At 64.0% G+C, this 56666-nt stretch carries 51 protein-coding genes and 1 tRNA gene (1 of these 52 running past the window's edge); 24 read left to right on the plus strand and 28 right to left on the minus strand.

Going from position 1 to position 56666, the window contains the following annotated elements; translation table 11 throughout:
• Window positions 1-428 precede the first annotated feature (428 nt).
• Window positions 429-1202 carry a ferredoxin--NADP reductase gene (locus UP10_RS12255; RefSeq protein WP_044587602.1) on the minus strand — a complete coding sequence of 258 codons (774 nt, stop codon included), beginning with the start codon at window positions 1200-1202 and terminating at the stop codon, window positions 429-431.
• A 297-nt stretch (window positions 1203-1499) separates the two neighbouring features.
• On the opposite strand from UP10_RS12255, the gene UP10_RS12260 reads away from it, so the two are divergent.
• A complete protein-coding gene (locus tag UP10_RS12260) occupies window positions 1500-2435 on the plus strand; it encodes an ATP-grasp domain-containing protein (protein ID WP_044587603.1) in 936 nt (311 codons plus the stop codon).
• A gap of 94 nt (window positions 2436-2529) precedes the next feature.
• Here UP10_RS12260 and UP10_RS12265 read toward each other — a convergent pair whose 3' ends face one another.
• Both UP10_RS12265 and UP10_RS12270 read right to left on the minus strand, forming a co-directional pair.
• Window positions 2530-3474, minus strand: a complete 945-nt coding sequence (locus UP10_RS12265; protein ID WP_044587604.1) for an amino acid ABC transporter substrate-binding protein — start codon at window positions 3472-3474, stop codon at window positions 2530-2532.
• Window positions 3475-3486: 12 nt separating this feature from the next.
• Entirely contained in the window at window positions 3487-4776 is a 1290-nt protein-coding gene (locus UP10_RS12270) for a dicarboxylate/amino acid:cation symporter (RefSeq protein ID WP_044587605.1), read from the minus strand.
• A gap of 220 nt (window positions 4777-4996) precedes the next feature.
• Here UP10_RS12270 and UP10_RS12275 point away from each other — a divergent pair, with 220 nt between their 5' ends.
• Window positions 4997-5998 (plus strand): NADP-dependent oxidoreductase, encoded by a 1002-nt coding sequence (locus tag UP10_RS12275; protein WP_044587606.1) that lies wholly within the window; start codon window positions 4997-4999, stop codon window positions 5996-5998.
• 293 nt (window positions 5999-6291) lie between these two features.
• Here UP10_RS12275 and UP10_RS12280 read toward each other — a convergent pair whose 3' ends face one another.
• From UP10_RS12280 to UP10_RS45760, 3 genes are read right to left on the minus strand one after another with little or no spacing between them, the layout of a single operon-like run.
• Window positions 6292-9462, minus strand: coding sequence for an efflux RND transporter permease subunit (locus UP10_RS12280; RefSeq protein ID WP_044587607.1), 3171 nt, complete (start codon window positions 9460-9462; stop codon window positions 6292-6294).
• A gap of 9 nt (window positions 9463-9471) precedes the next feature.
• A complete protein-coding gene (locus tag UP10_RS12285; RefSeq protein WP_044587707.1) occupies window positions 9472-10629 on the minus strand; it encodes an efflux RND transporter periplasmic adaptor subunit in 1158 nt (385 codons plus the stop codon).
• Window positions 10547-10888, minus strand: a complete 342-nt coding sequence (locus UP10_RS45760) for a hypothetical protein (RefSeq protein ID WP_245321723.1) — start codon at window positions 10886-10888, stop codon at window positions 10547-10549. Before UP10_RS45760 ends, UP10_RS12285 begins: the two co-directional genes overlap by 83 nt.
• Here UP10_RS45760 and UP10_RS12290 point away from each other — a divergent pair.
• The 4 genes from UP10_RS12290 (at window position 10878) to UP10_RS12305 (ending at window position 14771) form a co-directional block, all read left to right on the plus strand.
• Window positions 10878-11693, plus strand: coding sequence for a hypothetical protein (locus tag UP10_RS12290; protein WP_044587608.1), 816 nt, complete (start codon window positions 10878-10880; stop codon window positions 11691-11693). The two genes, UP10_RS45760 and UP10_RS12290, sit on opposite strands and share 11 nt — an antisense overlap.
• Window positions 11694-11723: 30 nt before the next feature.
• Complete coding sequence (locus UP10_RS12295; RefSeq protein WP_044587609.1) at window positions 11724-11945, plus strand: cysteine rich repeat-containing protein; 222 nt, start codon at window positions 11724-11726, stop codon at window positions 11943-11945.
• A gap of 88 nt (window positions 11946-12033) precedes the next feature.
• Entirely contained in the window at window positions 12034-13164 is a 1131-nt protein-coding gene (locus tag UP10_RS12300; RefSeq protein WP_044587610.1) for an FAD-dependent monooxygenase, read from the plus strand.
• Complete coding sequence (locus UP10_RS12305; RefSeq protein ID WP_044587611.1) at window positions 13161-14771, plus strand: benzoate-CoA ligase family protein; 1611 nt, start codon at window positions 13161-13163, stop codon at window positions 14769-14771. Before UP10_RS12300 ends, UP10_RS12305 begins: the two co-directional genes overlap by 4 nt.
• A gap of 152 nt (window positions 14772-14923) precedes the next feature.
• Here the strand turns inward: UP10_RS12305 and UP10_RS12310 are convergent, their stop codons facing one another.
• From UP10_RS12310 to maiA, 3 genes are read right to left on the minus strand one after another with little or no spacing between them, the layout of a single operon-like run.
• Window positions 14924-16108 carry a 3-hydroxybenzoate 6-monooxygenase gene (locus UP10_RS12310; RefSeq protein ID WP_044587612.1) on the minus strand — a complete coding sequence of 395 codons (1185 nt, stop codon included), beginning with the start codon at window positions 16106-16108 and terminating at the stop codon, window positions 14924-14926.
• A complete protein-coding gene (locus UP10_RS12315) occupies window positions 16108-16620 on the minus strand; it encodes a MarR family winged helix-turn-helix transcriptional regulator (protein WP_044587613.1) in 513 nt (170 codons plus the stop codon). Before UP10_RS12315 ends, UP10_RS12310 begins: the two co-directional genes overlap by 1 nt.
• Complete coding sequence (gene maiA / locus UP10_RS12320) at window positions 16610-17242, minus strand: maleylacetoacetate isomerase (protein WP_044587614.1); 633 nt, start codon at window positions 17240-17242, stop codon at window positions 16610-16612. Before maiA ends, UP10_RS12315 begins: the two co-directional genes overlap by 11 nt.
• Window positions 17243-17346: 104 nt before the next feature.
• On the opposite strand from maiA, the gene gtdA reads away from it, so the two are divergent.
• Window positions 17347-18387: a gentisate 1,2-dioxygenase gene (gtdA, locus tag UP10_RS12325; protein WP_044587615.1), complete on the plus strand. Its 1041-nt coding sequence runs from the start codon at window positions 17347-17349 to the stop codon at window positions 18385-18387.
• A 161-nt stretch (window positions 18388-18548) separates the two neighbouring features.
• Here gtdA and UP10_RS12330 read toward each other — a convergent pair whose 3' ends face one another.
• The 4 genes from UP10_RS12330 to UP10_RS12350 all read right to left on the minus strand — a co-directional run bounded on the left by UP10_RS12330 (window position 18549) and on the right by UP10_RS12350 (window position 22819).
• Window positions 18549-19373 (minus strand): ABC transporter permease, encoded by an 825-nt coding sequence (locus tag UP10_RS12330; protein ID WP_044587616.1) that lies wholly within the window; start codon window positions 19371-19373, stop codon window positions 18549-18551.
• Window positions 19366-20139, minus strand: coding sequence for an ABC transporter ATP-binding protein (locus UP10_RS12335; protein WP_044587617.1), 774 nt, complete (start codon window positions 20137-20139; stop codon window positions 19366-19368). Before UP10_RS12335 ends, UP10_RS12330 begins: the two co-directional genes overlap by 8 nt.
• A gap of 265 nt (window positions 20140-20404) precedes the next feature.
• Entirely contained in the window at window positions 20405-21409 is a 1005-nt protein-coding gene (locus tag UP10_RS12345) for an ABC transporter substrate-binding protein (RefSeq protein ID WP_044587619.1), read from the minus strand.
• Between the two features lie 48 nt (window positions 21410-21457).
• Window positions 21458-22819, minus strand: a complete 1362-nt coding sequence (locus UP10_RS12350) for an FAD-dependent oxidoreductase (protein ID WP_044587620.1) — start codon at window positions 22817-22819, stop codon at window positions 21458-21460.
• A 107-nt stretch (window positions 22820-22926) separates the two neighbouring features.
• On the opposite strand from UP10_RS12350, the gene UP10_RS12355 reads away from it, so the two are divergent.
• The gene (locus UP10_RS12355) at window positions 22927-23811 is read left to right on the plus strand and encodes a LysR family transcriptional regulator (protein ID WP_044587621.1); all 885 of its coding nucleotides are present in this window, start codon (window positions 22927-22929) and stop codon (window positions 23809-23811) included.
• 27 nt (window positions 23812-23838) lie between these two features.
• Here UP10_RS12355 and UP10_RS12360 read toward each other — a convergent pair whose 3' ends face one another.
• Both UP10_RS12360 and UP10_RS12365 read right to left on the minus strand, forming a co-directional pair.
• Window positions 23839-25875 (minus strand): methyl-accepting chemotaxis protein, encoded by a 2037-nt coding sequence (locus UP10_RS12360; RefSeq protein WP_044587622.1) that lies wholly within the window; start codon window positions 25873-25875, stop codon window positions 23839-23841.
• 17 nt (window positions 25876-25892) lie between these two features.
• On the minus strand, window positions 25893-26894 hold the full coding sequence (locus UP10_RS12365; RefSeq protein ID WP_044587623.1) for a TRAP transporter substrate-binding protein: 1002 nt from the start codon (window positions 26892-26894) through the stop codon (window positions 25893-25895).
• Between the two features lie 241 nt (window positions 26895-27135).
• Between UP10_RS12365 and UP10_RS12370 the strand changes: the two genes are divergently transcribed.
• Window positions 27136-27390: a hypothetical protein gene (locus UP10_RS12370; RefSeq protein ID WP_044587624.1), complete on the plus strand. Its 255-nt coding sequence runs from the start codon at window positions 27136-27138 to the stop codon at window positions 27388-27390.
• A gap of 16 nt (window positions 27391-27406) precedes the next feature.
• On the opposite strand, the gene UP10_RS12375 is transcribed toward UP10_RS12370, so the two are convergent.
• A complete protein-coding gene (locus UP10_RS12375; RefSeq protein WP_044587625.1) occupies window positions 27407-28204 on the minus strand; it encodes an enoyl-CoA hydratase-related protein in 798 nt (265 codons plus the stop codon).
• Between the two features lie 171 nt (window positions 28205-28375).
• On the opposite strand from UP10_RS12375, the gene UP10_RS12380 reads away from it, so the two are divergent.
• Both UP10_RS12380 and UP10_RS12385 read left to right on the plus strand, forming a co-directional pair.
• Window positions 28376-29350, plus strand: coding sequence for a ketopantoate reductase family protein (locus tag UP10_RS12380; RefSeq protein ID WP_044587626.1), 975 nt, complete (start codon window positions 28376-28378; stop codon window positions 29348-29350).
• A gap of 39 nt (window positions 29351-29389) precedes the next feature.
• A complete protein-coding gene (locus tag UP10_RS12385) occupies window positions 29390-30172 on the plus strand; it encodes an SDR family oxidoreductase (RefSeq protein ID WP_044587627.1) in 783 nt (260 codons plus the stop codon).
• Here UP10_RS12385 and UP10_RS12390 read toward each other — a convergent pair.
• Window positions 30164-30841: an alpha/beta hydrolase family protein gene (locus UP10_RS12390; protein ID WP_082077071.1), complete on the minus strand. Its 678-nt coding sequence runs from the start codon at window positions 30839-30841 to the stop codon at window positions 30164-30166. The two genes, UP10_RS12385 and UP10_RS12390, sit on opposite strands and share 9 nt — an antisense overlap.
• 244 nt (window positions 30842-31085) lie before the next feature.
• On the opposite strand from UP10_RS12390, the gene UP10_RS12395 reads away from it, so the two are divergent.
• Complete coding sequence (locus UP10_RS12395; protein ID WP_044587628.1) at window positions 31086-32924, plus strand: di-heme-cytochrome C peroxidase; 1839 nt, start codon at window positions 31086-31088, stop codon at window positions 32922-32924.
• 3 nt (window positions 32925-32927) lie between these two features.
• Here UP10_RS12395 and UP10_RS12400 read toward each other — a convergent pair whose 3' ends face one another.
• The 3 genes from UP10_RS12400 to UP10_RS12410 form a co-directional block, all read right to left on the minus strand.
• Window positions 32928-34403: an FAD-binding oxidoreductase gene (locus UP10_RS12400; RefSeq protein ID WP_082077072.1), complete on the minus strand. Its 1476-nt coding sequence runs from the start codon at window positions 34401-34403 to the stop codon at window positions 32928-32930.
• A gap of 51 nt (window positions 34404-34454) precedes the next feature.
• Window positions 34455-35543: an FAD-dependent oxidoreductase gene (locus UP10_RS12405; RefSeq protein ID WP_044587630.1), complete on the minus strand. Its 1089-nt coding sequence runs from the start codon at window positions 35541-35543 to the stop codon at window positions 34455-34457.
• A gap of 181 nt (window positions 35544-35724) precedes the next feature.
• The gene (locus tag UP10_RS12410) at window positions 35725-37257 is read right to left on the minus strand and encodes an aspartate ammonia-lyase (RefSeq protein WP_082077076.1); all 1533 of its coding nucleotides are present in this window, start codon (window positions 37255-37257) and stop codon (window positions 35725-35727) included.
• A gap of 624 nt (window positions 37258-37881) precedes the next feature.
• On the opposite strand from UP10_RS12410, the gene UP10_RS12415 reads away from it, so the two are divergent.
• The 3 genes from UP10_RS12415 (at window position 37882) to UP10_RS12425 (ending at window position 42087) form a co-directional block, all read left to right on the plus strand.
• Window positions 37882-39501, plus strand: coding sequence for an alpha/beta fold hydrolase (locus UP10_RS12415; RefSeq protein WP_044587631.1), 1620 nt, complete (start codon window positions 37882-37884; stop codon window positions 39499-39501).
• 260 nt (window positions 39502-39761) lie between these two features.
• Window positions 39762-40424, plus strand: a complete 663-nt coding sequence (locus tag UP10_RS44105; RefSeq protein WP_156179810.1) for a hypothetical protein — start codon at window positions 39762-39764, stop codon at window positions 40422-40424.
• A gap of 523 nt (window positions 40425-40947) precedes the next feature.
• Complete coding sequence (locus UP10_RS12425) at window positions 40948-42087, plus strand: FAD-dependent oxidoreductase (RefSeq protein WP_050043639.1); 1140 nt, start codon at window positions 40948-40950, stop codon at window positions 42085-42087.
• Window positions 42088-42192: 105 nt separating this feature from the next.
• Here UP10_RS12425 and UP10_RS12430 read toward each other — a convergent pair.
• The 3 genes from UP10_RS12430 to UP10_RS12440 all read right to left on the minus strand — a co-directional run bounded on the left by UP10_RS12430 (window position 42193) and on the right by UP10_RS12440 (window position 44259).
• A tRNA-Arg gene (locus tag UP10_RS12430) sits at window positions 42193-42269 on the minus strand.
• Between the two features lie 108 nt (window positions 42270-42377).
• A complete protein-coding gene (locus UP10_RS12435) occupies window positions 42378-43358 on the minus strand; it encodes an alpha/beta hydrolase (protein ID WP_044587633.1) in 981 nt (326 codons plus the stop codon).
• A 31-nt stretch (window positions 43359-43389) separates the two neighbouring features.
• Window positions 43390-44259, minus strand: a complete 870-nt coding sequence (locus tag UP10_RS12440; protein WP_044587711.1) for an MBL fold metallo-hydrolase — start codon at window positions 44257-44259, stop codon at window positions 43390-43392.
• Window positions 44260-44350: 91 nt separating this feature from the next.
• Here UP10_RS12440 and UP10_RS12445 point away from each other — a divergent pair, with 91 nt between their 5' ends.
• Entirely contained in the window at window positions 44351-45259 is a 909-nt protein-coding gene (locus tag UP10_RS12445; RefSeq protein WP_044587634.1) for a LysR family transcriptional regulator, read from the plus strand.
• Here UP10_RS12445 and UP10_RS12450 read toward each other — a convergent pair.
• Window positions 45256-46773: a flavin-containing monooxygenase gene (locus tag UP10_RS12450; RefSeq protein ID WP_050043640.1), complete on the minus strand. Its 1518-nt coding sequence runs from the start codon at window positions 46771-46773 to the stop codon at window positions 45256-45258. The genes UP10_RS12445 and UP10_RS12450 overlap by 4 nt on opposite strands.
• Before the next feature lie 55 nt (window positions 46774-46828).
• Here UP10_RS12450 and UP10_RS12455 point away from each other — a divergent pair, with 55 nt between their 5' ends.
• The 4 genes from UP10_RS12455 (at window position 46829) to UP10_RS12470 (ending at window position 50740) form a co-directional block, all read left to right on the plus strand.
• Window positions 46829-47491, plus strand: a complete 663-nt coding sequence (locus UP10_RS12455) for a TetR/AcrR family transcriptional regulator (RefSeq protein ID WP_044587636.1) — start codon at window positions 46829-46831, stop codon at window positions 47489-47491.
• A 10-nt stretch (window positions 47492-47501) separates the two neighbouring features.
• Window positions 47502-48584, plus strand: coding sequence for a zinc-binding dehydrogenase (locus UP10_RS12460; RefSeq protein ID WP_044587637.1), 1083 nt, complete (start codon window positions 47502-47504; stop codon window positions 48582-48584).
• A 216-nt stretch (window positions 48585-48800) separates the two neighbouring features.
• Window positions 48801-49898: a helix-turn-helix transcriptional regulator gene (locus UP10_RS12465; RefSeq protein WP_044587638.1), complete on the plus strand. Its 1098-nt coding sequence runs from the start codon at window positions 48801-48803 to the stop codon at window positions 49896-49898.
• A gap of 209 nt (window positions 49899-50107) precedes the next feature.
• On the plus strand, window positions 50108-50740 hold the full coding sequence (locus UP10_RS12470) for a hypothetical protein (RefSeq protein ID WP_044587639.1): 633 nt from the start codon (window positions 50108-50110) through the stop codon (window positions 50738-50740).
• A gap of 10 nt (window positions 50741-50750) precedes the next feature.
• Here UP10_RS12470 and UP10_RS12475 read toward each other — a convergent pair whose 3' ends face one another.
• The 3 genes from UP10_RS12475 to UP10_RS12485 form a co-directional block, all read right to left on the minus strand.
• Window positions 50751-51173, minus strand: coding sequence for a CAP domain-containing protein (locus tag UP10_RS12475; protein ID WP_044587640.1), 423 nt, complete (start codon window positions 51171-51173; stop codon window positions 50751-50753).
• A gap of 23 nt (window positions 51174-51196) precedes the next feature.
• Window positions 51197-51400 (minus strand): hypothetical protein, encoded by a 204-nt coding sequence (locus tag UP10_RS12480; protein ID WP_044587641.1) that lies wholly within the window; start codon window positions 51398-51400, stop codon window positions 51197-51199.
• Window positions 51401-51462: 62 nt separating this feature from the next.
• The gene (locus UP10_RS12485; RefSeq protein ID WP_044587712.1) at window positions 51463-52467 is read right to left on the minus strand and encodes a 2-dehydropantoate 2-reductase; all 1005 of its coding nucleotides are present in this window, start codon (window positions 52465-52467) and stop codon (window positions 51463-51465) included.
• Between the two features lie 163 nt (window positions 52468-52630).
• Between UP10_RS12485 and UP10_RS12490 the strand changes: the two genes are divergently transcribed.
• The gene (locus UP10_RS12490; RefSeq protein ID WP_044587713.1) at window positions 52631-53221 is read left to right on the plus strand and encodes a YidB family protein; all 591 of its coding nucleotides are present in this window, start codon (window positions 52631-52633) and stop codon (window positions 53219-53221) included.
• A 33-nt stretch (window positions 53222-53254) separates the two neighbouring features.
• Window positions 53255-53521: a GlsB/YeaQ/YmgE family stress response membrane protein gene (locus UP10_RS12495; protein WP_044538070.1), complete on the plus strand. Its 267-nt coding sequence runs from the start codon at window positions 53255-53257 to the stop codon at window positions 53519-53521.
• A 139-nt stretch (window positions 53522-53660) separates the two neighbouring features.
• Here UP10_RS12495 and UP10_RS12500 read toward each other — a convergent pair whose 3' ends face one another.
• The gene (locus UP10_RS12500; RefSeq protein WP_044587714.1) at window positions 53661-54443 is read right to left on the minus strand and encodes an SDR family NAD(P)-dependent oxidoreductase; all 783 of its coding nucleotides are present in this window, start codon (window positions 54441-54443) and stop codon (window positions 53661-53663) included.
• 276 nt (window positions 54444-54719) lie between these two features.
• Between UP10_RS12500 and UP10_RS12505 the strand changes: the two genes are divergently transcribed.
• Window positions 54720-55784, plus strand: a complete 1065-nt coding sequence (locus UP10_RS12505) for an acyl-CoA dehydrogenase family protein (RefSeq protein WP_044587715.1) — start codon at window positions 54720-54722, stop codon at window positions 55782-55784.
• Between the two features lie 18 nt (window positions 55785-55802).
• Window positions 55803-56666: the 5' portion of an acyl-CoA dehydrogenase family protein gene (locus UP10_RS12510; protein ID WP_044587642.1), read on the plus strand. The gene runs 297 nt beyond the window's last position; only the first 864 of its 1161 coding nucleotides appear in the window; its start codon is at window positions 55803-55805; the stop codon falls past the right edge of the window.

Consider the following 56666-nt stretch of genomic DNA (forward strand, 5'->3'; position numbering starts at 1 on the left):
GGATGGACGCCAAGCGATGCACCGGCGGGCGGTCGCCGACCCGATCTGGATGAGGCGACGGCGGGAGACGACAGAGCACCCGTTTGGAACCATGAAGTGGCTGATGGCTGGTCCCCCGCTTCCTGGTGAAGGGGCTGAAAAAGGCGAAGACCGAACTCGCCTTGGGCGTCCTCTGCTACAACCTCAAGCGAGTGACCAACATCCTTGGAGTGCCCGCCCTACTGGAAGCGCTGGCACTCACGCCCGCCTGACTGAGCATTTTTGCTGGCCGATGCAGCCATCCCGTCGCAAGCAGCGCGACTTCTCGCACAGCCTGGTAGGCCGGGACCCATAACCACAAATGCAAAAGGCTGGAGCCTGATGGGCCCCAGCCTTCGCAAAACAGAGAGCGGTGGTAATGGGTCCTGGCTTTCGCTAGGACGACAATCTCAGCGCTCGACGAACGCCTTTTCGATCACGAAATGGCCGGGCGTGTTGCCGCTGCCTTCCTTGAAGTCGCGGCTCTCGAACAGCTGCTTCAGCTCCTCCAGCATGCCCGGGCTGCCGCACATCATGATGCGGTCGGTCTCGATGTCGAGCGGGCCCTGATGCAGGTCGGCGAAGAGTTGGTTGGAGGAGATCAGGTCGGTGATGCGGCCACGGTTGCGGAACGGCTCGCGCGTCACGGTCGGATAGTACGAGAGCTTCTCGGAGAGCAACGGCCCGAACAATTCGTCGTCGCGCAGCTTTGCGACCAGCTCCTCGCCATAGGCGAGCTCGGAGACCTGTCGGCAGCCATGAACCAGCACGATCGAGTCGTATTGATCATAGACCTCGGGGTCCTTGATCAGGCTCGCGAACGGCGCCAGGCCGGTGCCGGTCGACAGCAGCATCAGTCGCTTGCCGGGAATCAGATTGTCGGTGATCAGCGTGCCGGTGGCCTTGCGGCCGACCAGGATGGTGTCACCCTCCTTGATCTTCTGCAGCTTGGAGGTGAGTGGGCCGTCCTGCACCTTGATCGAGAAGAACTCGAGCTCTTCCTCATGATTGGCGCTCGCCATCGAATAGGCGCGCAGCAGCGGCCGTCCCTCGACCTCGAGGCCGATCATGGCAAACTGGCCATTCTGGAAGCGGAAACCGGAATCGCGGGTGGCTCGGAAGCTGAAAAGCGTATCGGTCCAGTGTTGAACGGAAAGAACCTTCTCTCGATAGAACGCGCTCATGTGTTTTCGTTTTCTCGATTGACCAGATTTGGAATGATTTGATTTCTAGTTGGCTCGCGACCGCGCTGATGTGACCGAAATCATTGACGATCTCGCGTGTTCCTTGCGCCGATGCATGAGATAGTCAAGATCATCTGGCGTGCAATTGCGATCTTGGAATGGCAGTCGATTAATTGCGCAAAAAGGTTCGACCACGGCATCGTTAACGGGCCGGAAAGGGCGCAATTTACTTGCTGAGATCGCCGCCGATCTGGCAATTAATTGCTACGAAAACCGCTGCGAAGGGAAAATCATTCAGTGGTCCTGATCAGCCAGCGAATCTTCCTGGAAACCATCAAAAAATATTGTCTCGCGCACGAAATCGCGATCGGGGTGCGGTCGGGCGGCTGGCTGGTCATCATGCAGCGGGACGGCCAGCGGCGGCTCGCGATCGGCTACGATATCGGGCTGAACAGCGCGGTCGCGCATCAGGCCGCCAACGACAAGGCGGCCTGCGCCGAGGTGCTGGCATTGGCGGGAATCCCCGTCATCCCGCACACGCTGTTTCTTGGCGCGAAGCTCAGCGCGCATATTCCGGGATCGGATTCGTTCGACGCGATGCTTCGGCTTCTCGATGCGCATCCGCGCGGCCTGGTCGTCAAGCCGAACGAGGGCACCTCGGGTGAGTTTGTCGTCCGCGTGACGACGAGGGCGCAACTTGAGACGGCCGTCGCGCGCATCCTTGGCGCCTATCCCAGTCTCGCGATCTCGCCCTATGTCGCTGTTGACGACGAGGTCCGCGTCGTGCTGCTCGATAACCGCGCGCTGATCGTCTATAGCAAGACGCGCCCGTTCGTGACGGGCGACGGCACGCATTCGCTGTGCGAGCTGGCGCAGCGCACTGTGCCTGCAGAACAGCTCAAGATCATCACTGAGGATTTCTCCGCCGCCGAACTCGACGCCATTCTGCCGGTCGGCGAGCGACGCATCCTGAACTGGCGGCACAATCTCGATTCCGGTGCGGCGCCGGTACTGCTACCCGACGACACCGATCGCGACGCCTGCGTCGCCCTCGCGATCGAGGCCGCACAGGCGCTTCGCATCCGCTTCGCCTCGATCGATATGGTGCGCGCCGATGGAAGCTGGCAAATCCTCGAGGTGAATTCCGGGGTGAAGATGGAAGCGCTGAGTAGGCTGCATCCGGAGCTGGTCGAAGCGGCGTACTACGCGGCGCTGGATGCGGTGTTCGCGTAGGGTGGGCAAAGCGAAAGCGTGCCCACCATTCCTTGCGTTGCTCGTGAGGGTGGGCACGCTTCGCTTTGCCCACCCTACATGATGACGTCTACGCTTATTGGTTCTCGTCGAGCACCTTGAAGGCTTCTTCCAGTTGCGGCGAGATCGCAACGTTGAGTTTCTCGCCGGTCGGCAGCCGGGAGACGAACCATTTGTTGTAGAGCGGGACGATGTCGCGGTTGGAGGCGAGCTTGCGGAAGGCGCGCTCCACCACATCCTTCATCTGCGGTTCGCCCTTGCGGTACATGATGCCGTAGGGATCGTACGACAGATAATCGCCGGTGACGCGGAACTTGTCCTGCGACTTGTGCCGCGCGATCAGGCCGTAGAGGAGGATGTCGTCGGTCGCAAACGCATCCGCCTTGCCGTCCACCAGCATCTGGTAGGATTGCTCGTGGTCGCCGGCGACGACGATGTTGAGGCCGAGCGACTGCTTGGCGTCGACATTGTGCATCGCCTGCTCGTTGGTGGTGCCCTTGGTCACCACCACCGTCTTGCCCTTGAGATCTCCGACCTGGGTCACGCTAGATGCCTTCGGCACCATCAGCTTGGTGCCGGCCACGAACATCAGCGGCGAGAACGCCACCTGCTTGCCGCGCTCGGCATTCGCCGTGGTCGATCCGCATTCGAGATCGATCTTCTTGTCCACGACCGCCGGAATACGGTCGTCGGAGGTGACCTTGACGTAATCGATCTTCAGGCCGGTGTCGTCGACCTCGGCCCCGATCTCGTCGACGATTGCGTCGCACAGTTCGAGGCTGTAGCCGATCGGCCGGTTGGAATGGTCGAGGAACGAGAACGGGGGCGAGCTCTCGCGATAGCCGACCCGCACGCTGTGGGTGGCCTTGATATTGGCGAGCGTGGGGCTGAGCCCCTCGCCCGCCGGCTGCGCGACAGCGGGTGCCGCGAGCAGACAGGCTGACAGCAGACATGCTGCCAGCAAGCATGCCGGCAGCGTCTGGGCTTCAGCCCGTAGCGGCCTCGATCGGGCGCGATGCATGCATCCCTCCCGTCAATGTGCCGGCACGGCGTCACCGGCAACGGCGTCGGAAGGCACGGTGTCATCGGGTCCGAGCTCGTGCTCGGCCTTCAGTTCGCCCTCCCACTTCGCGACCACCGACGTCGCCAGCGAGTTGCCGATCACGTTGGTGGCGCTGCGGCCCATGTCGAGGAAGGTGTCGATGCCCATGATCATCAACAGGCCGGCCTCGGGGATACCGAACTGGCCGAGCGTCGAGGCGATCACGACGAGGGAGGCGCGCGGCACGCCGGCGACGCCCTTCGAGGTGATCATCAGCGTCGCCAGCATCGCGAACTGCGTGCCGAGCGACATCTCGATGTGGTAGGTCTGCGCGATGAAGATGCTCGCGAAGGTGCAGTACATCATCGTGCCGTCGAGGTTGAACGAGTAGCCGAGCGGCAGCACGAAGGCCGAGATCCGCGACGAGGCGCCGAACTTGTTCAGCCCCTCCAGCGTCTTCGGATAGGCCGCCTCCGACGAGGCGGTTGAGAACGCGATCATCAGCGGCTCGCGGATCAGGCGCAGCAAGTGACTGTACCGTGGCCCGATGACGATGAAGCCGACGACGACCAGGATGCCCCACAGGATCATCAGCGAGAGATAGAAGCCGCCCATGAAGACGATCAGCTTCCAGAGCACGCCGAGGCCGTTCTTGGCGACGGTGGCCGTGATCGCGGCCCACACCGCGACCGGCGCGAACAGCATCACATAGCTGGTGACCTTGAGCATGATGTGCGCGAGATCATCGATCAGCGCCATCAGCGGCTTGGCACGCTCCGGCAAGGCGCCGAGCGCCACCGCGAAGAACACCGCGAACACCACGATCTGCAGGATCTCATTCTGCGCCATCGCATCCGCGATCGAGGTCGGGATCAGGTGGGTCAGGAATTTCTCGATCGAGAACGCCGACACTGGCAGGCCGGTCGACTGCGCCTTGTCGGGCAGCGTGCCGGGAAAGTTGGCGCCCGGCTGCAGCAGATTGACCATGACGAGGCCGAGCAGCAGCGAGACGAATGACGCGGAGACGAACCAGCCCATGGTCTTGGCGAAGATGCGCCCGAGCTTGGCACCCGAGCCCATATGGGCGATGCCACCGACGAGGGTTGCGAACACCAGCGGCGCGATGATCATCTTGATCAGGCGCAAGAACAGCATCGCGATCAGGTTGACGTCGGTTGCGATCTCGGCGCGGCTGTCAGGAAGATAATTGAAGATAATCGTCCCCATTGCGATGCCAAGGACCATCGCAATCAAGATGTACTGCGTAAACCTGTTCGACATTCTTACCCCCGTAAGTTCCAGCTAGGGCAAGTGTGGCAGATTTACGCACCTATGCAACACGCATCGCGTCCGTCGACCTTTGCGGGACTTGGCCGAAACGTTCCCGTTGTGGAATACCAGCACGCGGACTAGCCTTCATGCAGCGCACAATCTGTGCAAACACCGCCTGCGACGCAGTCAAACTGCATCCAGAGAGATCAATCAGAGGGGAGACATCGCCATGAACGACACCGTCAATCGCCAGATCCTGCTTGTTGAGAAGCCGACCGGCAAACTGGGCCCCGAGCACTTTCGTCTGACCAAGGGCGCGATCCCCGAACCGAAGGACGGCGAGGCGCTGGTGCGGACGCGCTACATTTCGCTTGACGCCGCCAACCGCGCCTGGATGCACGGCGCCACCTACCGCGCCGCGGTCGAGGCCAACACTGTGATGGCCGGCGGTGGCATCGCCGAAGTGGTGTCGTCGAAGGACCCCGGCCTGAAGGCCGGCGACATCGTGTTCGGCGACACCGGCTGGCAGGACTATGCCGCAGTGCCGGCAAAGCACCTCGCGAAGATGCCGAAGCTGGAGCCAATGACGCATCTGCTCAGCGTCTACGGCATCGCCGGGCTGACCGCCTATTTCGGCCTGCTCCATGTCGGCAAGCCGAGGCAGGGCGAGACCGTGGTGGTGTCGGCGGCAGCCGGCTCGGTCGGCTCGATCGTCGGCCAGATCGCCAAGATCAAAGGCTGCCACGTCGTCGGCATTGCCGGCGGCAAGGACAAGTGCCATTGGCTGACCTCAGAACTCGGCTTCGATGCCGCGGTCGACTACAAGGATGGCGCGACCTACAAAGCGCTGCGCGCCGCGGCGCCCAGGGGCATCGACGTCTATTTCGACAATGTTGGCGGCGACATCCTGGAAGCCTGCCTCGCGCAGATGAACAACCGCGGCCGGATCTCCTGCTGCGGCGCGATCTCGCAATATGACGGCGCCCCCTCCGCGCACGGCCCGCGCGGCGTGCCCGGCCTGATCGTGGTGAAGCGGCTGATCATGCAAGGCTTCATCGTGATGGACTACATGGACCAGCGTGATGCGGCGCTGGCCGAGCTACAGTCCTGGGTCGCCTCGGGCAAGCTGAAGGTGCAGGAGGACGTGATCAACGGCATCGAGAACACACCGAGCGCGCTGATCGGACTGCTGGCCGGCGAGAACCGCGGCAAGCGGATGGTGAAGGTGTAGCGGCAATCGCGGTGCCGTAGGGTGGGCGAAGGCGCGCAAGCGCCGTGCCCACCATCACCAACCGCGCAAAGAATGGTGGGCACGCGGAGCCTGTCATCGGGCGCGCATTCGCGCGACCCGTTGGCTTTGCCCACCCTGCGCACCTACGCACCTGCCAAAATATCGAAAACAACCCCATGCAAAGTAGCCGCCGGTTGCCGGCATCCGACATAGCGACTTGACACGTCGGGCAACTCAACGTTATTCTTCCAATATTCAGAAATCGTGCAAGTGCAGAACGAGCAAAGGGAGCTTCAGCGCACCGTGCCTGACGGCTGCGGCGTCACTTGCGGTCCGGCCGCCTTGCCCTTCCTCGCCTTGCGCCAGTTCTCGAAATTCTGCACCACGACGAAGAACGCCGGCACGAACAGCACGGCGAGGCAGGTCGAGGCGATCATGCCTGAAAACACCGTGATGCCGATCGACTTGCGGGCATTGGCACCGGCGCCGGTCGCGATCACCAGCGGCAGCACGCCGAGGATAAAGGCAAAGGACGTCATCAGGATCGGCCGGAACCTGGCGCGGGCGGCGTCGATGGCCGATTCCAGCACCGGCTTGCCGTCGCGCACATGATGCTCGAGTGCGACCTCGACGATCAGGATCGCGTTTTTCGCGGACAGCGCGATCAACAGGATGATGCCGATCTGGGTGTAGAGGTTGTTGTCGATCCGCAACGATGTCAGCACCAGCGTCGGGCCGAGCAGTGAAAGCGGCACCGCCAGGATCACCGAGATCGGCGCATACCAGCTCTCATATTGCCCGGCGAGCACGAGATAGACCAGCAGCAGCGCCAGGGCGAACGTGTAGTAGATTTGGCCGCCGACCGCCTTCTCCTGGTATGACATCGCCGTCCACTCAAAGCCGGAGCCGGGCGGCAAGGTTTTTGCGGCGATCTCCTCCATCAGCGCCATCGACTGGCCAGATGCGTAGCCCTGCGCGGGCAGGCCGATGACGGTTGCCGACGGATAGAGATTATAGAGGCTGATCAGCGACGGGCCGACCGACGGCGTGATTGTCGCGACCGTGCCGAGCGGGATCATGTCGCCCTGGCTGTTGCGCACCATCAGGTTCTCGATATCGCGCAGCGTCAGGCGGAACTGGGCGTCGGCCTGGGTGTAGACTTGGAAGGTGCGGCCGAACTTGGTGAACTGGTTGACGTAGCTCGCGCCGAGATAGGACGACAATGTCGAGAATATCTGGTCGGTGGTGACGTGCAGGGTCTGGGTCTTGATACGGTCGACCTCGACGTCGAATTGCGGCACCATCGAGCGGAACGACGATTGCACGCGCTGCAACGCGCTTTGGGTCTGCGCATTGCGGACGATGGCGCCGGTCACCGCCTGCAGCTTGCCGTAATCGGCATTGCCGTCGCGCAGTTCGACCTGCATGGCAAAGCCCGCAGCATTGCCGATGCCCTGGATCGGCGGCGGCGGGATCACCAGGATGCGCGCCTCCGGGATCACCGCGAGCTTGTCGTTGAGACCATAGACCAGCGAGCGTAGGTCCTCGCCCTTCGCGCGCGCGCCCCAGTCCTTCAGGATGAGATAGGCGACGCCGGCATTGGCGAGGCTCGACGAGTTGTCGAGCGCGGAGATGCCGGCAATGCTGACCACCTGCTGCACACCCGGCGTCTCGCCGGCGATCTCGGTGACCCGGTCGAGCACGTGCTGGGTGCGATCGAGCGCCGCGCCGTCGGGCAATTGCACGGCCGCCAGCAGATAGCCCTGGTCCTCGATCGGGATGAAGCCGGTCGGCACCCGCGACAGGCCGTAGCCGGCGAGCCCGATCAGGATCAGCGCAATTGCGACCGATGCCTTGGCGTGCGCGGCCATGCGGCCGACCAGCTTTGCATAGCCACGCTCCAGCCGGTCATAGACCGCGTTGAAGCCGCGGTAGAAGAAATTGCGCTTTTCGGGCGGCACCGGCGGACGCAGCCACAGCGCGCATTGCGTCGGCTTCAGGGTCGCGGCATTGACCGCGCTGAGCAGCGCAGTCGCGGCGATCACCAGCGCGAATTGCGCGTACATCCGCCCGGTCAGGCCGGGTAAGAAGGCCGCCGGCAGGAACACCGAGATCAGCACCAGCGTGATGCCGACGATCGGTGCGAACAACTCGTCCATCGCCTTGATCGCGGCGTCGTGGCCGTTCATGCCGCGCTCGATGTTGTGCGCCGCGCCCTCGACCACGACGATGGCGTCGTCGACCACGATGCCGATTGCGAGCACGATCGCAAACAGCGTCGACAAATTGATGGTGAAGCCGAGCGCGGCCATCGCGGCGAAGGCGCCGATGATGGTAACCGGCACGGTGGTCGCCGGCACCAGCATCGCGCGCCAGTCCTGCAGGAACACCAGAATCACGACCAGCACCAGCAGGCCGGCCTCGAGCAGCGTCTTGTAGACCTCTTCGATCGAGGCATTGACGAATTTGGTGGTGTCGAACGGCGTGTCGTATTTGATGTCCTGTGGGAACTGCTTAGCCAGCTCGGCCATCTTACTCTGAATGGCCTTTTCGACCTGCAGCGCATTGGCGCCCGGCGACTGGAACACGCCGATGCCGGTGGCCGGCTTTTGGTTCAGCGAGAAGATCTGGCTGTAGGTCTGCGCGCCGAGTTCGACCCAGCCGACGTCGCGGACGCGGGTGACGTCGCCGACGCTGCCTGTCTTGACGATGATGTCCTCGAACTGGGCCTTGTCGTCGAGCCGGCCGTTGACGTTCAGCGTATACTGGAACGCCTGCCCTGCTGGCGTCGGTGGCGCGCCGACCTGGCCCGCGGTGACCTGCTGGCTCTGCTGCTGGATCGCCTGGATGACGTCCTGGGGCATCAGCCCGCGCACCTGCAGCTTGTTCGGATCGAGCCAGACCCGCATCGAATATTGTCCGGCGCCGAACACCGTGACGTTGCCGACGCCGGATAGCCGCGACAGCTCATCACGGATGTTGATGGTGGCGTAATTCGACAGGAACAGGCTGTCATAGGTCTCGTTCGGCGAGGTCAGCGTCACGAACAGCAGGATCGAGGTCGACTTCTTCTGGACCGTGACGCCCTGGTTCTGCACCGCCTGCGGCAGCTGCGACAGCGCGCTGGAGACGCGGTTCTGCACCAGCACCTGCGCGAAGTTGAGGTCGGTGCCGATCTTGAAGGTCACCGTCAGCGAATAGGTGCCGTCGGCGCCGCTGTAGGACTGCATGTACAGCATGTCCTCGACGCCGTTGACCTGCTGCTCGATCGGCAGCGCCACGGTGTCGACGACGGTTTTCGCCGATGCGCCGGGATAACGCGTCGTCACCTGGACGGTCGGCGGCACCACGTCGGGATATTGCGCCACCGCGAGATTATACAGCGCCACGCCGCCAAGCAGCACCATCAGGATCGCGATAACGTTGGAAAGAACCGGGCGCTCGATGAAGAATTTCGAAATCATGGCGCGCCCCTATTTGGCCGGTGCCGGCGCTGTGTCGCCCTTTTGCGCCTGCGGATCGACCTTTTGTCCGGGGATCGCGCGCAGCAGCCCGGCGGTCACAATCCGATCGTCCGGCTTCAGCCCGCTCTCGATGACGCGCAAGCCGTCATCGAGCGGCCCGGTCTGCACCTTGCGCTGCTCGACCACATTGTCGGCGTTGACGACCAGCACGTAACGGCCGGCCTGGTCGCTGCCGATCGAGGTGTCGGGCACCAGCAGCGCATTCTCCTGCTTGTCGAAGGGCACGCGAACACGGACGTAGAACCCCGGCAGCAGCACGCGATCCGGATTGGGCACCAGGCCGCGCACCGGAAGCGTGCCGGTCGACTGATTGACCGTCGGCGAGATGTAGTCGAGCTTGCCCTTGTGCGGATAGCCGGTCTCGGTCTGCAGGCCGACCTCGATCGGCAATTGCCTGATCTCGTTCGTCGTCATGCCGCGCTTGCGCGCTTCGTCGCGCACGCGCTGCACATCCTGTTCGCTGACGTTGAAATTCACATAGATCGGGTCGAGCTGGACGATCGTGGCAAGCTGGGTGGGCGATGCGGCACCGACCAGCTCGCCGACCGAGATCAGGTGGTTGCTGACGATGCCGTCGAATGGCGCGGCCACATTGGTGTAGCCGTAATTGACCGCGGCGATCTTTGTGTTGACCTGGGCTTGCTGCAGGCTGGCCTGCGCGTTGTCACGTACCGAGGTGGAGCTATCGAGTGTCGCCTGCGACACCGCCTGCCGCTGCACCAGATCCGATTGTCGCTTGAAGTCGGCCTCGGCCTGCCTCACCGTCGCCTGCGCGCCGACTTCGGCGGCTTGCGCCTGCTCGAGCTTCAGCTTGTAGGTCTCCGGCTCGATCGTGAACAGGGTGGTCCCCTCCTTCACGAAGGTCCCGTCCTGATAATTGATCGCTTGCAAGAAGCCCTGCACGCGCGCGACCAGATCGACGCTCTTAATCGGCGCTGTGTTGCCCGTGGCGTCGAGATAGCGCGTGATGGCGCGCTGCACAGGCAGTGCAACCTCGACCTTCGGGGGCGGCGGCGGAACAAAACTATTTTGTTCGCAGGCACTTAAACTGACGAAGGCAAATGTGACGATAGCAATGTGCGCCAGCGGCGGCGTTCGCAGTCGCACAAAATTGCTCAGCGTGGAATGTGCCGGTATGCGCGCATGCCTCATGTCCAAGCCTCGATTCAGAATGCTTATCGAAGACGTCGTGTCGGGCGAAGGCCAGCTTGATGTAGTCCATAGCAACAATCTGCTTGCCGTGGAACTCGAAACCGAAAATGATGTCGCCCGCTGAGGTTGTTACAGCAAGACTTTTCATAAATTGACTTTGGTTGAAGCGGCGGCTTCCGGCGACAACAAAGGGATTGAGTGAAATGACCATCACGTTGAGACGTGCGGCAACGCTTTCGGCTTTGTTCGCACTGGCCGCATTCGTAAGCGCCGCTCCGGCCCTGGCGCAGGCGCCCACCCAGGCCCAGCGCGACGCCATCAAGTCGCAATGCCGCAACGACTACATCGCGCATTGCTCCAGCATCCCGCCGGGCGGCGCCGCGTCGCTGCAATGCCTGCAGAAGAACATGGCGAGCCTCGCTCCGGGCTGCGCCGGTGCAGTGCGTGCGGTTGAAGCGCCGGCCGCCGAGTCCGCGCCGAAGGCCGACTCCGCTCCCGCGAAGACGGAGGCGGCTCCCGCCGCACCGGCCGCCAAGCCCGCCGCAGAGGCCGCACCGCCGAAGGCGACGGCCAGGAAGCCGAGCAGCGCGCAGATATCCGCGATCCGCAGCGCCTGCCGGTCCGATTATCCCAGCGTTTGTGCTGGTGTGCCGACCGGCGGCGCGCCGGCGCTGCAGTGCCTGGAGAAGAACAAGGCAAGGCTCTCGCCGGCCTGCGAGCGGGCGGTTGCCGCGGCGAGCGGTGGAGGCTCCGCTCCTGCCGCCGGCACTGCGCCCGCCGCGACCGAGACGGCCACTCCTGCCGCGGCGCCCCCTGCCGCGCCGACCGTGATCATGCTGCGGCCGATGCGGCCGCGCGAAGAGCTGTTCGTGCTGCGCTCGGCCTGCGGCGCCGACGTCCGCTCGATCTGCGGCGGCGTTCAACCCGGCGGTGGCCGGATCATGCAGTGTTTGGCGACCAATGCGGGTTCGCTCTCGCCGGAGTGTCGCGACGTGCTGGCGTCGTTCGCGGCGCAATAGATTCAATTGCTCCGGAGAAGGAAGCAACCGATGCTGCGTATCATGCTGACTGCCGCGCTGCTCAGCGCATCAAATGCCGCGTTCGCCCAGCAATTGACGGCCGCGCAGCGTGATGCCTGCATGGGCGACTACCGGAAATATTGCAAGGACGTGACGCCCGGCGGCGGACGCATCATCGCCTGCCTCGCCAAGGAGAGCGACAAGCTGACCCCGGCCTGCAAGAAGGTGCTGGGCGAAGCGGAGAAGAAGTAACCGCGCGCATTTTCCCTCTGGCGTTCCCGCCGGAGCCAGATTAGTGTAACCGAAATTGTAAGTACACTGTCAATCTGGGAGGCAGACGTTGCGGATCGCCGTGATCGGCGGAGGGCCCGGCGGGCTCTATTTCGCCTATCTCTGGAAGAAGCGTCATCCGGACGCCGAGATCGACCTGTTCGAACAAAACGCCGCCGGCGCCACCTGGGGCTTTGGCGTCGTGTTCTCCGAGCAGGCGCTGGACTTCCTGCGCGCCGACGACCCCGACACGGTCGACGCCATCGCGCCGCAGATGGAGAGCTGGAAAAACATCACGCTCAATTTACGCAGCGAAAGCGTCGAGATCGACGGCGTCGGCTTTGCCTCGATCGGCCGGCTGGCGTTGCTGACGCTCCTGCAACAGCGCGTTCGCAGCGTCGGCGTCACGCCGCGCTTTGAAACAGCGGTGCAATCGGTCGACCAGCTCCGCGATTACGATTTGATCGTCGCCGCCGACGGGCTGAACTCGATGGTTCGCCGCGATTTCGAGACCGCGTTCGGCGCCTCGGTGTCGCATTCGAGCAACAAGTTCGCCTGGTACGGCACCACCAAGACCTTCGCGACACTGTCGCAGACCTTCGTCGCGACCGAGCTCGGCAGCTTCAACGCCCATCATTACCGCTATGCCAGGGACATGAGCACCTTCCTGGTCGAGTGCGACGCGGCGACCTGGGCGGCTTACGGCTTCGCCGACAAGAGCATCGCGGAGTCGCAGGCGATTTGCGAGACGGTCTTCGCAGCAACGCTCGATGGCCACAGGCTGATCTCGAACAAATCGGTGTGGCGCAATTTCCCGTGGATCTGGAACGAGCGCTGGTCGCACGGCAACATGGTGCTGATCGGCGACGCGTTACATTCGGCGCATTTCTCGATCGGCTCGGGCACGCGGCTTGCGATCGAGGATGCGATCGCGCTGACCAAGGCGCTGGAAGCGGAGCCAGGCATTCCGGCGGCGCTGCTCCGCTATGAGAGCGCGCGCAAGCCGATCGTCAAGAAGCTCGTCACCGCGGCGCGCACCAGCGCCGACTGGTACGAGCATTTCCCCGCGCACATGAAGCTCGATCTGATGGATTTCGCCTACAGCTACATCACCCGATCCGGCCGGATCGACAATGCGCGGCTGCGCGCGATGTCGCCGGCCTTCATGGCCCGCTATGAAGCCGCGAAGGGCAAGTCATGACCGAGATCATCGACCAGGTCCCACCGGAAAATCCCGGCTCGCACGAAATCGGCTTCGCGATTCCCGAACGCTACAATGCGAGCCGGATCCTGTTCGACAATCTCGGCAACGGAAACGCCGAGCGCACGGCGCTGATCGGCCCGGCCGGCAGGCGCAGCTATCGCGAACTCTGCGCCGAGGCCGCGCGCTGGGGACACGGCTTCCAATCGCTGGGGCTGAAGCGCGGCGACCGCATCCTGCTGTTTCTCGACGACACCCCGGCCTATCCGGCGGCTTTCTTCGGCGCGGTGCGCGCGGGCTTCGTGCCGCTCTTGATCAACACGCTGACCGCGCCGGACCTGCTGCAATTCTATCTGTCGGATGCGAGCGCGCAGGTCGCCGTCGCCGACGCCGAATTTTGTTCGCGCTTCAACACTGAAGCGTGCAAGGACACGCCGCTGCGCACGCTGGTCGTCGTCAACGGCTTAGTCGGCGATCATGCCGTGGCCGATGCGCGCGTTGCCGACGAATGGCTGCGAGGATTTGGCAGCGAGCTCGACGAGGCCGACACCCATCGCAACGAAATGGCGTTCTGGATGTATTCGTCGGGATCGACCGGCCGCCCCAAGGGCATCGTGCATCTGCAGCACGATATGGCTTATAGCGAGCGGGCGTTCGCCCGCAGCGTTCTGACACTGACGCCCGATGACATCTGCTTCTCGGTCCCAAAGATCTTCTTCGCCTATGGCTTCGGCAATTCGATCACCTTCCCGTTCTCGGTCGGCGCCGCCACGCTGCTGCTGCCGGGCCAGCCGAAGCCGGCATCGATCTTCGCGGCGATCGAGCAATATCGCCCGACCGTGTTCTTCGGTCTGCCGACGCTCTACATCTCGCTGACCAAGGCCGAGGGTGCAGATGCCACCGACTTCTCCTCGCTGCGAATGGCGGTCTCCGCCGCCGAGGTTCTGTCGGCGGAAGTCTTCAATGGCTGGAAGCAGCTCGCCGGGATCGAGATCATCGAAGGCCTCGGCTCGACCGAGGTGCTGCACATCTATCTCTGCAACCGCGCGGACAACAAGAAGCTCGGCGCCGCCGGCCTGCGCGTCCCCGGCTACGAGATCATGCTGCGCGACAGTGACGGCCGCGAGGTCGCCGACGACGAGGAAGGCATCTTGTGGGTGCGCGGCGATTCCGCGACGCCGCTGTACTGGAACCGGCCGGACAGGACCGCCGAGACCGTGCGCGAACAGGGGTGGATCTACACCGGCGACCGCTTCGTGCGCGACAGCGACGGCTTCCACTTCTTCCGCGGCCGCGCCGACGATCTGATCAAGATTTCTGGCCAGTGGGTCTATCCGCTCGAGGTCGAGCTCTGCCTTGCCGACCATCCCGATGTCCGCGAATGCGCCGTCTACGCCGCCGAGCTGCCGGATCGGCGCATGACGCTGAAGGCGGTGGTGGTGATGAACCGCAGCGGTTTCGACAGCGGCGAAGCGACGCGGCGGCTGCAGGATTACGTCAAGGCGAAGCTGTTGCCGTATAAGTACCCGCGCGAGGTAAAATTCATCGACGAACTGCCGAAGACCGGAACGGGCAAGATCGACCGGCAGGCGGTGATGCGGATGTAGTTGCCACATACTCGGTGTCGTCCCGGCGAAAGCCGGGACCCATAACCACAAATGCTTGTTGTTGTAGCGCGCTGTGGCCCCAACGTCCCGCCACATAGATATTCGTGGTTATGGGTCCCGGGTCGCGCTTCGCTTGCCCGGGACGACAGTGGTTATGCCTGCAGCCCCGTCCCGCCATACAGCCACGCGATATCGTCGCACCACTCAGCCTGCGACTTCGCGCTCATCACCGCGTTGCGGATGCGGGCGTGCGCGCCGGCGGGATGATAGACGTGCTCGCCGATCGCGCGCGACATCAGTTGCACGCGCGCGGTACGCGAGAAGCGCCTGATACGGTACGCTTCGAGTGCCGCCGCCGGGTCGTCGTGATGGGCCAGCATGTGCGACAGGCACACCGCGTCCTCCATCGCCTGGCAAGCACCTTGTGCGAAATATTGCAGCATCGGATGCGCGGCGTCGCCGAGCAGCACCACGCGGCCATCGATCCAGCGCTCGGTGGGATCGCGGTCGCACAGCACCCAGAGCTTCCAGTTGGTGCCGTGGCGGATGATGCTTTGGGCCCGCTCGTGGACGTGGCGAAACCCCTTCATCACCTCCTCTTCCGACACCGACTTGCCGGCAACCGGCTCCGGCGCGTCGTTGTGATAGGTGACGACGAGGTTGAACACCTTCCAGCCCGACAGCGGATAATGCACGATGTGGCATTTCGGGCCGGCCCACAGCGTTGCTGCGTTCCAGCGCAGATCCTCCGGCATCTGCTCGGTCGGGATCACCGAGCGATAGGTGGTGTGGCCGGAGACGCGCGGCGGGCCATCTGCCGTGACCTGCTTGCGGATGTTCGACCAGAGGCCGTCAGCGCCGATCAGCAGCCGCCCGGTGATCCGCTCGCCGTCGCCTAGCTTTGCGGTCACGGATGAACCATCCTGCTCGTAGCCGACCACTTCGCTAGAGACGCGCAGCTCGACCAGCTCGTGGTTCTGGCAGGCGCGCAGGAACACGCCATGCAGGTCGCCGCGGTGAACCACCGCATAGGGGTTGCCGAAGCGCGCGCGGAAGGTGTCGCCGAGGTCGATATGGGTGATCTCGTCGGCGGTCAGCGCATCCATCAGCCGGAGCTGATCGATATAGACGGCCATGTTGCGCGCGGCTTCACCGACGCCGAGATAGTCGAAGGCGTGGAATGCATTCGGCCCGAGCTGGATACCGGCACCGATCTCGCCGAGCGTGGACGCCTTCTCCAGCAGGATCGAGCGGATGCCCTTTTGCGCGAGCCCCAGCGCCACGGCGAGCCCGCCGATGCCGCCGCCCGCGATCAGGACCGGTCTGACATCAGCCATCAGCCCGACTTCCCGAGATGTTCGAGCGCGTCCTCGGCGCGCAGTGGAACGCGCGAGGCCTCGTTGTTGAGATCGACCAGCTGGGTCAGCAGCGCCAGCAGCGTCTTGCGGTCGGCCGACTTCAGCGGCTGCAGCATCCGCGCCTGCGCCTTGTCGACCGAGGGCATGATGCTCTCAAGCGCGGCGGCGCCGGCCTTGGTGAGGTAGAGCAGCTTGACGCGCCGGTCCTCGAGCGTCGGCTTGCGTGTGATGAACTCCTTGGCTTCCAGCCGTTCGATCACGTTGCCGAGCGTCGAACGATCGAACGCGATCACCGCCGACAGCCGCGTCGCGTCGATGCCGGGATGGGTCGAGATCGCGACCAGCGCGGCATATTGAACCGGCGTCAAATCGAACGCCTTGCACTCCTCGACAAACAGCGCGACCGCGATCTGCTGCATCCGCCGGAACAGATAGCCGGGCGCGGCATAGACCGCGTCCATCGTCACTGATGATGGCTTGCTACTCGGCATCGGGTTGCTTGTCCGGAGCGGCGTCGGCGAAGGCCTTCACCTGCTTCGCAGCGGCTTCGGCCTTGAGCAGGCGCGGATAGGCCGCGAGATCGACGCCAAAGCGCCGTGCATTGGCGAGCTGCGGGACGAGACAAAGATCGGCGAGTGTCGGCACTTCGCCGAAGCAGAACGGCCCGGCCTCCCCGGCGATCAGGGTCTCGCACGCCGATAATCCCTCGCGGTTGGCCCAGGCCGCCCATTCCGTCACCTTCTCTTCGGGCAAACCGAGCTGACGCAGCCGCGCCAGCACTTTCAAATTCTGCACCGGATGGGTGTCGCAGGCGATCGCCTGCGCGAACGCGCGCACCTTGGCACGGCGCAGCGGGTCCCTCGGCAGCAGCGGCGGAGTGGGGTTGATCTCGTCGAGCCACTCGATGATCGCGAGCGACTGGGTAAGGATCGCGCCCGCGTCGTTCTCCAGCGTCGGCACCAGCCCCTGCGGATTGATCGCGAGGTAGGCGGGCGCGCATTGCTCGCCCTTGCGAAGGTGATGCGGCAGATGCTCTGGCATCAGGCCCTTCAGGTTGAGCGCGATCCGGACCCGGTAGGACGCGCTGCTGCGGAAGTAGCCATGCAGCTTCATCGGAACCTCCCTGCAATTTTCTCGTTTGGCTTGTTGCGTGACGTTGACGCTATCCATATTGTCAGTATGCTGTCAATCTCAACGATAATAACGGGAGGCCCACCATGGAAGCCGTGCAGAAGACCCCGGAGCGCGAGGCGTTCTACCAGAAGATCGATGGCGAAAACCTCTCGGCGCTGTGGAACGTGATGAACGACCTGATCACGCCGGAGCCGCGCAGCGCCTGCCGCCCGCATCTGTGGAAGTTCGACCAGATCCGCGACTACATGAACGAGGCCGGCCGATTGATCACGGCCAAGGAAGCCGAGCGCCGCGTGCTGGTGCTGGAGAATCCTGGCCTGCGCGGCCAGTCGAAAATCACGACCTCGCTGTTCGCTGGCGTGCAGATGGTGATTCCGGGTGACGTCGCGCCTGCCCATCGCCACGCCCAATCGGCGCTGCGCTTCGTGCTCGAGGGCAAGGGCGCGTTTACCGCTGTTGATGGCGAGCGCACGGCGATGTCGCCGGGCGATTTCGTCATCACGCCGTCGATGACCTGGCACGACCATTCCAACGAAACCAACGAGCCGATGTTCTGGCTCGACGGGCTCGACATCCCGATGGTGCAGTTCTTCGATTGCTCGTTTGCCGAAGGCTCCAAGGAGGACCAACAGCAAATCTCCAGGCCCGCAGGCGACAGCTTTGCGCGCTACGGCCACAACCTGCTGCCCGTGGACCAGAAGCGGACCTCAAAAACCTCGCCGATCTTCAACTACCCTTACGAGTACACCCGCGAGGCGCTGGAGCAGGCCAAGGCGAGCGACGAATGGGATGCCTGCCACGGCCTGAAGCTGAAATTCTCCAATCCCGAGACCGGCGATTTCGCGATGCCGACCATCGGCACCTTCATCCAGCTGCTGCCGAAGGGCTTCAAGACCGCGCGTTATCGGTCCACCGATGCCACCGTGTTCGCGGCAATCGAAGGCAAAGGTCGCACCCGCGTCGGCGACGAGACCTTCGAGTGGGGCCCGCGCGACCTGTTCGTGGTGCCGAGCTGGCGCTGGGTCACCCATGAGGCCGACGCCGATTCCGTGCTGTTCTCGTTCTCCGACCGCCCGGTGCAGCAGAAGCTCGATTTGTTCCGCGAGGATCGGGGCAACGCGTGACGCTCGTCGTCCCGGGCAAGCGAAGCGCGACCCGGGACCCAACCACAGGGCGCGGTTGTTAGAGACGCTGTGGCCCCAGCCCTTCCCAACAACCACTCCCTGTGGTTATGGGTCCCGGCTTTCGCCGGGACGACGCTGTGTGTGTGGCCGACACCGCACTCTCACCGCCAGTGCAGCAGCCTCACCTCAAGCAAATTGATCAGCCTCCCCACCGCGAGCCCGAACAGCGACAGGATCACGACGCCGGCGAGCAGCTGATCGGTTTGCATGAGGTTGCCCGCCTGCAGCACGAAGGCGCCGATGCCGTATTGGGCGCCGATCATCTCGGCGCTCACCACCAGCAGCAGCGCGACCGATGCGGTGATGCGGAAACCGGACAGAATCGAGGGCAGCGCGCCCGGCCAGATCACGCGGCGGACGATAGCGTGGAACGGCACGTTGAAGCTTTGCGCCATCCGAATGAGATTGCGCGGCACCGCATCGACGCCGCTATAGACCGAGATCGCGGTCGAGAAGAACACGCCGAGTGCAATGGTCGCGATCTTCGGCTCCTCGCCGATTCCGAGCCACAAAATCAACAGCGGCAGCAGCGCGATCTTCGGGATCGGGAACAGCGCCGAGATGAAGGTGATTCCGACGCCGCGCGCCAGGGTCGATAGTCCGATCGAAAACCCCACGATGATGCCGGCGGCGGTGCCGATGATCCAGCCCGTGCCGATCCGCATGATCGACCACGAGAGGTGCTGCCACAGCGCGCCCGACATCGCGAGCCTGTAGATCGCGACCGCGATCGCCGACGGCGCGGGCAGGAACAGCGGGTTGACCAATCCGGTACTGCCGGCGAGCTGCCAGACCGCGATGACCAGCGCGAGCGCGATCCAGCCGGCATAGCGGCTGCCCCCCGGGATAAAACCGCCGCCGCGAAACGCGACCGGCCGCGGCTCCGTGGATTGCTGTTTCGCCTCAGGCGCCGCGCGGTCAAGCATGCTGGACCTCGCGCTCGGCATCGATCGCCTCTTTCCGGATCAGCGACCACAGATCGCCCTGGAACGCGGCGAGCTTGCCGCGCGCGTCCGCCGCGCCGCGCTCGGCGCGCGTCATCGTGACAGTCACGATCTCCTGGATGCGGCCGGGACGGCGCGACAGCACGACGATGCGGTCGGCAAGCCGCACCGCTTCCTCGAGATTATGCGTGACATAGACCGCGCCCATCGCGCCATCGGCGAGCAGGCGAACAAAATCCTCCATCAGCAGCTCGCGGGTTTGCGAATCCAGCGCCGACAGCGGCTCGTCCATCAAGAGGATTGCGGGCCGCACCGCGAGCGCGCGCGCGATGCCAACGCGCTGACGCATGCCGCCGGAGAGCTGCTTCGGATAAGTGGCACGGAAATCCGTCAGCCCGGTGCGGCGCAGCGCGTCGTCGATCACGGCACGGCGCTCGCCGGCACTCAAACCCGTATGCAGCAGCGGAAACGCGACGTTCTCCGCCACCGTATTCCACGGCAGCAGCGCAAAATCCTGAAACACGAAGGTCAGCGGATTGAGGCTGCCGGCCGGCGGCGCACCGCGCAATTCAGCCGCGCCCTTCGTCGGCCGCAGCAGCCCGCCGAGGATCGACAGCAGCGTGCTCTTGCCGCAGCCGGACGGACCGACGATCGCGACCACCTCGCCGGCGGCGACCTGGAACGAGACGTCGTCGAGCACGTCGAGCGTGCCGAAGCGATGGCTGATATGGTCGGCGATCAGGTCCATGCGGCTATGATCTCACTGCCAGACCCGTCATCCTGAGGAGCGCGTAGCGCGTCTCGAAGGATGTCGGAATTGGTTTGCTCACCTTGTTCGGTGTCGTCACCCGCGCAGGCGGGTGATCCAGTATTCCAGAGACACCAGTGATAGAACCGGGGGTCCGCGGCGTACTGGGTCGCCCGGTCAAGCCGGGCGATGACAGTGACGGATGAGGGCAAAGCTTCACAACCTCTCAGGATGACGGGTAGAGTGTAGCGCACGCGGCTCAACATCAATCCGCCTTCACATAATCCCTGGCGATGATCGCATTGGCATCAAAACCCTTGTCGACAAAACCCTCCTCCTGCAGCCATTTGATCTGGTTGTCGACGTTCTTGACGTCGAGCTTCCCGTCGGGATCGACATAGGCGCAGTTGCCGACCACCTGCTCGACCGGCAGGTTGGTGTATTTGGCGATGATCTCGAGCAGCGGTTTTGTGGTCTCGTCGATCGGCGCCTTGCCGTCCTTGACCGCGGCGAGGATGACGTCGTGATATTCGCGGTCGGCGCGAACCAGTGCTGCGAGCAACTTGGTCACCAGCGGCGCATTGGTCAGCGTCTTCGGCGAGGCGAATACGGCGCCGAGCTGCCATGGCGTCTCGTCGCCGACCCAGCCGAGGAATTTCGCGCCGTTGGAGTCCATCAGCGTCCGCGCCGTCGAGACCGGCAGCAACGCAGCATCGACGGTTTCGCCCTTCAGCGCTGCGGCGGCGTTCGACAGCGACTGCAGCGGGATGACCTTCACGTCCGACAGCTTGAAGCCGTATTTGTCAGCGAGCAGGCCGAGCGAATAATGGAAGCTGGAGCCGACCTGGGTCACCGCCACGCGCTTGCCGGCGAGATCCTTCGGCGTCTTCAGGCCGGCGGCGTAGGCGTTGTTGCTGGCGAAATAGCCGATCAGGGGATACCCGGCCTTCTCGCGACTCATGCCGCCGATCACCTTCAGCGTGCCCTTGCCGGCGAGATTATACAGGCCGGCGGTGAATGCGGTGATGCCGACATCGATGTCCCCGGAGGTGGTCGCGACCGCGATCGGCTGCGCCGCATCGAAGAATTTCAGCTCGACATCGAGGCCGGCGTCGCGGAAATAGCCCTTGTCCTGCGCGATGAACACCGGCGCAGAGGACGACAGGCGCAGCACGCCGACCCGGGCCTTCAGCAGACCATCGGCTTGCGCGACGCCGCTCGCAGCCCACGCCAGCAGACCCGCCACTGCAAGCCACGCCCAACTCCTCATGCCGTTTCCTCCGACCGGCGCTGCCCGTAACAAACGGACGCGCGCATTCTAAAGTCCCGCAGGCACCGCCTGATCGCGGCCGATGAAAGCCCTCTGCGCGTTGAGCTGTTGTTGCAACTTTTCGACGGAAATGTCGCGCGGAATCGTGTTGCCCGACAATGCCAGCGCGGCTGCGGTTCCCGCCGCCTCGCCCATCACGAAACAGGCACCGGAAACGCGCGCCGCCGATTGCCCCTCATGGGTCATCGAGGCGCAACGGCCGGCCATCAGCAGATTGTCGACGCCCTCGGGCACCAGCATGCGATACGGCAGCTCGTTGTAGCCGCGGGATTCCGGGATCGGCGGAAACTCGAAGATCACATCGCCCGGGACATGGGATTCCTTCGGCCAGCCATTGACGCCGATCGAATCCGTAAACGAGGCGCAGCCCAACACGTCCTCGCCTGACAGCATGTAGCCGCCGACCACCCGCCGTGTCTCGCGGATGCCGAGCTGCGGCGGCAGATCGACGATGTAGGAGTTTTCGAAACCGGGCACGGTGCGCAGGAACGCAAAGGCCTCGACCGCCTGGCGACGGCCCTCAATCTCGCCGCGCGTCATGTCGTCAGGATCGATGCCCGAGATCGCGCCGCCGTCGCGTCGCGTCACTTGGGTGAAATTGACCCGCCATTCGATCTGCGATTTCTGCGGCCGCACGATCGCGGATTTGCGCGGGAATTTGTGGGTCCCCGCGGCCTCGGCCGCCGCCATCAGCGCCGGGATGGTCCGCCACGCGTCGCCTGCCTTCACCGGATCGATGCCGTTGAGGCGGAACATCATCGATGGGTAGAGCATGCCGCCGGCGTTGTCGCCGACTTCGTAAGGCGCCCCGGCCCACACCGCGAGGTCGCCGTCGCCGGAGCAATCGATGAAGATGCTGGCCAATACAGCCTGCCGGCCGGCCTTGGTTTCGACCATCAGCGCACGGATGCGCGAGCCATCCATCACGACGCCGGCGCCGAGGGCGTGGAACAGGATGTCGACCTTGTGATGCGCCAGCAGGTCGTCAGCCGCGATCTTGTAGGCCGCGGTGTCATAGGCCTGCGCCAAGATCTTGCCGAGGATCAGATGCGGCGCGTTCAGCCCGCCGAGCCGGTCGATCCGATCAAGCAGCTCGGAGGCGATGCCCTGCACCACCCGGTGCATCTCGCCAAAGACATTGGCGTGCAGCCCGCAGAAATTTGTCACCCCCGCGGCGGTACCCATGCCGCCGAGAAATCCATAGCGTTCGATCAGCAGCGTCCGTCGTCCGGCGCGCGCCGCGGCGACAGCCGCCGTAATGCCGGCCGGCCCGCCGCCGAGCACAACCACGTCATATTCGCCGTAAAGGGGGACCTGCCGCGCCGGTTCTTCGATCGTGCTCGCCGCCATTCGCAATTTCCGCCCTGGATCAGTTGATTGAGCCAACTATGAATTGATGCGAATTGGAGTACAATCCACCAAATTATGTAATAAGCTTTCGCGAATCGAGAAAGATCATGGACACGCTGGTCAACCTCGAAGCCTTCCTTGCCACTGCCGATTCCGGCGGCTTCTCCGCTGCCGCGCGCAAGCTCAACGTCGCGACATCGGTCGTGGCAAAACGCGTCACCCAGCTCGAGGAGCGGATCGGCACCGCGCTATTCCATCGCTCGACCCGGCAATTGCGGCTGACCGAAGCCGGCCAGCAATATATTCATCGGGCGCGCGGCGTCGTCGCCGACGTCGGCGATCTCTTGTCGCGGATGGGCGAGAAGGACCGCGACCTCACCGATCATTTGCGCGTCAAGGCGCCGACATCGCTGACCGTCGCGCGGCTGGCGGAAGCCTTCACCACGTTCCAGACGCAGAACCCGAGCGTGAAACTCGAAATCGTGATGGTCGACCGCCCGGTCGATCCCGTCACCGAAGGCTTCGATATCGCGATCGGCGCCTTCCCGCATTCCTTTGGCGGCGTGGTCGACGAGCCGCTGTGCCGGTTGCCGCGGCTGTTGTGCGCCGCGCCGGCCTATCTCAGGACGCACGGCACGCCGAAGCATCCGCGCGACCTGGTCGATCATCGCTGCCTCAGCTTCCTGCCGACCGGTCCGGAATGGCCGTTCGAGGGACCGCGCGGCCGCATCAACATCCAGGTGCGGCCGTATCTCTCTTCGAACGAGGGCCGGGTGCTGACGCAAAGCGCGATCGCCGGCAACGGCATCGCGCTGATCTCACATTATCTGGTCGAGGACGCGCTGCGCGACGGCACGTTGCGGCCGGTGCTCAAGGAATTTCCGATCCCGGAACTGTGGGTGAAGGCCGCTGTTCCCGAACGCCGCATCGATGCGGCCGCCGTGCAGGCGTTGCTCAAGACACTGAAAAAGTCGCTATCGCAATCGATGTGATGTGACGCTGGTCTTGTGGCCTAGAACTCAGGCGGCCGAGCGGATGGTGTGGAGAAAGTCGTCGACGTTCGACTTCATCGAATCCGCCTGCTGCTTCAGGGCCGCAGCCGCCGTAAGGGCGGCCTCGGCACCAGCATCGGTCTCGCCCGCCACCGCGCGCACCTGACCGATTTCCTGAGTCACCGCCGAGGTGCCGTTGGCTGCCTCTTCGACGTTGCGCGCGATCTCACCCGTTGCAGCGCCCTGCTGCTCGACCGCCGCGGCGATCGCGGTGGCGATGTCAGCCATTTCCCTGACGGTGGAACCGAACTGCGTGATCGCCTCGACCGATTGGCCGGTCGCGCCTTGGATCGTCGCGATCTGGCTGGCGATCTGCTTGGTTGCCTCAGCCGTCTGGGTGGCGAGATTCTTCACCTCGCTCGCGACGATCGCGAAGCCCTTGCCGGCATCACCGGCCCGCGCCGCTTCGATGGTCGCGTTCAGCGCCAGCAAATTGGTCTGGCTGGCGATGGCCTGAATCAACTGAATGATGGTGCCGATCTTTTCTGCCGCATCCGACAGCCCGTGGATCAAATCGGACGTCCGGTTGGTTTCATCGGTCGCCCGGTTCGACACCGCGACGGAGCGCTGCACTTGGCTCGAGATTTCACGGATCGAGGCCGAGAGTTGCTGAGTGGCGGAGGCGACGGTCTGCACGTTCATCGACGCCTGCTCGGCGCGGGTCGCGACGGCTTCGGCGAGCCCGCGACCGCGCTCTGCGACTTTTGCCAACTCCTCGGCGCTGCGGCCCATCTCGTCGGCGCGGCCGCCGACGCCGGCAATGACCCCTTGCATGCCCTGCTCGAACCGGCCAGCGAGATCCGACATCATGCGGGCGCGATCGGCCTCGGTGGCTTCGCGCTGCGCCGTGGCCTCGCGCTCCATGCGGCGAACCGCCAATGCGTTTTCGCGGAACACCTCGACGGCACGCGCCATGCGGCCGATCTCGTCGCGGGATTCACCGCCCGGGATCGGTTCATCGAGTTCGCCTGCCGCCAGCGATTGCATCCGGTCGGTCATACCCCGAATCGGGCCGGATACGCTGGCGCCGATCAGCCATGCCAGGACCGCTCCGAGCAGCAGCGCGCCGGCCGCCGTCGCGAGTACGGTCTGCTTGGTCTGATCGACCGCTGCCGCGGTCTTGTTACCCTGCTCGGCGCGCACGGTACCGAGCTTGGCATTGATCTTGTTGACCTGGTCGTCGATCGCAGCACTTGCCTGCTTCAATTCGGCCTGCCTTGTGCGCAGATCGCCGGCCACCTTGATGACCTCATCCAGCGCCGCCGCATCGGCGGTCACAGCGGTTTTGAGCGTTGTGACCAGCGCCTTCAGTTTGACGTCGTCCGCCGCTGCGATCTCAGCCTCGGTGTCTGCGATGGCCATCTGGACGTAAGACAACGCCTGCTTGGCGTCGTCGGCATCGCTCGTCGACAAGGTGGCCCCATAGCGCATCACGGTGATCCGCAACATGTCGACCACGCCGGCCAGCCGCATCGGGTTGAGAAGCCGTTCCGCATCATCGGACCGGTTGGCGAGGGCGACCTGAATGCCGCCGACATTGAGTCCCGCAATCGCGCCCTGGGCGTCTGTTTTCGTGGCGGCCGCGCGCAAACGATCCGCAGCATCCGCGGCCGCAGTGAACGACGAACGATAAGTCTCCAGCGCGGACTTGACCGGGCCGATGCCTTCCGCGATCGCTTGCAACTTGCCGAATTGCTGGTCGACCTGGTCGGCCAATTTGCCAACGCCGTCGATCGCCTTGGCTGCGGCATCCTTGTCGCCGACATTCCAGGTCCGGATGAACTTCTCGACCGCCGAGTTCGCACTCAAAAGCGCAGCGCGCGTCTGCGACATGCCGGCGTCTCCAGCCGCGCTGGTGACGAGTTCATTGACCGTTCCGCCGATCTGCTGGACCTGCACCGTGGCGAAGCCCGCCAGCAGGACCAGAAAGCTCAGGACCAGCGCGAAGCCGCCAAACACACGCGGACGGACGCCGACCGAGGACATCAAGTGCGACAGTTTCATGGGAATTCCAGCATTCTTTATTGAGTGGAGCGGATGGCGACCAGCAGATCCTTGCCGAATCGCTTCTCGAATTCCGGATCGAGCGTCTTGACCGCATCGATAAAGGGCTGGCGCTCGACTTTCTCGATGACGTCCATGCCGTTGCTGCGCACCTGTTCGAGCGATGCGGCATCGAGCTGTGCCTGCCAGGTCACCTCCGCCCCCGCCTTGGCGCCCGCGATCAACGCGGCCTGGTCGGCCGGAGCGAGTTGCTCGAACGTGGCGCGGTTGGCAATGAACACGATCGGCGCGAAGAAGTGACCGGTCATGGTGAGGTATTTTTGGACTTCATAAAGCCGGGAGCCGGCAATGGTCGGCACCGGATTTTCCTGCCCATCGAGCCGACCATCCTTCAGCGCGTTATAGACCAGCGGAAATTCCATCGGGACCACTTCGGCGCCGAGCGCCTTGAACGTCATCTGATAGATCGGGTTCGGAATGACACGAATCTTCAGGCCCTTGATATCCTCGGGTGAGCGAATCGGCCGTTTGGAATTCGTGACATTTCGAAAGCCCTGCCGGCCGATCGCCAGCAGCGTCAGCCCCTTGTCGGCGAATTTGGCGGCGATCGCCGCGCCGACCGGACCTTGAGCCACGGCCTTGGCGTGAGCCGCGTCGCGGAACAGGAAAGGAATGTCGAACACACCGAGTTCGGGGACCACCGCACTGACCACCGAACCCGACAGCACCGACACGTCGACGGCGCCGCTCTGGGTCGCCGCGAGGATGACGTTCTCGCTCCCGAGTGCGTTGGTGGCGCGTTCGTCCAGGACAATGCGCTTGCCGGCCGCCGCCGTCAGCTTCTGACGAAGCTCATCGGCCCCCATTTGCTGCGGGCTCTGCAACTGAGAGTTGAAGGCCAGTGAGACCAATCGAGGCGAAGCGGCAACCGGATGCAGGACCAGCAGCGCTGACGCCGCGACGATGGATCCGGCTTTCCAAAATCCTAATTTCCAAAATCCCTGGACTTGTCTGTGCATTCAACACCATGGCGTGACAATTGTCGTAACCATAATGGCGGGTGGTGATTGAACTCTTAAGGGAACCTCCGTGGAAACCCGGAATTCGAGTCGACCCCGCCGGCGACGAGATCCGGCTCTCGGGCAAGATGGCGAGGGCATCGGGTTGGGCTGATCGCCGACCTTACCGTCGTCAAGGCGCATCGCGGGAGGCTATACAAGGGATCATGCGCGGTTCGCGGGAGTGACCATGGGATCAAGAATGCACATACTTGTCGCCGTCGCGATCGGTGTGACGGGCGGCGCGACCCCTGCTTTTGCAGAAGTCGAGCAATGCCGCTTCATCCAGGCGAAGACCGAACGCGAAGCCTGCTACCAGCGTCAGGAGGCCGCGCTCGCCGCCAAGCGCAAGCCGGAACCGATCTTCGATACCAGACCGATGGAATCGCTGCAGCAGATGCGGCGGGATGACGAAGAGGTCTACCGCAGCATGCACAGCATCTGCCGCGGCTGCTGAGCTGGTGCTGCAGGACCTACGCCGTGCCTCCCCATCGGCCGGCGCGTTTCTCGGCAAAGGAGGCAAGACCTTCAGCCGCCTCCGCGGTCTGCCGCTTGGCCGAATGCAGGCGGACGAGGCGCTTGTAGGCCTCATCGTCGACCGCCATGCCGCCGAACGAACTCTCCATCGCGAGCCGTTTTGTCTCCGTCAGCGCATCCGGCGCGTTCGCCAACAACTGCTCCACCACTTTCGCACCGGCGCTCTCGAGCTCAGCCAGCGGCACCACCTCATGCACGAGGCCGATGCGGCGCGCGTCCTCGGCGCCGAAGCGCTCGCCGGTCAGCGCGTAACGGCGAACCTGACGCACGCCGATGGCGTCGCAGAGCTGCGGGATGATGATTGCGGCCGTCAGGCCCCAGCGCACCTCGGTGATCGAGAACAGCGCATTGTCGGCCGCGATCACCACGTCGCAGGCCGCGATCACGCCGGTGCCGCCGCCAAAGCAGCCGCCCTGCACCAGCGCCACGGTGGGAATCGGCAAAGTATTGAGCCGCTGCACGGCCTCGAAGGTCGCCCGCGACGCCGCCTCGTTCTCATCTGATGATTGCGGCCTCACGCTGTTGATCCATTTCAGATCGGCGCCGGCCTGGAAATGCTTGCCATTGCCCTTCAGCACTACGATTCGCAGCGGCTTGGTCGAGAGCTCATCGATCGCCGTCAGCACGCCCTCGATCAGGGCACCGTCATAGGCGTTGTTGACCTCCGGACGGTTCAGCGTGACGGTCGCGACCCCGCGCGCATCAAGGCTCGACAGGACTGGGCTGGCCGGCATGGACGTTTCTCCCTCATTCGGCATTTTGTCATGCACTACACTATGGCCGAGAGCGTACGGCTTGATCCATCACTTTCCGGCGCGCCGGGCCGCGCCACGCGCATGACCAGTTGCGCGAGACCGCGCGCCTGTGGAAACTAGCGTTCCACTTTCCAGGGAATTATTACATCCATGCGCATTTGCATTTTCGGCGCAGGCGCCGTCGGGAGCCATTTTGCGGTCCGGCTGGCGCGTGCCGGACACGACGTGGCTTGTGTGATGCGCGGGCCGCATCTCGACGCGGTCAGAGCTAATGGCCTGACGCTCAGGGTCGGCGACCGCGAATTCACGACGAAGGTAAAGGCCTCCGCCGATCCGGCCGATCTCGGGCCGCAGGACGTCGTGATCAGCACGTTGAAGGCGACCGGCATCGGCGCGCTCGCGACCGGCCTCGCGCCGCTGCTGCACGCCGACACGGCCATCGTGTTCGCGCAAAACGGTATTCCCTGGTGGTACGATCTCGGCCTGCCGACGCATCATCCTGCCATCCCCGACCTCGGCTTCCTCGATCCCGGCGGACGCCTGCGCGCGGCGGTGCCGAAGGAGCGGATCATCGGCGGCGTGATCTTCTCCTCCAACGAGGTGATTGCGCCCGGCGTCGCCGCCAACCTCTCGCCAGAACGCAACCGCCTGCTGATCGGCGAATGCGACGATCGCCAGAGCGAACGCATCGCCCGCTTGCGCGCAGCACTCAATGAGGCCTCGATCGAATCGCCCGAGGTGACGGAGATCCGCGAGACGATGTGGTCAAAACTGCTCACCAACATGTCGATGTCGGTGCTGTGCCTGCTGACCGGGTTGACCGCACGCGCGGTGCGCGACGACCCTGCGATGCAGGAGGTGATCCCGCGCCTGCTCGACGAGGCCAACGCGGTTGCGACGCACTACATCCCCGCGGTCAAGCGCGTCACCCGCAGCGGCCCGGCGCCGGACCACAAGCCGTCGATCCTGCAGGATTTCGAGCTCGGCCGCGCCATGGAGATCGACGTGCTGGTCCGTGCGCCCGCCGCGTTCGCGCGCGCCGCCGCCCTCGCCACCCCGATGCTCGATGTGATGGCGGCGCTGGCGATCCAGAAGGCGCGTGACAAGGGACTCTATCAGGGCTGACAATTCACGTTCGACGATAACAAGCAGGACATTCGCACCATGCAAGTCAGGGACAAGGTCTGCGTCGTCACCGGCGGCGCAAGCGGCATCGGCGAAGCAGTGGCGCGGGCCTATGCCGAGGCCGGCGCGCGCGGCGTTGTGGTCGCCGACCTCAAGACCTCGCGCGATCGGCTCGCCGGCGTCGCCGGCGATATCGATGGGCTGGCGGTGACCGGGGATGTCGGGCTCGAGGAGGACGTCAAGGGACTGATCGCCGCCGCCGAGGATAAATATGGCCCGGTCGATATTTTCTTCTCCAATGCCGGATTGTCGCGCAAAGGGCAGGAAACGGCATCGGATGCCGACTGGGATGAGAGCTGGCGGGTGCATGTGATGAGCCACGTGTTCGCGGCACGCACCCTGGTACCCGGCATGCTCGCGCGCGGCTCGGGCTATCTCCTCAACACCGCCTCGGCCGCGGGGCTTTTGGCCTCGCTGAACTCGATGCCCTATGGGGTGACCAAGAACGCCGCGGTCGCGCTCGCCGAACATCTCGCGATCCAGTACGGCGACCGCGGCATCCGCATCTCCGTACTCTGCCCGCAATCGGTGCAGACCGGCATGACAACGCCGGGTCCAAGTGCGGCCCGCGTCGACGGCGTGCTGCAGGCAAGCGAGGTCGCGCGCATGGTGATCGAGGCGATGGACGAGGAACGCTTCCTGATCCTCTCGCATCCGCAGGTGCAGGACTACATGCAACGCAAGGCCGCCAATCGCGACCGCTGGCTATCCGGCATGCGGCGGCTGCGCGACCGGATCTATGGCGGGGCGGCGTCAGGCTGACGCCACCCAGGCCGCGAAGGCATCCAGCACCTCGGCCATCACCTCGCGGTCGTCGCGGCCGGAGCGCTTGAGCACGTGGAAGGAATGGTCGGCCTCGTCAATCAGATGCAGCGTTGCTCGGGCCCCCAATCCCTTCACCACGGGCTCGAGCAGATCGAGTTCCGCCAGCGCGTCGCGCGTCCCCTGCAGGAACAGCATCGGGACCTTGACCTCGGCGAGATGCTTCGCCCGCTCGCTCGACGGTTTGCCGGCGGGATGCAGGGGAAAGCCGAGGAACACCAGCCCGCGCACATCCGCGAGCGGCGCCTTCGCCTGGGCCTGCGAGGTCATGCGGCCGCCGAACGATTTGCCGCCGGCGAACAGCGGCAGGTCACCGCAACGGCGCGCCGCCTCCGCGACCGCTGATCGCACGGTCGCCTGCGCGATGGCGGGGGCATCGGGCCGCTTGCTGCCCTTCTCCATGTAAGGGAACTGATAGCGCAGCGTCGCGATGCCGCGTCCGGCAAGACCCACGGCGATTTCCTCCATCGACGCATGCGTCATGCCGGCACCCGCGCCATGGGCAAAGACGTATGCCGCGCGCGCGTGCGGTGGGCGCAGCAACAGCGCGGACACCGTGGTGTTGTCCGAGACTGCCATGGTGAGCTGTTGCGCGGCGGCGGCGTTCAAGCGGTGCCTCGGGAAAGACTGGTCGGCCGTTTTAACTTTGCGTCGCGATGCGCGCAAATGCCGCCGCGGCCGGGCCGCCAAGGGTGAACTCGTTCACACCCGGCCGACATTTCCGCTATTGGGCCAAACGCCGCGACTGTAGGATGGTGCGCGGCCTGATACACGCCAGACGCGAATCGATTTTTGGCGATTTTTAACATCTCGTGAATACTACGCGCTGTGACCGCGAATCAGGGGACGAGGCATGCGTCGCAAGACGATCGTTATCATCGGGCTGCTGGTTGTCGCGGGTCTCTGGTACTTCAAGGACGATCTGAAATTCCTCGCCGAAAGCTTCCAGGTCAAGGCCGTCGACTATCAGCCGCCGGCGAAGACCGTGTGGCTGGACCAGAAGGTCAGCACCGAGCGGCTGAGCTGGTTCTACCATGCCGATCAGGGAACCCGAACTTTCCTCATCCCCTATAAATGGTTCATGGCGCTGGAGCAGCCGACGATCCCCTGGCTGCTGTTCACCGCCGCGCCGCCCCTCAGCGACACCAACTATCTCGCCCGCTTCGGCTTCATTCCCGATACCGTGATCCCCGGCAAGCCGGATCCGCTGCCGATCGGCTTTGCGCAAAGCACAGCGATGCTGGACGCCAACGGAGCGCCCTGGCGCGATCCGCATAGCGGGGCTGATATGACCGGGATCGGGCTGACCTGCGCGGCCTGCCACACCGGAAGCTTCACCTATCGCGGCACCGAGATCGTGATCGACGGCGGGCCGGCCAACACCAATTTGTTCGAATTCCAGAAGGGCGTCGGTCTGTCGCTGCTGCTGACCCGGTTCTGGCCGGGCCGGTTCTCGCGCTTCGCCGATGAGATCCTCGGCAAGGACGTGAGCCTCGACGACCGCATGGCGCTGCGCGGCCAGCTCGATCTGGTGCTGAAGCAATACGCCAACATCAACAATCTGGAGACCAAGGTCGCCGCCAACAGCGTCGAGGAGGGCTATGCGCGGCTCGACGCGCTGAATCGGATCGGCAACCAGGTGTTCTCGATCGACCTGAACAACCCGAACAATTACGCCTCGCATTCGGCGCCGGTGCATTTCCCGCGGATATGGAACGCGCCGTGGTTCAGCTGGGTGCAATATGACGGCTCGATCATGCAGCCGATGGTGCGCAATGCCGGCGAGTCGCTCGGCGTCAGCGCCGATCTCAATCTGCTCGACCCGGCCAAGGGCCTGTTCAAGTCGAGCGCGCGGATCGACGTGCTGTACGAGATGGAGCGGATGATCGCCGGCGATCCGCCCAGCGAGGACAACGGCTTTGGCGGCCTGGCGTCGCCGAAATGGCCGGAGAACATCCTGCCGCCGATCAACATGGATCTCGCGAAGAAGGGCGGCGATCTCTACAAGACGCATTGTCAGGGCTGCCACGGCCCGGCGATCGACAGCAAGGCGCTGCCGGCGAGCGAAGCCTTCGCGCTGTTCAAGGACACCAAGCGGTGGATCAAGAACAACGCGGGCCAGCCGCTGCTCGACGTCGAGATGATACCGATCAGCCGTATCGGCACCGACAGCGCGCAGGCCGACGGCCTTGCGGCGCGCACGGTCGAGACACCACCCAATCTCAACATCAAGGACAACAGCTTCGGATTTGCGCTGCGTGACGTGGTCGTGAGCACGGTCAACACCTGGTACGACCAGAACAGCACGCCTCCAGCGGATCGCGACCGGATCAACGGCTACCGGCCGCCCGACATCCAGGCGCCGCACGCCTACAAGGTCCGGCCGCTCAACGGCATCTGGGCGACGCCGCCCTATTTGCACAACGGCTCGGTGCCGACCATCTACGCGCTGCTGTCGCCGGTGAAGGATCGGCCGCCGCAGTTCTGGCTCGGAGGCCGGGAATACGACGCCAAGGATCTCGGCTATGTCTCGAAGGACAGCATCAAGAACGGCTTCCTGCTCGACACCTCCAAGCAAGGCAACACCAATATTGGGCACGAATTTTCCAACGAGAAGCGTCAAGGCGTGATCGGCCCCGAGCTGAAGGAAGACGAGCGGCGCGCGCTGATCGAGTTCATCAAGACGCTCTGAGCTTCACACAGTCGGGACATTCAGCGGCACGCTCTGGGCGTGGTGGAACAGATCGTCGGGATCGTATTGCTGTTTCACCGCGACCAGGCGGGCGAGGTTGTCGCCCCAATAGGCGGTCGCGTAGTCATCGAGATCGAGATCGCAGTAATTGACGTAGGACGCGCCGGGCATGAATGGGCGCATCGCCGCATAGACCCTGGCGACCTGGGCCCGATGCGTCGCGGTGTCGGCAGCGCTGGTCCAGCTCGAGAAATACTGGATGCAGAATTGCGTGCCGGCGCGGCGCGGAAATGCCGTCGCATCCGCCGCAACGTCGGCGATCTTGCCGCCATAGGAGTCGCACAACAGCGCAATGGCGCCCGGCGCGAGTGGCGCCACCGCCGCCATCATCGCGGCGATGCCGCTGGCCGGGAGCGGCGTCAGGACATAGTCCGACTTCGCCTTCATCAGGATCGACTCGTAGTCGAGCGGCCCGGCAAAATGCTTGATCGCATCGAGGAAGCCGAGCGACCGTACCGTCAGCGCCGACGACGGCGCCTGCAGCGAGGTCAAATGCTTGAGCTCGCTGCGCAACGCACTCTCACTGCCGACCGATTGGCCGATGCAGCGCATGCTGATCAGGCCATTTCCGGCCGGCCCGACCTTCATGATCGAGGTGATGTCCAACGGCGCGTTCGGCGCCCAGTCTTGCCACGCCGCGAACAATTGCGCGGCATGCGCCCGCGACAATGTCCAGGAGACGCCGAACACCAATGCGGTCTTCAGCGGAAAGACGCTGATCCTGAATTCGGTGGCGATGCCAAAACTGCCGCCGCCTCCACCGCGGCAGGCCCAGTAGAGATCCGGCTCCGAACCGGCATTGGCTTGCAGCGTCCTTGCCTGCGCATCGACGATCGTCGCCTGCTGCAGGCCGTCGCAGGTCAACCCGTGCGAGCGCGCGAGCAGGCCGTGGCCGCCGCCGGCAAGGTGACCGGAGATGCCGACCGTCGGACAACTGCCGGCCTGCAGCGCCAGACCTTGGGCAGCAAGCGCCGAATACAGCTCGAACAGCGACACGCCGGAGCCTGCGGTCACGATGTTCGACGCCTTGTCGACCGTGATCTGCTGCAATCCACGCACGTCGATCGCGACGTCGGTGGATTGCGACAGCCCTTCATAGGAATGCCCGCCGCAGCGCACCGCGAAGTTCAGGCCGTTGCTGCGCACCCAGTCGACCATCACGGCAACGGCATGTTCGGTCTTGCAGACCGCGCGCAGCGCCGGCGCCAGTTGCGTGAGCTTGTTGGCGGCGGGAAGGAAGTCGGCGTAGTGCGGATCCTGTGGCCGCAGGAACTGGACGTCGCTGGCCGGAAGATTGGGCAATGGCGGCAGTGGCGTTGCCGCTACAGCAGGCGGCGTGGCCGCGGCCAGGGGCGCCGCCGCAGCAGATTGAGGTGTACCCGAAGGCGACAGCTCGTCGACACGCTGCGGATGTTCCATGGAAAAGCCTCCCGCTATTCCGGATCCCGTTCAGGAGCCACTTGCAGACATCTAGACCTCGGGAATCGCCGGATTGACGATCGGCGCGTGGTCGGGATTGTGGATATGGTTGTCGGGCAGCGGCTTGGCCGGCGCCTTGCCGAACAGCGAGGCGATGTGATCGACGAGGCCCTGACACACCGCCTTGTCCGGTGTCTCGTTATTGACGCCCGGCTCGAAGGTGCCGCCGATCACCACATGATCGCTGCGCGGGAACATGTAGCCGTTCTGGCCGTAGAGATATTGCAACGCCGGCTGCGGCCGAAGCAGCGCCAGCTGCCCCTTGATCGGCATCATCTTGGTGTCGCTCCACAGCGTCATCGATCCGAGCCCGGTGCAATTGACGATGATCTTCTGCGGCACATTGGCCAGAATATCCGAGCGGCTGACGAACCGCTTCGGCACGAAGGTGACACCACGCAAATCGAGGTCCGCCTTCAGCTTGGCAAGCAGGGCCGGCGGCTCGACCAGCAGGGTCTGGTAGACGAAGCCGGGCTTGGTGTGGTGCGCGAACGGCAATCGCGGCAGTGATTGTCGCGGCGGGATCAGTCCCGGCGCGAGACTGATCACGATATCCAGATTGTGCGAGGGCGTGGCGGTGTAGTTCGGCCGCTCGAACACACCGAAGCCCTGCCCGATCCGGCTCTTGAACTCGCGGTAGGCCGCCTTGACGATGTCGGCAAGTTCACGCTCCTTGCCGGCGAATTCCACCACCGAGACGGCCCACTGGCCGCCGGCCTTGGCGGACGTGGTCTCCAGCGGCGCGCGATCCGAGTAGATCGTGACTTTCAGCCCGAGATCGAGCAGCAGCGTCGCAGCGGTCAGCCCCATCACGCCGGCGCCGAGCACGGCGACTTCGGTCACGCCGTGACTCGCGACCAGACGATCCTTGACGATGTCACGCACCTTGGTGGCGCAGCCGAAGCTCAGCGTGATGCCGGCGCCACCGTGGCCATAATTATGCACGATGAACTTCTGCGAGATGGTCTCCGCATCAAGCCGGTATGATCCGTTGCGATAGGGTCGCACGCCGGCAATGCAGGCGCCTGCCTGATCGGGATCGAACGTGAAGTCGGGCGTCGGCAGGTTCGGCGTTGCCATGGCAAACCCTCGCAATGATTGCCGGATGCCCGGAATCAATGATCTAAGGTTGCCTATCCTACCATATGTCCTCTTTGATTGTGTGATCGGCTTCACAATGGTGATGACGAACCTGCCGACGCAACCGGCAGGTCCGGTCGTCACGATCAAACGGACATCTTCGGCGGCGAGCGCTGCTCCCTCACCCCTTCGGCGCCGGGCTCTGCCGGCGTGCCGGCCGTGTCATCGCTTCCAGCTCGAGCAGTTCGTTGAGTTGCTCCTCGGTGAGAAGCTTCTCCTCCAGCACGATCTCGGCAACCGAGCGGTTTTCCTGCAGCGCGCGGCGTGCGACGCGAGAGCTCGCTTCATAGCCGAGCGCCGGCGCCAGCGCCGTGATCAGGCCGATCGAGCCCTGCACTAGGCTGCGGCAACGCTCGCGGTCGGCCTCGATGCCCTCGACGCAACGTTTGGTCAGCGTATCGATCGCCGCGGTCAGCATCCGAAGCGAGCTCAGCACGCAATAGCCGATGGTCGGCTCGAAGGCGTTGAGCTGGAGCTGGCCGCCCTCGGCGCACATCGTGACCGTGAGATCATGCCCGATCACGAGGAAGGCGACCTGGTTGACCACTTCGGGGATCACCGGATTGACCTTGCCGGGCATGATCGAGGAGCCGGCCTGCACCGCCGGCAGCCTGATCTCACCGAAGCCGGTGCGCGGCCCCGATGACAGCAGGCGGAGGTCGTTGCAGATCTTCGACAGCTTGACCGCAACGCGCTTCAGCACGCCGGAGAACAAGACGAACGCCCCGAGGTCGGAGGTCGCCTCGATCAAATTCGAGGCCAGCACCATCGGCTGGCCCGACAGCCGCGACAGCTCCTCGACCGCGAGCGACGCATAGCGCGGATCGGCATTGATGCCGGTGCCGATCGCGGTCGCACCCAGATTGACCTCGCGGAACAGGCCGGAGATCTCGCCCAGCCGCGCGACGTCTTCCTTCACCGTGGCGTGGAAGGCATCGAACTCCTGACCGAGCGTCATCGGCACCGCGTCTTGCAGCTGGGTGCGGCCCATCTTCAGCACGTCGGCGAACTCCACCGCCTTGCCCTTGAACGCATAGGCGAGATCGCCGAGCGCGCGCATCAGCGGCTGGGTGGCGAAGATCACCGCAAGCCGCAGCGCGGTCGGATACGCATCATTGGTCGACTGCGCCATGTTGACGTCGTCGTTCGGATGCAGCACGTGGTAATCGCCCGGCTTGTGGCCCATCAGCCGCAGCGCGACATTGGCGATCACCTCGTTGGCGTTCATGTTGGTCGAGGTGCCGGCGCCACCCTGAATGGCATCGACGATGAAGGATTCGGCATAGACCTTATCGGTCGCGACCGCGATGCAGGCCTTGTCGATCGCATCGGCCTTCTCAGGTGAGAGATAGCCGAGCCGCTTGTTGGCGCGGGCGGCGGCCTGTTTCACCAGCGCCAGCGCGCGGACGAAATCCGGGAAATGGCCGACCGGCACGCCGGTGATCGGAAAGTTCACCACCGCGCGCTTGGTGTGGATGCCCCACAATGCATTGGCAGGCACCTCGTCCTCGCCGAGCAGATCGTGCTCGGTGCGGGACTGCGCCTGCTCGATCGGCACGGTGCGGACGGTCGCGACCGCAAGTTCGCTGGGGCCGTCGCCGGATGGCGACGCGGCGCCTGCAGTATTGGCGGTCTCAACCTTCGATTCGGTCATCAGTAATCTCCGTTGCCTCTTGCAGAACTTTGTCGTCGGCGGCACCGGCATGATGCGCCGGGCGTCGGTCGAAAGCCAATGCCTATCGGCAAAGTGTTGCATAGTCGCGAACGAAAAAAGGGGAATCGTGGCACGATTCGGCCGCCAGATGCCAAAATCGGCGGGACTTTATTCCCCGCGATAACAATCCCTTATCGACCACTTCTTTGCTGTGATTGCGGCCTGGCGCGACTCTCGCGTCCGTCGTCCTAGCGCAAAGGCTTCGCCTTTGTCGCTGGGGTGACAGCGATAGATTCGCGCGCCCGCGACCTCCCCAATCGTCGTCCCGGCGAAAGCCGGGACCCATAACCACAGGATAGTGTTGGTGAGGTAAGCTGGGGCCACAGCGTGGCGCAACAATTTGCATTCGTGGTTATGGGTCGCGGGTCAAGCCCGGGACGACAGCGAGTTTGTTGCGCGCTCAATCTTTCATGACATGCTGATTTACCGCAGCCGCGCAGGACGTGATTGGAGCTTTGCAGACCAGTTACGCGAAAACAACAACGTTCACGCCAACAGCTTTTCTCTATCGAACCCGCAGGACTACAATGAGTGACAATCGGTTTCGCTAAGCGGGAAACGCCCATGAGATACATCGCTTCGATCAGCGCCCTGCTGTTGTCGACACTGGCCGGGCCTGCGTGCGCTCAGTCAAGCAGTCCCGTTCCCGCCGGAGAGCCGATGCCGGATTGCCACGCCAACGTCGGATATGATCGCAATCAGGAGCTTCCGGGTTACCGCGTCCCTGACAGCAAGGGCGGAACGGTCTGCGTCCCCTTCCTGCCGTCATTGTATCGGGCGCCCGATGGTTTCGACGCGGGCTTTCACGTCGACGAATTTACCGATGCCAGGCTGAAGGCACGATGGGCTGCGTGCAAGGCGGATGCGGCCTGCCTTGCGAGGCTGAAACCGCAGCTCGATCGTTGGGTGCCACCCAACAAGGCCCGCTCGACCCGAGTCACCGGCACGGTCGATCCAATGGGGCGGATCGACCCCGAGGGCGATGTGGATTTGCATCAGATTCGCCGCCCCGCTTTCTTTGCCAGGGAGCCCTATCACGAAGCGATTGCCGGGGCTGATCCGCGCACGTGGATCGTCGAGTTCACAGCGCCGCATGATGCATTCGAACGGCTTCATCTCAACATGACCGGTACGATCAAGCTTCGCGGATGGTATATCGAAGGCGCGGGTGTGGACGACGGGACTGGAGGCCGCACGCGCGCGCTGATCGTGACAAGCGCCGGCGGAGGCAATCAGATCACCGCCATCCAGAACCTGTCTGATGCGCCCTATACGATCGATCCGACGACCCAACGGATCGCCGAGAACCGTTTCCCCAATGCGACGACCGAGGGGTTCGGCATGGCGCGCTGGCGTCAGATCCTGTATCGCCTCAACCAAGCTGGCTTCGACGTACTAGCCTATGATCGGCGTGGTGAAGGACTGTCGGGTGGCTTCAGCGATACCAACACGCTGGAGCAATCAGCCGATATCTTCCGCGCTCTGGAGCAACTGCGAACCGGCGACGGGCTGCGGTTGCACAGCCCGAACGGCGAGGTTCTCGCCGGCGAAGCTGCCGCCGGCCGGCTACCTGGTCAACAGCCCGTGCGGAACATTCCACTCCTGCTGGCTGGCTACTCGCGCGGCTCGATGACCACAGGCTGGGCCATGCAGCGCAACTTCGTCGGCGCCTGCACGTATGATCTCCCTGAGGTGAACTGCGCGCCTCCCTTGGGCTGGACCAATATCAAGGGAGCCCTGATGATATCGAGCTTCGGCTCCGGCGCCGGCTACGTTCCCGATTCGCCTGATTTGCGCGACCGCGATCTGTTTCTCGGCGGCATGGCGGCGGAAAACAACATCCTGTTCTATCCAAACTCCGCCGTGCTCGCCGGCATGAACCATTGGCCCGCGGCATTCTTCGGAAAAGGTCTGTGGGACCGGGCTGAAAGCCTCGAGGGAACGATCGCTGCCTACCGGCGGATCGCCGGGCTCAAGGAGATTTTTGTCGCGCGCGGTCCGCACAGCATCGACACCTGGACGCCTTCGATGTTGGATCGATTGGCTGATCGCATGGTGGCGTTTGGCCAGGCCGCGATCCAGGGGCGATCGGACGTTCCAGGTGCGGCGCATTGGACAACGATGCGCGATCTGGTCGCCTCCAGTCCGGATGATTGGGAGCCGTCGTCGCGGCCGGCCGAATAGGGCGCTGCTGAGGCGAAGCGGCTGTTACGCAGGGACGGTAAGTCTTTCCGTAAAGGCTTCACGTCCTTACGAGCGCGCCCCGTATGACAGCGCTCTGCCGGGAGCTCTGCCGAACGTTCAGGTCGAATAGTTAAGTACACTTAATTGCACAATGCATGCCATGCCGGGAGCTCCGCCGGACAATCGTACTCAATCGTACTGGCAAAACAGTTAAGTGCACTGTCACCTTATCCGGGATAAGCGAAGATCGGAAAACTCGAATGCTGTCACCAGTTCAGAGCCGTAGCATAAGCCGTTCGTTGATGATCCCGTTCTTTTGGGCGCTCGTTGAACTAGTAGGCGTCGAGCAGGCGCGAGGCTGCACATCAAAGATGCTTCCTCTTCAAAGCCGAGCAGAAACCTGCATGTACGCAATTGATGATGCGATTGCGACAAATGCTTTTAGTCATGTCGGACGACCGCCGATTCTGCGCGTTCAATCGAACGGTCTGGAAAACTTGGACTTAGCTTATTTTATGGAAGATGAACCGAGGGACCTCACGTCCACCACGCTACCAGCAGACGCGCAGGACGTGCTGGCAGCCAAGGTGCACTTGACGCAAAGCGTATGGTACATGGGCGACTCGTTCACCCCTCCGCCGCCGAACGCATCGTTCGAAACGAAGTTGAAGATACTAAGCGTCCTGCGAGGAAAACGGCTCGAACAGTCAGAGATTCGCGTGACTTTCGGGCCGTTCTATAGATACCGAAAGAATCTAATCCCCATCACGCCGGACCAACTGGCTCGGGACTACTTCGTAATAGTCTTCTCAGACAGCGACGGCCTGCACCTCGCCGGGATTCCTGTAGGGTGGTCCAAATCGCATGAATGGCAACGTCAGATACTAGACTACGAAATCGATCGAACGCCAACGAAGAAGTGAAATGGTGGCTGCGGCCTCGTATTGAACTGATGGAGCTGATCGATGGCAATCAAGTTTTTCGGTTCTGATATCGACGCGGATGGCGCTCCATCCAATATCAACGGCATAGATACGAGCAATTTTCACAGCTCTATCTCCGGAAGACAGACAGATAATAGAGTTAGCGATCGCGCAATTATATCAGTTCTCACCGACTGCGAAGGCACTTCTTGACGCGGCAGCTTCTCAGGGGGTGGGAGACATATGGGTGTTCGGCTTGAGTGGGAGCAAAGCCTCATACAATCTAACTTCGAACAATCCGGCCGCTCCGAGCTTCATCCTCCTAAATGTCGATCAGAATTACGGTGCACCTAACAGCTACATCGCGCCGTGCTCGGCACTCTACCGGACAATCGTACGGGCAAAGCAATTGAGTGCACTATCATCGTAACTTCGAGCCAAGTTCACCGAAATTCCCAGCCTTCCATTCCGACGAATCCGGAGCAACAATGCCGGCGTTGTCGACCGGATCGGAGGAGCCGCCATGCGAAAGTGCGATGTTGCCGTGATAGGCCTCGGCCTGATGGGAAGCGCGGCGCTTGATGCCTTGGTCACCTCCGGCGTCGATGCGCTGGGTTTCGACCCTCTCGGCGCAGGCGCTAATCGCGGCTCGTCGCACGGCTCCTGCCGGATATTTCGTCGCTTCAATTTCGAGAATCCCAATTACACCGCGCTGAGCGACGAGGCTCATGCCGGCTGGATCAGGCTCCAGCAGGAGCACGGCAAAACGATCCTGACACCGACCCCGGTGCTTGAGGCCGGCCGCCCCGGCTCCAAAATGGTGGCGGCTTCGCGCGCCGCGGCGATCACCATGGGCCATCCGGATCCCGTTTTGGCGGCGGCCGAGGCAAACCGGAGATTTCCGGCGTTTGACCTGCCCGACGATTGGGATGTGGTCGTGCAGGACGGTGGCGCCATCCTGCGGACGGAAGTCGTCATGGAGATCATACGCGCACGAGCCGGCAACCGCATCATCGCTCAATCGGCGCAGTTCGAGCCACTCCATGACGGCGTGTCGATCCGGACGGCGACCGACGCGTTTTTTGCCGAACGCGCCATCCTGGCGCTCGGTCCGTGGCTCGGTCGCGCGCTGCCGAAGCTCGGCGCTTTGCTCCAGGTGACCCGCCAGGCGGTCGGCTGGTTCAGACCCGCCAGGCCCGAGGCGGTCGAGCTCGACCGGTTCCCGATTTTCATTGTCGAGCGCGGCCCCAACGATGTCGTCTACGGCTTTCCGAACTTCGAGGCGCGCGGCGTGAAGGCGGCGCCTCACAATCACGGCCCGGTGGTCGGCCCCGACGATTGGGACCCGCCGGCGACGGACGGCGAACTGGGCCCGGTCAGTGAAGCTTTGGCCGCGCTGGTGCCGGGCGCGGCCGGACCTATCGTCGATCGCGATATCTGCCTCTACACAAACACTCCCGCCGCCGATCGTCGGCCCGATAGCGGCGAGGAGTTCATCATTGATCGATGTCCGGAGTCCAGGCTGATCGTCTGCTCGGCCTGCTCCGGACACGGTGCGAAGTTCGCTCCGGCGATCGGACACAGGCTCGCGCGTCTGGCTACCGATCCGACCTTCGAAGCCGAACCGTTTTTCCGCCTGTCGCGATATTCAGCTTTCGCCTGAGCGCCGCGACCAGCGCGAGCCTCGAAGGCTATTACGCCGCAGCGAGACGCGACTGCCGCAGCCAAGTCGGCGCGCCACGAATGATCTTCATCTGGCTTGAGAAAATGGCGATCCCGGCATGACTCGAACATGCGACCTACGGTTTAGGAAACCGTCGCTCTATCCGGCTGAGCTACGGGACCGCGAACCAGCTGGGCTGGCGAGCCTTCCCATAGCAGAGCTGACGCCGCATCGGAAGCCTTCGAAGCGGCGGTTTGATGCCGTTCCCGAATCGAAAACGGCTGACATTTTCACCGCGGCCGCTGATCCGGCGGGGTTTCCTCCAGGAACTGGTCGACTGCGCCGAACACCTGCCAGCGATTCGTTTCCAGGAACAGGGAGTGGGTTGCTTCGCCGATCTCGACCCAGCGGCGGTAGGGCGCGGCGGTGAGCCGGCCGAACACGGCGCGCGCCATCTCGAGCGGACAGTCGCGATCCCACTCGCCGTGCACGATCAGGACCGGAACGACGAGCCCGGCCGGATCGTAGAGCGGCTTGCCGGCAGCCCAGAACTCGCGGCTGTCGATCACCGTGCCGTTCGGCGCCATTAATTGCGACGGGCCGGGACCGGCCTGGCCGCTGGCGAACGTCGCATCCGCCCAGGCCTCGAACCAGACATCCGGCAGCAGCGCGGCCTTCTTGTCGCCGGGCACGCCGTTCAGCCAGCGGCTCTTGGCGGCGGAGCGATCGACGATGCGGTAGGCCCCAAGGGGCCCGCCGGCATCGGCGAGGCTCGGCGTGTCGCGCAACCATTGCGGCGCGATCAGCACCAGCTTGCCGACGGCCTCGGGGTTCTCATTGGTGTAGCGCGACATCAATGTGGTGCCCCACGACCAGCCGATCAGATTGATATCAGCCAGGTTGCGCCGCGCGCGGATGAAGGCGACCACGCTGCCGATGTCGCGCACGGCAACCGGCGTCCGCACAATCGGCGAATTGTCGCTCGCCGGCTGCGCCATCTCCGGCGGACGTGTCGAATTGCCGTAGCCCCTGATGTCGACGAGATAGACGTCGTGGCCCCGCGCGGCGAGATGGTCCATCCAGGACACGCCGTCCAGCTTCAGGTCGAACGAGGTCGAGGCCGGATAGGTCGAGCCGGCCACGAACAGGATCGTGTTGCCGGGCGTGAACCGCGCCAAATCGGCGTGGCGCTTGTTGCGGACGAACAGGCTGATGCCGGCGGTATCGCTCGGCACCATCATCCCTTCGGTCACGATGTCGGATGAACTCATGGCGTGGGTCGTCCTTGTGATCTCGCAGAACTCAAACAAAGCGCCAGTCAAACCGGTCGCCGCGACGCGTGACCCGGCCCGCCGACGAGGCGGCAAAATGCGCGGTGAACACCGTCGCGCCACCTTCCGCCGCCTGCTCCAGCAGCCAGCGTCGCGAGGCGCGCGCCCGCGCCGGGTCCTCGCAGAAGGCGCTGTTCCAGTCGGGCCGGAACACCTGCAACGGCTGGTGCATGATATCGCCGCTGAACAATCCCTGCTCGCCGGCATTGGCCAGCCTGATCGCGACATGACCGATACTGTGGCCGGGCGTGGGATGGAAGGTGAGACCGTCACTGACCTCACCCTCGCCGTCGACAATCTCGGCCTGCCCGCTCGCGACCACCGGCAGCACGCTGTCCTCGTAGACGCCGGCATTGAATCCTTCACGCCCGGCCGGGCCGCGCCAGTGGTCGTATTCGGCTTTCGAGAACAGATATTTCGCATTGGGAAAGGTCGGCACCCAGCGACCATCGACCAGCCGCGTGTTCCAGCCGCAATGATCGACATGGAGATGCGTGCACATCACATAGTCCACCGCGTCAGGCGAGACGCCGGCCTCCGCCAGCCGCTCCAGAAACGGCAGGTTCAACTGGTGGAAGCGCGGCAGGCCCGGACGATTTTTGTGATTGCCGGCACAGGAGTCGATCAGAATAGTGTGGTGCCGGGTCCGCAACACCCAGGTGTGGATGCTGGCGATGAAGCGTCCCTCCGTCACATCGAAACAATCAGGCACCATCATCGCGCTGTGTTCGTGGAGCACGCGCGGGTCCCAATCCGGAAACAAGAACTTTGGCGCAAATCCGGCGCCGCGCTGCTCGGTCACCCGTTGGATTTTCACATCGCCGATCGCATAGGAATTCATGGCCTGCTTTCGTTTGACGTCCCGGCTTGCCTTGATGCCCTGCGCCATGGGATAAGTGAAATCGATAGATGTGATAGCAGACATAACCTTGATGGATATGAGCGCGCATAATCTGCCATTGCTGGTCTCGCTCAGCGTGATGCTCGACGAGCGCAATGTAACCCGCGCAGCAGTGCGGCTTGGCCTCAGCCAGCCCGCGCTGTCGGCGCAACTGGCGCGGCTGCGCGATGTGTTCGGCGATCAGTTGCTGACGCCGGCGGCATCGGGCAAAGGCATGGTGCTGACGCCCTGCGCCCTCACACTGCGGGAGCCGCTGCGCGACGCACTCAAGCGGCTCGACGACGTGGTGCGGACGCCGCCGGTCTTCGAGCCGAAACAGTCGGAGCGGACGTTCTCGATCGGCGCCAACGACAATGCCAGCGCGATGCTGGGCGCGCGGCTGGTGCAGCGGATGCGTCGCAGCGGTGCCGCCAAAACCCGTTTGGCGTTTCGCGCCGTCGACCTCGCGCGCCTCACCGGCCAGCTCGAATCCGGCGAGATCGACATCGCGCTGGTCTCGAAGAACGGGCTGCCGAACGGCATGCCGCACAAGCCGCTGCTGGAAGAACGCTTCATGATGGCGCAACGCAAGGCGCATCCACGCGGCACGCGCCGGCCGTCGCTGAAGGAATATGCTTCACTGGAACACGTCATCATCTCCGGCGACGGCGGCGGCTTTCGCGGCTTCGTCGACGACATCCTGGCCGCCAGGGGCCTGACACGGCGCGTCGGGGTGTCCGTGCCATATTACAGCGTCGCGCCTGTGATCCTGCAGTCGACCGATCTGGTCTGCACGCTGCCGGCGCGGTTCCTCGCCCGCTATTCCAGCGTGCTCGCCGCCTGCCCGCTGCCGTTCGACGCCGGACGCTTTTCGCTCTACGCGACCTGGCACGCCCGCTTCGACGACGATCCCGGCCATCTCTGGCTGCGCGATCTGCTCACGGCCTGCGCCGAGGATTAACGGGTTTGCGCCACCCGCCTCGCCGGCTTGGCATCCGAACCGACCGACGCTGTGGCCTGACGGCGCGGCAGATACTCGATCGCCTCGTCTGTCATCGAGCCGAACTTCAGGCTGACGATATCGAGCGCGTAGTTCTGGTAGAGCCGCCACGGGCGGCGCGAGCCTTGTTTGGGGAATTTTTCGACGGCGCGCTGCACATAGCCGGAGGAGAAATCGACCCAGGGCATTTCGGTGACGGTCGGATCGTTCTGCCGCGGCGTGCATTGCGCGTAGTTATTGGCCTTCATGTAGTTGAGCGTACGGCAGACATATTCGCAGGTCAGGTCGCATTTCAGCGTCCACGACGCATTGGTGTAGCCGAAGGCGGCGGCGAGGTTGGGCACGCCCGAATACATCAGGCCCTTGTAGTTCATGGTCTTGGAGAGATCGACGGGGGCGCCGTCGACACTGAGCGCGAGGCCACCGAGCACCTGCAAATCGAGGCCGGTCGCCGTCACCACGACGTCGGCGTCGAGCACCTGGCCTGACTTGAGCTTGATGCCGCCAGGCGTGAACGTCTCGATCTGGTCGGTGACGACAGACGATTTTCCGCTGCGGAGCGACTCGAAGAGATCGCCGTTCGGGACCAGGCAAAGCCGCTGGTCCCACGGCTTGTAGCGCGGCGTGAAATGGGTGGCGATGTCGTAGTCGGGGCCGAGCGCATGGCGGACGCCGCCGAGGATCAGATTCTTGACGCGCTCGGGATCGCGCTTGCACAGCCGGTAGAAATACATCCCGAACAGCACGTTCTTCCAACGCGTGATGCCGTAGGCGAGTTTCGCCGGCAGCCGCGCGCGCAGCCAGTCCGCGACCTTGTCCTTGTCCGGACGCGCGACGACATAGGTTGGCGAACGCTGCAGCATCGTGACATGATCGGCGGTCTTGGCCATCTCCGGCACCAGCGTCACTGCGGTCGCACCGCTGCCGATCACCACGACTTTCTTGCCTTTGTAGTCGATGTCGTCGGTCCATTGCTGCGGATGGACGACGCGGCCGGCGAAATCGGCGAGGCCGGGGAAATCGGGCGTGTAGCCATGCTCGTATTTGTAATAGCCGCTGCACATGAACAGGAAATTGCAGGTGAGCCGCTCGATCGCCTTCTCAGGGCCGCGCTCGATCTCGACCGTCCATTGCGAGTCTGCCGACGACCAGTCGGCGCGCACGACGCGGCTGTTGAAGCGGATCTTCTTGTCGATGCCGTAAAGGCTCGCGGTCTCGCGCACATAATTGAGGATCGACGCGCCGTCGGCGATCGCCTTGGCTTCCGTCCACGGCCGGAACGAATAGCCGAGCGTGTACATGTCGGAGTCGGAGCGGATGCCGGGATAACGAAACAGATCCCAGGTGCCGCCGATGCAATCGCGGCCTTCGAGGATGGCGTAGCTGCGATCCGGGCAATTGGTTTGCAGATGATAGCCGGCGCCGATGCCGGACAGTCCCGCGCCCACGATCAACACGTCGAAATCAGCGGACATCCGGCTTCCCTCCCGATTTGACAACATCTCTTGTCAGATACCTTGACATCTGACAATGCTTCATGTCAATACCCATGTCATGGCAAGCAGCCCGAAAGCCCGCCTCTATGGCGGCATGGACGCCGAGGAACGCCGCGCCGAGCGGCGGCTCAAGCTGATCGATGCGGCGGTCGAGGTCTATGGCGAGGTCGGCTATCGCGGCGCCACCGTGAAGGCGATCTGCGAGGCCGCCGAACTCACCGAGCGCTATTTCTACGAATCCTTCGCCAACAGCGAGGCGCTGCTGATCGCGGCCTATAGCCATGTCGTTGGCCATCTGCACGAGGAGATGGCGGCGGCAGCCGGTGCCGCGGGCGACGATTCCGAGGCAAGATTGCGCGCGGCGCTGACGCTCTACTTCACGCGGCTGAAGCAGCATCCAAAGCCCGCGCGCGTGTTCCTGCTGGAGATCGCCGGCATCGGCCCGGCGGTCGACGCGGTCAAGCACGACGCCTTGCGCGCCTTCAGCGACATCCTGGTGCCGCAGGCGAGCGATCCAAAACGGGGCGACAAGGGTTCACTGATCTCGATCGGCATGATCGGCGCCGTGATCGGCATCGCGCTGCGCTGGGTGTCGAAGCAATATCCGCAAGCCATCGAGGACGTCGTCGCGGTCGCCGCCAGCTTCTGCCGCGTGGCGCTTGCCGAGGCCGACAAAAGCAAATTGCGTTCAGTGTAGGGGAGACGATATGCGCGCAGCCGTGTTCAGGAACGGAAACATCGTCACCGACAGCATCCCCGATCCCGTGCCATCAGCCGGACAGGTGCTGGTCAGGACATTGGCTTGCGGCATCTGCGGCTCCGATCTGCATGCGCGCCAGCATGCCGGACACACCGCAAAACTGATGAAGCACTTTCCCAGCCGCAAGCCGATCGACCTGTCGCGCGACGTCGTGTTCGGTCACGAGTTCTGTTGCGAGGTGCTGGACTATGGTCCGGGCACCCAGAAGCGCTTCAAGCCGGGCACGCACGTGTGCTCGGTCCCGGTGCTGATCGGCGCAAGCGGGCTGCAGGGCATCGGCTATTCCAACGACATCGCCGGCGGCTACGCCGAACGGATGGTCTTGAGCGAGCCCTTGATGATCGAGGTGCCGAACGGCCTTGCGCCCGAGCACGCTGCCCTGACCGAGCCGCTCGCAGTCGGCCTCCATGCGGTGGCGAAGGCCAATATTCGCGGCGACGAGGTGCCGCTGGTGATCGGCTGCGGACCGGTCGGGCTTGCCGTGATCGCCGGGCTGAAGCTGCGCGGTCTGCACCCGATCGTGGCGTCGGATTATTCGCCGGCGCGGCGGGCGCTGGCTGCGAAGATGGGCGCCGACGTCGTGGTCAACCCGGCGGAGACCCAGCCGTTCACGGCGTGGGCTGAGCATGCCGAGATGACGCCAGAACAGAAGGCGGCGCGTCCTCCGTTCCAGGCTTTCCTGCCGGCGCTCAAGCCCGGCCTGATCTTCGAATGCGTCGGCATTCCCGGACTGCTGCAGCTGCTGTTCGAGGGCGCACCGCGCGATGCGCGCATCGTGGTGGTCGGCGTCTGCATGGCGAGCGACACCTCCGAGCCGCTGCTCGGCGTCCTCAAGGAATTGTCGCTGCAATACGTCTACGCCTACACGCCGGAGGAATACGCGCTGGCGCTAAACCTGATCGCCGAGGGCAAGGTCGACGTAACAGCAATGGTCACCGCCACCACCGGCCTCGACGGCGTGGCGCAGGCGTTCAGTGATCTCGCCAATCCCGAACGTCACACAAAGATTATCATCCAGCCTGATCGCTGATGCGCGGCCAGGCCGCGCCAACTGGCTCGACCGCCAGATTTCGAGGGCGTTTCCCTTGAATTCCCGGACGTCACCTCACCGTCCCGAAGCGCGTCGTCGATTTTGCTTGCAAGTCGCATGGCTCCTGCTTTCTTAAGCACGGTAGCGTGCGCAAGCCGGTGCGGCAGGTTTCGTGTCGCAAAACAACGAGCTATTGCATTGGGCGGAGGCTGAGCCGTGGTCGACCTGCGCAAGCTTGACGATGTGACTGCGCGCCTCGGAGACGTCGTTCTCGATCCGACGGGCTGGCCGTCCTTCATGGACGAGGTCTGCGCCGCCGTCGGTGCGACCGGGGCCGCGATGCTCCAGAGCGATATCCGCACCGAAGACATCCCGCGCACGGACTCGATCTCCGACTATTTCACCAAAACCTACTTCCCCAGCAATCTGCATCTCACCGACATCCGCGCCGCGCGTGGGGTGCCGCGCCTGCTTGCCGGAGCTGACGTCATCACCGACGCTGACCTGTTCGAGTCCGAAACCGAGATGTTGCGCGATCCGCTCTACGCGACGCTTGGCGAGTTCGGGCTGAAATGGTTTGCCGGGGTCGGCTTTCGCGCCGGCTCAGCCTTGTGGGCGCTGACGATCCAGCGCTCGCCGAAGGAAGGCATGTTCGATGCCGACGAGGTCAAGGCGCTCTCGCGCGTGTCGGCGCGGCTCACCGAGGCCGCGACGCTGTCCACCGTCGTCGGCCGCTCCACACTCACAGGCGTTACCAATGCGCTCGACCTGATCCAGATCGCGGCCATCGCCGTCGGCCGCTTCGGCGCCGTCATCGGCATGAACGGCCAGGCGGAAGCCTGCCTCGGTCCGGACCTTGCGATCCGCAAAAATCGCCTCACGCTGCGTGACCGGCAGGCCAATGCCGACCTGACCAGACTGATCGACCAACTGGACCACACGTCGGATTTGCTGACAGTCCCGTCATCACCGATCGTGATGCGACGGATCGACAAGCGGCCGATCGTGGTCCAGATGCAACCGGTGCCACCCGCGGCACGCTCGCCATTCCTCGGCGCGCGCGCCATCCTTTCGATCCGTGATCTCGAGGGGTGCGCCGCCTTCGACCCAAATCTTCTGGCCACGATCTTCGAGCTGACACCGGCGCAAGCGCGCCTCGCCGCCATGCTGGCACGCGGCGATTCGGTCGAGGACGCGGCACGCGAGATCGGCGTCGCGGTGTCGACCGCACGCAATCAGCTCAAGACGATCTTCCAGAGAACCGGCACGCACCGGCAGGCGGAACTTGTGGCGCTGCTGCACAAGGTGAAATGAACGATTCGATACGAATTGTTCGGGAATGCCACGCGACCGACAGCATCAGCACAAGAATTCTTCAAATATTCCAGGCACACGCTGTGTTCCATCCGACACAGCGAATAAGATAGCCAGTGCGCGGTTCCCAAAATCATCAGGTTCCGGGGTGACAAGCGCCGTCAAAATGGCAACAATCGGCTAAATCTGTGTCGTTCGAGTTTGTCTGAATGTCCGTGATATCGTCACGATCATCGGTATTGGCTATTGCCGCATTTGTCGCCTGCGTCGTGCTGGCGCCCGTGAGCGCGTACGCGCAATGGTGGCGCAGCGCGCCGAAGGATTTTGAGGATTGCGCCGATCTCGCCGAGAAGGCGAAGACCAAGGAAGACAAGACCGCGCAACTTGCCGATTGCAACGCCAAGTTCGCCGGTCGCCGCAAGCCAGGCGGCGGCTACGGCTATTACGACTTCATGCAGGACCGCACTTTCGACATCGCGGGTCCCAATCCGACGCCGGACGAGCAGAAGGCGATCGATCAGGAATATACCGTCTATCTCGAGAAGGAGCGCCGCTCCAGCATCGTCGCGGCGTTCAACGCCAAGCAGCTTCAGCAAAAGCAGCAAGAACCGCAGCAGCAACCGCCGCGGCAAATCGAGCAGGTCACGCTGCGCAGCGACACCGAGAAAGTCCCCGTTCCGGTCGCAAGCCCGGTCAAGCAGGCCGCGCGTGTCAGGGCGGCACAATGCGCGAAGAACTCATTCTCATGCGAATGGCCGCGCCTGTCGCAGAGTCTCGACGATCTCAAGAAACTGTTCACCTCGCCGCCGTCGACACCGGCCAAGACAGCGAAGCGCGGCTGATCTCTCCGCCTCAGTCCGTAATCACCATCGCCCAGAATCTGCGGTACGGCGACTTCGCGTTGTCGACATAGGCCACGCCGACGCGCTTGGCGCCCGGCATCAACAGATTCTCGCGATGACCGGCCGACTCCTCCCACTGCTTCAGCATTTCGGTGAAGGCGATGTAGCCGGCGCCGATATTTTCCGCGGCGCGCTGCTTCTTCAACGGCGCCACGCGCGTGAAGAAGCTGCCGCCGGCGGAGTGGCTGACCGATCCGCTCGCTGACATCGCCTGCGCCTGCCGCGACGCCATCGCGTTCAGCTTCGCATCGAGCTTCACCGCTGGCATGCCGTGCGCGCGCCGGTAGGCGCTGATGGCGCCGGCATAGTCGGCGGCGCTCGCCGTCGTGGCCAGGCCGAGCACAAGGGCGAATGCGAGCACAAACAGCTTCATCACATCATCTCTCGCGCGTGGACTCAGTGCGCCCAGCGGCGCGTGCGATGCCGCGGCGCGACCTGTTTGGTCGCGACAGCGGCCGATTCACTTGATGCCGCCGCCGCGCGCTGCTCCTGCAGCCGCGCGTCATAGCCCGGTGATGGCACCACGGTCGGCGGCGCGGCGCGGACAGAGCCGATGCCGAGCACCGCAAGCGAAAGAAGCAACGCGCAGGATCGTTTCATGATGTCTCCTCCTCGGACGTCTTGACCAAAATTGGCGCGCGCATCGTCGCCGTTTCAAGGCATCACGCCGCGCGAATCTGCTCCGGCGTCAGCTCCGGCGAGCCCTTGCCGTCGGCTTCCGCCTGCCGGATCAGTTGAATGACGCGGCGCGACAGCGGCGTGTCCAGTCCGCGCCGATCGGCGATATCGGTGATCACGCCCTGCAGATAGTCGATCTCGGTGCGGCGGCCGCGCTGCAGATCCTCCCACATCGAGGAGCGCGCCTCGGGATCGATCTTCATGGTGCGGCCGAGCAGCAGCTCGAAGATCGCATCCGGCAGCCGCAGCAACGCAGGCATCCAGGTCGAGGGAAGCGGTGTCGGCGACACCGGCACGATGCCCTCGGCACGGATCGCAGCCAGCCCCTCCAGCATCTGGTCGGCGAACAATTTTCGCCAGCCGCGCTGCGCGAGTTGTTGCCGCAACGGAATATTCGACAGCGCATTGAGCGCGTTGTTGAGATTGACGATCAGCTTGCCCCACTGCACGCCGTCAATTTTGTCGGTGGCCCGCATCGCAAGGCCCGGGGCTGACAGTCGCGCGGCGGTGCCGGCATCGTCCTGCGCGATCACGATGTCGCCCGAGGTCGAGCGATGGAAGCGGCCGCCGCCGAGCGCGACCACGTTGAACGGCACCATGCCGCCGAGCACCCGCCGGCCCAGCAGCCGGTCGCGCAACAGCGGCACATTGCCGACGCCGTTCTGCAGGCTGACCACCACGACGTCAGGAGGCGCGTGGCGCGCGATGAGATCGGCCATCTCGCGCGTATCAGCGCTCTTCACCGTGACCAGCACCGTCTGCGCGTTGGCAAAGATCGACGGATCATCCGACAGCGCGAGGTGATCAGCGGCAACCGTCTGCGCCGCGCCGTCGAAGCTGGTGACCCGCAGGCCATTGGCGGTGATCTCCTCGATCAGCCGCGGCCGCGCCAGCAGCGCAACGCGGCGGCCGGAGGCGGCCAGCATGCCGCCGACGAAGCAGCCGATGCTGCCGGCCCCCGCAATGCCGATCAGCCGATCCTTGCTCATCTCGCCTGAATATCCGTTCATCAGAGTCCGATAGCAGACCTTGTGCCGGTTGCCCATTGAACGTGCCCCGCGCCCCCGGGCGTGCCCCACGCCTTGTAACCGTCATTTGCCGCAGCTATGTTTCCCCCGCGGGGCATGGTTGCGGTTGCGGCAGGAGACGATCATGGGACTACTCGACGTACTCAACGGCATGCAGAACGGCCCGCGCGGTCCGAGTTCGCCTAGCGCACAGTCCGGCAGCGGTGGCGGGATGTCACCGATGACGATGGCGATCATGGCGTTGCTCGCCTGGAAAGCGGTCAAGCATTTCACCGGTGACCAGCCGGGTGCCCCAGCGCCGACACCGGCACAGGCGCCACAGCTCCCCGGCAACGTGACCGCGGGCCTGCCCGGCGGTTTGAGCGGCGGCGGCCTCGGCGATCTCCTCAAGGGCGGATTGGGCGGACTGCTCGCAGGCGGCGCAGCCGGCTCCGTGCTCAGCGGCGGCCTCGGCGATCTGCTCAACCAGCTCCAGCAGAAAGGCCATGGCGACGCGGCCAATTCCTGGGTCAGCAACGGTCCCAACAAGGCGATCGCACCTGGTGATCTCGCCAACGCGCTCGGCGCCGACCAGATCAACTCGCTGGCCTCGCAGAGCGGCCTATCGCGCGACGATCTGCTGCAGGGCCTGAGCCAGTATCTGCCCGACGCTATCAATCATCTGACGCCGGACGGGCGGCTGCCCAGCGGCGATGAGGTATCCGGCAGGCTTTGACGGCGGCGTTGGTTTTATCGGAGGAGGACAGACATGATCAGGGTCATCATCATCGGCTTTGTCGCCGGCATCATCGCGCGGCTGTTGTCGCCGGGACCGAACAATCCGAGCGGATTCATCCTCACCACCATCATTGGCATCGTCGGCGCGTTCCTCGCGACCTTCATCGGCCAGGCGATCGGCCATTACGGTCCCGAGCAGGGCGCCGGCTTCATCACCGCCACGGTCGGCGCGCTGGTGGTGCTGTTCATCTGGAACCGGCTGGTCGCGGCGCGCGTGATCCCGGATATGAATAAGTGACGCGGTAGACTGTCGTCCCGTACAGGATGTCATTCCGAGGCTCGCGAAGCGAGAACCTCAGATGCGCAATTGCGCATCGGGGAATCTCGAGATTCCGGGTCTGGTGCTAACGCACCATCCCGGAATGACAGTCTTCAATTCACTGAAGCAAGTGCATGCCCGCGTCCATGCGGACGAACTCGCCGGTCATGTTGCTCGACGCCGGGCTCGCCAGGAAGCAAACGAGGTTGGCGATATCTTCCGCCGTTGAAGCGACCTTCAGCGGCACGCGCGCCACCACGGCATCGCGCACCTGCTTGGCGCCATCGGCGCCGCGGCCCTTGGTGAACCAGGGCGTATCGATATAGCCGGGACACACGGTGTTGACGCGGATCAGCGGCGCCAGCGCGCGCGCCAGCGACTGCGTCATGGTGTTGAGCGCGCCCTTGCTCGCGGCATAGGCGACCGATGAGCCGCCGCCGGAAATGCCGGCGACCGAGGAGATGTTCACCACTGCCGACGGCCGCCCCGACGCCTTCGCACCGGCCTCGAGCAGGTGACGCGCCGCGCGGACCATCTGGAACGGGCCGATGGTGTTGACGGCATAGATGCGCTGAAAATCTTCCGCGGTCAGACCGTCGAGATCGTGATGCGGCACATGCTTGGTGGTGCCGGCATTGTTGATGAGCACGTCGAGCCGGCCCCAGCCCGCTGCGGCTGCGGCGATCTTCTTGCAGTCCTCGTCGCGCGACACGTCGCCCTGCACCACCACGACCTCAGCGCCCTGCTTGCGGAGAAGCTCGGCGGTCGCTTCGGCTTCCGCCTTGCTGTTGGAGTAGTTGACGATGATGCGCGAGCCCTCCTTGGCGAGGATTTGCGCGGTGGCGGCACCAAGACCCGATGCAGACCCCGTCACGATCGCGCACAAACCATCCTTCGACATCTGCGTTTCCTTTGTTCTTGTGAGCCAAATGAATTCCGGCGGTGGCATACCATATCGCGCAGATCAGTCCCTGAAAATCCGCGAAATCCGCACTGCGGAATTTATTGGCCGCATGGCTGTTCGCATGATGGCTGTTCGCATGCCGCCGTCGCAGATCGCCCTGCGGGCCACGCTTGTCAGGGCTATGGCTTTTCCGCATCATTGAGCGCAAGAAAAGCCTGCATGCGGGGTCAGGCCGAACGGACCGGCCCCAAGCCAATCAACAAAGGGAACGCCGTGGCGGAGAGTGAGAACATCGTCGCCGAGACTGCGGACAAGATTTTCGCCGATCTCGCCGACGCCCAGACCATCAATCACGACAAGCAGGGCACATGGAAGGCGCCGCTGTGGCAGGCGCTGACCGAGGCCGGCCTACCGCTCTCCTGGGTGCACGATGATCTCGGCGGCTCCGGCGCCAGCCTCGCCGAAGGTTTTGCCGTTCTCAACGTCGCCGGCCGCCACGCGATCGCTGTTCCCTTGGCCGAAACCATGCTGGCCGGCTGGCTGCTCGCGAAGGCGAAGATCGCCTCCCCCGGGGGCGAGATGACGGTGGTGCCGGCGAGTCCGAAGGACCGCATCACTCTCAACGCCGACGGCAGCCTCTCCGGCCGCACCCGCGGCGTGCCCTTCGCTAAAGAGGCGAAGCATTTCGCCGTGTTGGCAGGCGGGAATGGCAGCCTTTCGATCGCGCTGGTCGATGCCGCGAAATGCCGGATCGAGGCAGGCATCGGCCTCGGCGGTGATCACAGCGATACCGTGACGCTCGATCACGTGCAGCCGGCCGCCATCAAGCCGGCGCCTGACGGCTTCGACCAGACCGCGCTGATGCTGATGGGCGGCGTCGTGCGTTCGTTGCAGATCGCGGGCGCGCTGGAATCGATGCTTGATATTTCGGTGCGCTATTCCAACGAGCGCGTCGCCTTCGAGAAGAAGATCTCCAAATTCCAGGCGGTGCAACACAACCTCGCCCGCCTCGCCGGCGAGTCCGCCGCGGCACTGGCCGCCGCGACCTCGGCCGCCGACGCCATCGTGCACGCAACATCGTTCGGCGATGCGGAGTTCCTCGAAGCGGCGTCTGCAAAAATCCGTTGCGCGGAAGCCGCGGAAAAGGGCGGCGGCATCGCGCACCAGGTGCATGGCGCGATCGGCTTCACCAACGAGCACATCCTGCATCGCTACTCGCTGCGCGCGCTGGCCTGGCGCGACGATTACGGCTCCGAGAGCTACTGGGCGGTCGAGCTCGGCAAGCGCGTCGCCGAACGCGGCGCCGACGAATTGTGGCCCCTGGTAGCCTCGCGCTGAGATCAGGACAGAGACATCATGACCGCAGCCCTTCGTTTCGATCCGATCCGCCTGCCGGAGAAATGCGAGCAGCTCCGCAAGGAGGTGCGCGCCTTCCTTGCCGAGGAAATCGCCGCCGGCACCTTCGATCCCCATTCGCCCAACCGCGAAGACAATGACGCGCCGGAGTTCTCGCGCCGTGTCGGTGCCAAGGGTTGGCTCGGCATGACCTGGCCGAAGAAATATGGCGGCCAGGAGCGCTCGTTCCTCGAACGCTACGTGGTCACCGAGGAGATGCGGGTGGCGAATGCGCCGACCCGGCGCTTCTTCGTCGCCGACCGCCAGAGCGGGCCGGTCCTTTTGAAATACGCGCCCGAGCACATCAAGATGGACATCCTGCCGCGGATCTGCCGCGGCGAGGTTTGCTTTGCCATCGGCATGAGCGAGCCGAACTCCGGCTCCGACCTGTTCGCGGCCAAGACGCGGGCCACCAAGACCGACGGCGGTTATCTGATCAACGGCACCAAGATCTGGACCTCGTCGGCGCATATCGCCGACTACATGATCGCGATCTTCCGGACCTCGCCGCCGACCAAGGAGAACCGCCGCCACGGCCTGACCCAGTTCCTGGTCAAGATGAAGCAACCGGGCATCAAGGTGAATCCGATCGGCCAGATCACCGGGCAGTTCGAGTTCAACGAGGTCGTGTTCACCGATTATTTCGTGCCCGACGATCACATGCTCGGCGAAATCGACGGCGCCTGGAAGCAGGCGACCAGCGAACTCGCCTATGAGCGATCCGGCCCCGAGCGCTTCCTCGAAACATACTACGTGCTGACCGAGCTGGTGCGCGCGGTCGGCAAGAACCCGGACACCCGCAGCGCCGAGGGCATCGGCCGTCTG

Source organism: Bradyrhizobium sp. LTSPM299 (assembly GCF_000938235.1).
Classification (GTDB): domain Bacteria; phylum Pseudomonadota; class Alphaproteobacteria; order Rhizobiales; family Xanthobacteraceae; genus Bradyrhizobium.

What these genes read in the sequence shown, in the direction of transcription:
- UP10_RS12290 (WP_044587608.1), top strand. Translation starts at nt 10,878, where the DNA reads ATGACCATCACGTTGAGACGTGCGGCAACGCTTTCGGCTTTGTTCGCA.
- UP10_RS12365 (WP_044587623.1), bottom strand. Translation starts at nt 26,894, where the DNA reads ATGCACAGACAAGTCCAGGGATTTTGGAAATTAGGATTTTGGAAAGCC.
- UP10_RS12330 (WP_044587616.1), bottom strand. Translation starts at nt 19,373, where the DNA reads ATGCTTGACCGCGCGGCGCCTGAGGCGAAACAGCAATCCACGGAGCCG.
- UP10_RS12470 (WP_044587639.1), top strand. Translation starts at nt 50,108, where the DNA reads ATGTCCGTGATATCGTCACGATCATCGGTATTGGCTATTGCCGCATTT.
- UP10_RS12385 (WP_044587627.1), top strand. Translation starts at nt 29,390, where the DNA reads ATGCAAGTCAGGGACAAGGTCTGCGTCGTCACCGGCGGCGCAAGCGGC.
- UP10_RS12265 (WP_044587604.1), bottom strand. Translation starts at nt 3,474, where the DNA reads ATGCATCGCGCCCGATCGAGGCCGCTACGGGCTGAAGCCCAGACGCTG.
- gtdA (WP_044587615.1), top strand. Translation starts at nt 17,347, where the DNA reads ATGGAAGCCGTGCAGAAGACCCCGGAGCGCGAGGCGTTCTACCAGAAG.
- UP10_RS12405 (WP_044587630.1), bottom strand. Translation starts at nt 35,543, where the DNA reads ATGGCAACGCCGAACCTGCCGACGCCCGACTTCACGTTCGATCCCGAT.
- UP10_RS44105 (WP_156179810.1), top strand. Translation starts at nt 39,762, where the DNA reads ATGCTGTCACCAGTTCAGAGCCGTAGCATAAGCCGTTCGTTGATGATC.
- UP10_RS12480 (WP_044587641.1), bottom strand. Translation starts at nt 51,400, where the DNA reads ATGAAACGATCCTGCGCGTTGCTTCTTTCGCTTGCGGTGCTCGGCATC.
- UP10_RS12485 (WP_044587712.1), bottom strand. Translation starts at nt 52,467, where the DNA reads ATGAGCAAGGATCGGCTGATCGGCATTGCGGGGGCCGGCAGCATCGGC.
- UP10_RS12500 (WP_044587714.1), bottom strand. Translation starts at nt 54,443, where the DNA reads ATGTCGAAGGATGGTTTGTGCGCGATCGTGACGGGGTCTGCATCGGGT.
- UP10_RS12440 (WP_044587711.1), bottom strand. Translation starts at nt 44,259, where the DNA reads ATGAATTCCTATGCGATCGGCGATGTGAAAATCCAACGGGTGACCGAG.
- UP10_RS12360 (WP_044587622.1), bottom strand. Translation starts at nt 25,875, where the DNA reads ATGAAACTGTCGCACTTGATGTCCTCGGTCGGCGTCCGTCCGCGTGTG.
- UP10_RS12490 (WP_044587713.1), top strand. Translation starts at nt 52,631, where the DNA reads ATGGGACTACTCGACGTACTCAACGGCATGCAGAACGGCCCGCGCGGT.
- UP10_RS12370 (WP_044587624.1), top strand. Translation starts at nt 27,136, where the DNA reads ATGCACATACTTGTCGCCGTCGCGATCGGTGTGACGGGCGGCGCGACC.
- UP10_RS12450 (WP_050043640.1), bottom strand. Translation starts at nt 46,773, where the DNA reads ATGTCCGCTGATTTCGACGTGTTGATCGTGGGCGCGGGACTGTCCGGC.
- UP10_RS12305 (WP_044587611.1), top strand. Translation starts at nt 13,161, where the DNA reads ATGACCGAGATCATCGACCAGGTCCCACCGGAAAATCCCGGCTCGCAC.
- UP10_RS12350 (WP_044587620.1), bottom strand. Translation starts at nt 22,819, where the DNA reads ATGGCGGCGAGCACGATCGAAGAACCGGCGCGGCAGGTCCCCCTTTAC.
- UP10_RS12400 (WP_082077072.1), bottom strand. Translation starts at nt 34,403, where the DNA reads ATGGAACATCCGCAGCGTGTCGACGAGCTGTCGCCTTCGGGTACACCT.
- UP10_RS12425 (WP_050043639.1), top strand. Translation starts at nt 40,948, where the DNA reads ATGCGAAAGTGCGATGTTGCCGTGATAGGCCTCGGCCTGATGGGAAGC.
- UP10_RS12310 (WP_044587612.1), bottom strand. Translation starts at nt 16,108, where the DNA reads ATGGCTGATGTCAGACCGGTCCTGATCGCGGGCGGCGGCATCGGCGGG.
- UP10_RS12280 (WP_044587607.1), bottom strand. Translation starts at nt 9,462, where the DNA reads ATGATTTCGAAATTCTTCATCGAGCGCCCGGTTCTTTCCAACGTTATC.
- UP10_RS12345 (WP_044587619.1), bottom strand. Translation starts at nt 21,409, where the DNA reads ATGAGGAGTTGGGCGTGGCTTGCAGTGGCGGGTCTGCTGGCGTGGGCT.
- maiA (WP_044587614.1), bottom strand. Translation starts at nt 17,242, where the DNA reads ATGAAGCTGCATGGCTACTTCCGCAGCAGCGCGTCCTACCGGGTCCGG.
- UP10_RS12255 (WP_044587602.1), bottom strand. Translation starts at nt 1,202, where the DNA reads ATGAGCGCGTTCTATCGAGAGAAGGTTCTTTCCGTTCAACACTGGACC.
- UP10_RS12445 (WP_044587634.1), top strand. Translation starts at nt 44,351, where the DNA reads ATGGATATGAGCGCGCATAATCTGCCATTGCTGGTCTCGCTCAGCGTG.
- UP10_RS12270 (WP_044587605.1), bottom strand. Translation starts at nt 4,776, where the DNA reads ATGTCGAACAGGTTTACGCAGTACATCTTGATTGCGATGGTCCTTGGC.
- UP10_RS12295 (WP_044587609.1), top strand. Translation starts at nt 11,724, where the DNA reads ATGCTGCGTATCATGCTGACTGCCGCGCTGCTCAGCGCATCAAATGCC.
- UP10_RS12380 (WP_044587626.1), top strand. Translation starts at nt 28,376, where the DNA reads ATGCGCATTTGCATTTTCGGCGCAGGCGCCGTCGGGAGCCATTTTGCG.
- UP10_RS12355 (WP_044587621.1), top strand. Translation starts at nt 22,927, where the DNA reads ATGGACACGCTGGTCAACCTCGAAGCCTTCCTTGCCACTGCCGATTCC.
- UP10_RS12275 (WP_044587606.1), top strand. Translation starts at nt 4,997, where the DNA reads ATGAACGACACCGTCAATCGCCAGATCCTGCTTGTTGAGAAGCCGACC.
- UP10_RS12335 (WP_044587617.1), bottom strand. Translation starts at nt 20,139, where the DNA reads ATGGACCTGATCGCCGACCATATCAGCCATCGCTTCGGCACGCTCGAC.
- UP10_RS12315 (WP_044587613.1), bottom strand. Translation starts at nt 16,620, where the DNA reads ATGCCGAGTAGCAAGCCATCATCAGTGACGATGGACGCGGTCTATGCC.
- UP10_RS12375 (WP_044587625.1), bottom strand. Translation starts at nt 28,204, where the DNA reads ATGCCGGCCAGCCCAGTCCTGTCGAGCCTTGATGCGCGCGGGGTCGCG.
- UP10_RS12435 (WP_044587633.1), bottom strand. Translation starts at nt 43,358, where the DNA reads ATGAGTTCATCCGACATCGTGACCGAAGGGATGATGGTGCCGAGCGAT.
- UP10_RS12395 (WP_044587628.1), top strand. Translation starts at nt 31,086, where the DNA reads ATGCGTCGCAAGACGATCGTTATCATCGGGCTGCTGGTTGTCGCGGGT.
- UP10_RS12410 (WP_082077076.1), bottom strand. Translation starts at nt 37,257, where the DNA reads ATGACCGAATCGAAGGTTGAGACCGCCAATACTGCAGGCGCCGCGTCG.
- UP10_RS12415 (WP_044587631.1), top strand. Translation starts at nt 37,882, where the DNA reads ATGAGATACATCGCTTCGATCAGCGCCCTGCTGTTGTCGACACTGGCC.
- UP10_RS12455 (WP_044587636.1), top strand. Translation starts at nt 46,829, where the DNA reads ATGCTTCATGTCAATACCCATGTCATGGCAAGCAGCCCGAAAGCCCGC.
- UP10_RS12460 (WP_044587637.1), top strand. Translation starts at nt 47,502, where the DNA reads ATGCGCGCAGCCGTGTTCAGGAACGGAAACATCGTCACCGACAGCATC.
- UP10_RS12495 (WP_044538070.1), top strand. Translation starts at nt 53,255, where the DNA reads ATGATCAGGGTCATCATCATCGGCTTTGTCGCCGGCATCATCGCGCGG.
- UP10_RS12475 (WP_044587640.1), bottom strand. Translation starts at nt 51,173, where the DNA reads ATGAAGCTGTTTGTGCTCGCATTCGCCCTTGTGCTCGGCCTGGCCACG.